The sequence below is a fragment of the Castellaniella sp. genome (assembly GCF_047971665.1).
Classification (GTDB): Bacteria; Pseudomonadota; Gammaproteobacteria; order Burkholderiales; family Burkholderiaceae_B; genus Castellaniella.
In genome coordinates, this window is record NZ_JBKEAA010000012.1 from 1 (window position 1) to 57,671 (window position 57,671).

Here is a 57,671-nt window from a genome sequence, read left to right on the forward strand (position 1 = left end):
CGACCTTCTCATTACAAGTGAGCTGCTCTACCAACTGAGCTAAGCCGGCCAAGGACCGTCATTCTACAGGATGGCGCATCCTCTATTTGACGACCTTCAGGTGTGACGGCCTGGGGGTATCGGGATCATCGTCCGGAAGCGTCGCAGGCGTCGGCGGCTCGGGCGGGTCGCCGCCCCCCGGGTAGGGTTGCGAGGCGACCACCTCGAAGCCCATCCCGGCGCCGGTTTCGCGGGCATAGACGGCCGAAACCGCCCCCACGGGGATGAACAGATGCTCTACCGCACCATTGAAGCGGGATTCGAATTCGATGTATTCGTTGCCCAGCGTCAGGCGATTGGTGGCGAGATGGCTGATGTTCAGCGTGATCTGGCCATCATGAACGTGCGCGAGAGGCACCACGGTGTTTTCGTCAACGGTGACCACCAGGTAGGGGGTATAGCCATTGTCGGTGCACCATTCGTGCAGCGCACGGATCAGGTACGGTTTGGTCGAGGATTCCTGCATGTGTTCAGCGGCGCATGACCTTTTCGGACGGCGTCAGCGCCTCGATGTAGGCGGGACGCGAGAACAGCCGCTCGGCATATTTCTGGATCGGCGCGGCGCTCTTGGGCAGCTCGATGCCGTAATGGCCCAGACGCCACAGCAGCGGCGCGATGGCGACGTCCAGCATGGAGAATTCCTCGCCGAGCATGAATTTGTTCTTCATCAGCAGCGGGGCCAGCTGGGCCAGACGGTCGCGGATGTTGACGCGCGCGGCATCGCGGGCCTTTTCGTCCGTGATGCCGCGATTTTCGAGCGTGGAGACGTGGACGAACAGTTCCTTTTCGAAGTTGCACAGGAACAGGCGGGTGCGCGCCCGCATGATCGGGTCAGCCGGCATCAGCTGCGGATGCGGGAAGCGCTCGTCGATGTATTCGTTGATGATGTTCGATTCGTACAGGACCAGGTCGCGCTCGACCAGGATAGGCACCTGGCCATACGGGTTCATCACCAGAATGTCTTCGGGTTTGTTGTACAGGTCGATGTCGCGGATTTCGAAATCCATACCCTTTTCGAACAGCACAAAGCGGCAGCGTTGCGAAAAAGGGCAGGTCGTTCCGGAATAGAGCACCATCATGTCGTGGGTTCCAATGCAAAAGAAGGCGGAGAATGCGCGTGATCCTGAAAACACCAGCCAGGCGTGACAACGCCTGGCTGGCACCCGATCCGCAAGATCGGAGGGTCACGCGCCCCGAAGAGCGTGGCTGACCTTAGCGGACATGCTTCCAGTATGCCGCATTCATGCGCACGGCGACAAACAGGAACAGGAACAGGAACAGCATGACCCAGACGCCGATCTGCTTGCGCGCCAGTTGACCGGGTTCCGCCATCCAGCCCAGGAAATTGCTGAGATCGGCGACATCGCTTTCGAATTTGGCGAAAGTCTTGGCGTCGGCGGAGTCAAAACGCGTGACGCGCGTGGCCTCGCCGGTATAGTCCTTCAGGACCTCGGACTTGGCCGTCGGAATGCCATCGGCATCATAGACCGTCGTGGTGCGCTCCCAGCGCTCGTTGCCCTTGTCGTCGGCAACCTGATGGACTTCGATGTCGGTAAAGCTGCGCGGGCCTTCGCGTTCCCAGAGCACGTTGGGCATGCCGACACTGGGGAAGACGACGTTGTTCCAGCCGGTTTTCTTGCTGGCATCGCGATAGAAGGTACGCAGGTAGGTATAGATGTAGTCCACGCCGGACGGGCCGAAGTTGGTGCTCTTGGCGCGGGCGATCACGGACAGGTCCGGCGGCGTGGTGCCGAACCATTTTTTCGCGTCTTCGGGGGTCATGGAGATCTTCATCAGATCGCCGACCTTTTCGCGGGAGAACAGCAGGTTTTTCTTGATTTCGTTTTCGGACAGGCCAAGGTCCATGAGCTTGTTGTAGCGCATGGCGTTGGCGCTGTGACAGTTCAGGCAATAGTTGACGAACAGTTTGGCGCCATTTTGCAGGGCTGCCAGATCGGTGATGCGATCGGGAGCGCGATCCAGATGCGCGCCGCCCTCGGCGGCGAACGTCAGCGTGCAGGTCAGAGACAGGGCCAGGGCACCGAGCAGTTTTTTCAGCATGATCTTTCCATGACAGTCAGTGGTTCGGCCTTCAATGGGCCCGGAAGGTAACGCGGTCGGGAACCGGCTTGAAGGTGCCCAGGCGGCTCCAGACGGGCATCGCCAGGAAGAACGCCAGATAGATGACCGTCCCGATCTGACCGAGGAGGGTGTAGGTCGGCGACACCGGCTGCGTGCCCAGCCAGCCCAGGATCAGGAAGTCGATGATGAAGATCGCGTACAGCACCTTGTGCCAGCCTGGACGGTAGCGGATGGACTTGACCGGGGAATGATCCAGCCACGGCAGGAAGAACAGGATGACGACGGCACCGCCCATGGACACCACGCCCCAGAACTTGGCGTCTAGCACCCTCATCAGGACGGCGACCAGGATCAGGATGGCAGGCACGGCCAGCCGCCAGATGCCGGAGAGCCGTCCCTTGACGAACAGCACGGCGGCGGCGAGCACGGCGCCGGCCGCCAGCACCCAGGTGAAGTCGCTGGTGGTGGCGCGCAGCATGGTGTAGAACGGCGTGAAATACCAGACCGGCGCGATGTGCGGCGGTGTTTTCAGCGGGTCGGCCGGCAGGAAGTTGTTGTATTCCAGGAAATAGCCGCCCATTTCGGGGCCGAAGAAGATGATCGCGGCAAACACGATCAGGAAGCCCGCCACACCCACCACATCGTGCACCGAGTAGTAGGGATGGAACGGGATCCCGTCCACGGGGTGGCCGTTCTTGTCCTTGGGGCCCTTCTTGATCTCGACGCCATCGGGGTTGTTCGAGCCGACCTCGTGCAGGGCGATGATGTGCGCCACGACCAGGCCGATCAGCACCAGAGGTATGGCGATCACGTGGAAGGCGAAGAACCGGTTCAGCGTCGCGTCGGACACGACGTAGTCGCCGCGGATCCACAGGGAAAGCTCGGGGCCGATGAAGGGGATGGCCGAGAACAGGTTCACGATCACCTGGGCGCCCCAGTAGGACATCTGGCCCCAGGGCAGCAGGTAACCGAAGAAGGCCTCGCCCATCAGGCACAGGAAAATGCCCACGCCGAAGATCCAGACCAGCTCGCGCGGCTTGCGGTAGGAGCCATAGAACAGGCCGCGCAGCATGTGCAGGTAGACCACGACAAAGAACATCGAGGCGCCGGTCGAGTGCATGTAGCGGATGAACCAGCCGCCCGGCACCTCGCGCATGATGTATTCGACGGACTCGAAGGCAAAGCGCGCATCGGGCTTGTAGTTCATCACCAGGAAGATCCCGGTGACGACCTGGATCACCAGCACCAGCAGGGCCAGCGATCCGAAGAAATACCAAAAATTGAAATTTTTAGGAGCATAGTATTCGGACATATGCTCTTTGAACATTTTGGTGAGCGGGAAGCGGTTGTCCACCCAGCCAAGCAACCCGGTCGTCTCGATGTTTTTATCGGCCATGAAAGGCTCCTAGATTCAATATCGCAATAGGATGAACGGAGGCGTTCATCAAGCCTTGTCGTTTTCTTCGACGCCGATGGTGATGCGGGTGCCATCGGCGGAGAAAACGTAGGGCGGGATTTCGAGATTGTCAGGGGCCGGCTTGTTGGCGAACACCCGGCCAGCCAGGTCGAAGGTCGAACCATGGCAGGGACACAGCCAGCCGCCGGGCCAGTCGCCGGGCAACCCGGGCTGGGCGCCGGTCTGGAAGTGGGCGGTCGGCGAGCAGCCCAGATGGGTGCAGATGCCGATGCAGACAAAGTATTCGGGCTTGCGCGAACGGTAGTCATTCTTGGCCCATGCCGGTGTAAAACCGGGACGCTCGGAATCGGGATCGGCGAGTTCGGCGTTGTGCTTGGGCAGGTCGGCGAGTTCGGCCTTGGTGCGGCGCACGATCCAGACCGGCTTGCCGCGCCATTCGACCGTCATCATCTGGCCCTCGGCCAGTCCCGAGATGTCCGCCTCGACCGGCGCGCCGGCCGCCTTGGCCTTTTCGGAGGGCGCGAACGAACCGACGAAGGGAACAACCGTGGCCACACCCGCGGCTCCGCCAAGAGTACAGGCCGATGCGACCCAGAAACGGCGCGAAGGATCGGGGGGCAGGTTCGGGTCGACTGCGCCCTGCTCGTCGGACTGTGTCGGATGCTGACTCATGCTGTTATCCCAGGTTGCCGCCCGATGGGCGGAGCGATTTGAACGTGATCAGCCCTTGCGGGAGACAGAGAACCTGCTGCTCCACAAGGGTCTTCAACGGCGTATTATAGCGTTACGCCCAGTGGGGTAAATCAATTGAGGGGTATAGCAATGAGCACATCCGGGGGGTTCATCAAAGAATTCCGGGAATTCGCCATCAAGGGCAATATGATGGACCTGGCGATTGGGGTCATCATCGGAGGCGCCTTTGGCAAGATCATCGATTCGGTCGTCAATGATCTGGTCATGCCGCTGATCAATTTCGTCCTTGGCGGCAGTGTCAATTTCGACAACCTGTTCTGGGTGCTGCGCATGCCCGAAGGCTACGCCGGAGCCATGGCCATGGCCGATCTGTCCAAGGCCGGTGCCGTCGTGTTCGCCTGGGGTCACTTCCTGACCATCCTCGTCAATTTCCTGCTGCTGGCCCTGGTGGTCTTCATGATGGTGAAGATGATCAACAACGCCCGCAAACGCGCCGAGGCCGAGGCGCCCGCCCCCGCGCCCGCCGCCCCGCCCGAGGATGTCGTCCTGTTGCGTGAAATCCGCGATGCGCTGAAAAAATAAACGCTGCCGGCAAGCGCGATCGCGGCATCGGGGACTAGACGGGGTTGTCGATGTCCACGAATTCGCAGGGCACCCCGAACTGCGCTTCGATGACCGCCCCCAGGGCCCGGACCCCGTAGCGTTCCGTCGCATGGTGGCCGGCGCTCAGGTACGCAGCGCCGGTTTCACGCGCCAGATGCACGGTCGGTTCGGAGATCTCTCCACTGACATAGCAGTCCGCGCCCGCCGCCAGGGCGGCCTCCATCATGCCCTGAGCGGCTCCGGTGCACCAGGCCAGCCGTCGCACGGGACGTTCGGGTACGCCGATCACCTGAGGCGCGCGTCCCAGCCGGCGGGCCATGTCCTCGGCCAGCGCGCCGACCGTCATGTCCCGCGCCGGGGCACCCAGCCAGACCAGATCATCAGGCCCGCAACGTCGGGGCACCCCGTCCGGACGGATGTCCGGCGCCCAATCCATGACCCGGGCCAGTTGCGCGTTGTTGCCCCATTCCAGATGCGCGTCCAGCGGCAGATGGTAGGCGAACAGGTTGATTTCGCGCGCCATGAGCGCCGACAGACGGCGGTGCTTGATGCCGCGGATGCAGGGATCCTCGTTCTTCCAGAACCAGCCGTGATGCACCAGGATCGCATCCGCATCGAGCGCGACGGCCGCCTCGATCAGCGCCTGCGAGGCCGTCACGCCGGTGACGATGCGACGGATCTCGTCACGGCCCTGAACCTGCAGACCATTGGGGCAATAATCACGAAAGCGTTCAGGCTGCAGCGCCTCGTCGAGCCAGTCCGCCAGCGCCTGGCGTGATATGTTGGTGGCCATATGCCGATGTCCTTTAGTATGTCTGTTTGCTGCCGAACCACCCCAAGCTCAAGACGCATTCAGTGATTCCATGTTCATAAGACGATTGTGGCTGATTTTCGCCCAGACGGTGACGGTCTGTCTGGGCATCCTGTTCCTGGTGACCACCCTGAGGCCCCAGTGGCTGCCGGGCGGGACGGCGACGTCCGTGGCCGTGAGCGGTGCGCCCGTGACGCCGGGTGGCACGGCGTCCGGACAAGCCGCCACGCCGGCCAGCTACGCCACCGCCGTCGCCCGGGCCGCGCCATCCGTGGTCAACATCTACACCACCAAGCACGTGGACGTGCCGCTGATCCCCCTGCCCTCCGATCCACAGCTGGAACGGTTCCTGCGCGGCCTGCCGGGATTCACGCGGCGCGAGGCCTCCACCAGCCTGGGCTCGGGCGTGATCGCGCGGGCCGATGGCGCGATCCTGACCAACTACCATGTGATCGAGGCCGCCGACGCAATCGAGGTGCGCCTGCGCGACGGACGTCAGGCAGCCGCGAAACTGATCGGCGCCGATCCCGAAAGCGACCTGGCCGTGCTGAAGATCGACCTGCCGGATCTGCCGGCGATCGTCTTCGACCCCGCGCCGTCGGTGCGCGTGGGCGACGTGGTGCTGGCCATCGGCAATCCGTTCGGGGTCGGCCAGACCACGACCCAGGGGATCGTGTCCGCCGTGGGCCGCAATCGCCTCGGCCTGAACACCTACGAAGACTTCATCCAGACCGACGCGGCCATCAACCCGGGCAACTCGGGCGGCGCGCTGATCGACACCCGGGGCGAGCTGGTCGGCATCAATACGGCGATCTATTCCGAGACCGGCGGATCGCTGGGCATCGGTTTCGCCATCCCCGCCGCCTCGGCCCACCAGATCCTCAACGAGATCCTGGCGCATGGCCGCGTGCGGCGGGGATGGCTGGGGCTGGAGCCCCAGGACATCACGCCCGATCTGGCCCAGGCCTTCGGCCTGAAGGACACGCGCGGCGCCATCGTCGCCCGCATCCTGCGAGGCGGGCCGGCGGCGCGCGCCGGGATGCGGGTGGGCGACATCATCCGCTCGCTGAACGACCAGCCCGTGGAGGATGCCTACGACCTGGTCAGCCGGCTGGCGCCCCTGCAGACAGACTCGACGGCCCGGCTGACGCTGCTGCGCCAGGGCCGCTCCCTGACGCTGGACGTGCGGGTCGGCACCCGCCCGCCGGCAAACAAGCCAAAACACTGACGCGCCAGGCACACCCACGCGCTGAAAACCGACATATTCCTGTCATCTCGCTGCCCTAGACTGCCGGCTCCTCCCCTCGTTTTCCAGGAAGAGTCCATGTCGTTTCTCCGTCCCTCCATTCTGGCCGTCCTGATCGGTTGCGCGCCCTGGACCGTCATGGCCCAGGCGGCATCACCAGCCACCCTGAAGGGCCATGCCATCCTTCCGTCCGCCAGTCTCGTGACCCCGCCGGCCAACGCCCCCGCCGATCTGAAAGTCTCGGGAAAATACACGCGCGGGGTCCGCACCAGCACGCCGGGTTCAGTCATGGGCCGGTCGGCCGACCGCGCGACCGGCGCCACTCTGCCCACCCGGGGGCAGATCCGCCAGGGCCACTCGGGCGTGAAGGTCATGCCCGACGGCACCCTCTGGGTCCTGACCGACAACGGTTTCGGGCGCAAGGCGAACTCCATGGACGCCATGCTGTACCTGAACCAGTACCGCGTCGACTGGCAAGCGGGCAAGCTCGAGCCATTGCGCACGACATTTCTGCGCGATCCCGACCGCAAGATCCCTTTTCGCATCGTCCATGAGGACACCCCCGAACGCTATCTGACCGGTTCCGATCTGGATACCGAGAGCTTCCAGCCGATCGGCGCGCACTTCTGGATCGGGGACGAGTTCGGTCCCTACCTGATCAAGGCCGACCGCTCGGGCAAGGTGCAGGCCCTGTTCGAGACGCAGGTCGATGGACGGATCATCCGCTCCCCCGACCATCATGCCGTCGCGTCTCCCGGCGCCCCAGAACAGACCTACCGGGGGGTCACGCTCAAGCGCTCGAAAGGCTTCGAGGGCATGGCGGCATCCAGGGACGGCAAATTCCTCTATCCCCTGCTGGAAGGCGCGATCTGGAACGAATCGGCCAAGGCCTGGGAACAAGTGGGCGGCGCGACGGTGCTGCGCATCCTGGAATTCAGCGTGGCCGACGAGCGCTGGACCGGCCGGTCATGGTTCTACCCACTGGAAGACGCGGGTCATGCGATCGGCGATTTCAACATGATCGACGCCACGACCGGTCTGGTGATCGAACGCGACAATGGCGAGGGCACACCCGACAAGGCCTGCGCGCCGGGCGCCGACACGCAAACCTGCTTCTCGAATCTGCCCCGCTTCAAGCGGGTCTACAAGATCGAGTTCTCGGATGCGAATGCCGGAAAACTGGTGCGCAAGCTGGCCTACGTGGACCTGCTCGCCATTCAGGACCCGGACCACAAGGCCCGCAAACCGCTGACCAACGGCACCCTGCAATTCCCGTTTTTCACCATCGAGAATGTCGACGTCGTGGACGCCGAGCACATCATTGTCGGCAACGACAACAACTTTCCCTTCTCATCCAGCCGGGAACCGAACCATCAGGACGACAACGAATTCGTGCTGCTGCGCGCCCCCGACCTGCTGCAAGCCCGATAAGCCCATGAAATCCCTCGATCTCGACGACATCCCCGCCAACCCCGCGATGGCGGACTCCCTGGACCAGTTGCTGGCGCGCCTGGAGAGCCGCCGCCGCTTCCTGAAGGGCGGCCTGGGCCTGAGCGCCGTGAGCTTCCTCGGCGGGCTGCTCCCCGCCTCGCGGACGCTGGCAGGCGAGACATCCGCCCCGATCGCTGCGCCCCTGGGCTTCAAGGCCGTCCCCATGAGCACCGCCGATCGCGTGACCGTCCCCGAGGGCTACGCGCACGCGGTCATCAATCGCTGGGGCGATCCGCTGACAGCGAACGCGCCGGCCTTCAAGGGCGACGCCAGCGACGACAGCGCGGCTCAGGCGACACAGACCGGCTACAACCACGACGGCCTGCATTTCTTTCCCATCGACGGCAAGGACGGCGTCACCGGCAGCAGCACCGAGGGCCTGCTGGTCACCAACCACGAGTACGTCACGCCCCACTATTTCTTTCCCAAAGGCGTCCAGCCCGGTGCAGAAGGGTGGGGACCGGACTGGATTCGCAAGGCACAACACGCCCAGGGGGCTTCCATCGTCCACATCCGGCTCGATGCGCAAGGCCAGTGGCAGCGGGTCACCGATTCGCCCTACAACCGCAGCATCCACGCCAACACGCCGATTCGCATGACGGGCCCCGCCGCCGGCCACCCCCTGCTGCGCACGCAGGCCGACCCCGAGGGCACGCGGGTGCTGGGCACATTCGGCAACTGCGGCAACGGCTGGACACCCTGGAACACCTACCTGACCTGTGAAGAGAACTTCACCGACTATTTCGGCATCGGAGCGCGCGCCGAGGCGTCGGTGGACGACCTGGACGAGGCCGCCCGGCAGCACAGGCTGCGCTACAAGGGTGGCCGCAAGACATCCAGTCCCGACTATGCCTGGGACACCCATGACGACCGGTTCGACTGGACACGCGAGCCGCACGAATACAACCGTCACGGCTGGATCGTGGAGATCGACCCCTTCGATCCCTCGGCCGCGCCCCGCAAGCTGACCGCCCTGGGCCGCTTCAAGCACGAAAACGCCGCCCTGACGGTTGCCGCCGACGGACGCGTCGTGGTCTACATGGGTGACGACCAGCGCAGCGAATACATCTACAAGTTCGTCTCGAAAAACGCGTACCAGCCCGGCGCGCCCGGCAACCGGACGCTGCTGGAACACGGCACGCTGTACGCCGCCCGGTTCGAGGACGACGGCAAAGGCGCCTGGATCGCGCTGACCCTGGACACGCGCGGCACGGATGGACGGCGCCTGGGGGACCGTTTCAACGAGGACCTGGGCGAACTGCTGATCAGGACGCGGCAGGCCGCCGATGCTGTCGGCGCCACCCCCATGGACCGGCCCGAATGGATCGCCGTGCATCCACGCACCGGCGAGGCCTATGCCACCCTGACCAACAACAAGGATCGCGGCAGCGGCAAGGCGCGCTGGCCGGGCGGACCGGATCATCCCGGCGCCGATGCCGCCAATCCTCGCGACAAGAACATCTACGGCCATATCGTGCGCTGGCGCGAAGCGGACCGCGACCCGTGCGGCACGACATTCCAATGGGACATCTTCGCGCTGGCCGGCAACCCCGTCCAATATCCGGAAGGCGATCCACGCCGGGGATCGGCCTCGATCTCCGCCGCCAATACCTTCAACAGTCCCGATGGTCTGGGATTCGACGCACAGGGCCGCCTGTGGATCCTGACCGACGGCAACAACGGCAACCGCGGCGACTACGCGGGCCAGGGCAACAACCAGATGCTGGTCGCCGATCCGGTCACGGGCGAACTGCGCCGGTTCCTGACCGGCCCCAAAGGCTGTGAGGTCACCGGCATCACCTGGACCCCCGACCAGCGCTTCGTGTTCGTCAACATCCAGCATCCTGGCGAAGGGCCTGGGCTGGACGACGCCCAGGCCGCGCCCCTCTCGGTGTCGACCTGGCCCGACGGCGCCGCCGGGACACGGCCGCGACCGGCAACGGTCGTGATCTGGAAAAAGGACGGCGGCACGGTCGGGAGCTGACGGGGGAAGGGGTGCCATGAAAAGGCACGCCCTGGCCTATGAGCCTCTCCGGTCGCCCTTTTCCGGCGTCAGCGGACATTCGGCCAGAATCTCGTAGAACGAGCCCTCCGGACACGGCGCCGAGGCGGCCAGCACGCAACGACGCGGCGTCCAGTCCAGCGGGGCGGGAGCGGGCAGCGCATCCAGGTCGCCTGGCCGCACCCGGCGCAGCAGCGACACATGCGGCCGGAAGGGCTCGTCTGGCCGGGCAAAGCCCCGGCGCGACAGCGCCCGCCACAGCCAACCATGCAACGCATCCAGCCAGGGCGCCGACACCGATGGTCCCACCCAGAGGATCTGGGGGCCGCGAAAGCGGCCATACCGATCCAGACGCAGCGCGCCGCCGATCAACGACGCCTCATCGAGCAAGGCGCTCAGCTCTGCGACCCGCACACCCGACACCGAGCCCAGAAAGGCCAGGGTCAGGTGCAGCGTATCGGGCCGCATGATGCGCCCGCCGAACACCGCATGAGCCTGGTCCGCCCAGCCGGACAGGGTCCTGGCCACTTCAGCATCCGGCCACAGGGCGAAGAACACGCGCCGGCCAGCGGCGTCATCCCGGGCGTCGGGCGCCGCCTCCCGACGCGGCGTCCCCGAGGCGCCCGCCGTCATAGGCCACCCGGCGACGGCAGCGCCTGGCTGCCATTCCCGTTGCCATTGCCATTGCCATTGCCATTGCCATTGCCATTGCCATGGCCATTGCCATTGCCATTGCCATTGCCATTGCCATTGCCATTGCCATTGCCATTGCCATTGCCATTGCCGTTCACATCGTCTTCGTGCAGGCCGATGATCGTCCAGCCGGCCTCGGGCTGCAGTTCCTGGTCCAGGGTGAACGGCAACGCATACCCCTTGGGCGTCAACGCGAACAGCGGCGTCACGGGACGATCCGGACGCGCCGCCAGATATTTCTCGAAATCGAAACTGTCCGTCAGGCGCGTGGCCTTGACCCGCGCGCCGGACGCCAGCAGGGCGGACAACTTCCAGTATCCGAGCTCGGGAGTGAACAGGGTCCGGCCGCGGTAGGCCGCATCCAGCAGGTGTTTCTCGGACTGGCCATTGTCCCGCGACCGGGACAGGGTGAAGACCTTGCGCTTGCCGAATTCGTCGCGGGCGCGCGTCGTGATCAACTGATTGGCATCGTCGCGCGCGCCCAGGGCCAGCAGGCGCCCCAGGCCCGTCGTGTCCAGATTGCGCTGCGCATGCTCGGAAACCGGACTGCCGTGATAAGTGGGCAAGCCCATCATCCGGGCCAGCGACAGACTGTACCAATCGCTGTCGCACAGGCGCACCGGCACATCCTGCTCGTGCAGCGCCTTGCCAATGGCCCGGGCCACGGGATTGGCGCCCGCGATCACGAACCCCACCCGGTCCGGCTCGGCCGCCTTCAGCAGGCGGGCCATGGGCCGGGCGGTCAGGCTCTGCCAGATCACCGTCCCGATGATCAGCAGAAAGGTCATCGGCAACAGCCGGTCAGCCTGGGGCACATCCATCGCCTCCAGGCGCAGCGCAAACAGGGCGGAAACAGCCGCGGCCACAATCCCTCGCGGCGCAATCCAGGCCAGCAGGCCACGTTCACGCCAGTTCAACCCCGATCCCCAGGTGGAAAACATCACCTTCAGGGGCCGCCCGACCCACAGCATCGCGGCCAGCACGGCCAGGGCCGGCCAGCCCAGACCGAACAGCTGGCTGGGCGCCACGCGCGCCGCCAACAGGATGAACAGGACCGAGAGCAGGATCTGGCTGAGGGTTTCCTTGAATTCGAGAATGTCGCGCACCGGCACGCCAGGCCGGTTCGCCAGCCAGATGCCCATGATGGTCACGGTCAGCAGGCCGGATTCGTGCTGCACCGTATTGGACAACGCGAAGGCGGCGAACACCATGGCCAGCACGGACAGGTTGGCCAGAGAGTCCGGCACCCAGCCGCGCCGCAGCAGCAATGCCAGCAGCCACGCCGCGATCACCCCGATGCACAGGCCCGTCGCCAACGTGGCGCCGAAGGCCCACAGCGCGTGGATCCATTCGTGGGTCATGCGGAACGCCACCATCAGGTCATACGCCAGAACGGCCAGCAACGCGCCGATCGGATCGATCAGGATGCCTTCCCAGCGCAACGCATGCGCCACAGGCGCCACGGGGCGCACTGTCTTGAGCAGCGGCGCGATGACGGTCGGTCCGGTGACGACAGTGATGGCCCCGAACAGAATCGCCAGGTCCCAGGGGAAATCGAGGAAATAGTGCACCGCCACGGCCGCCACCGCCCAGGAGATCAGCGTGCCTCCCGTCACCAGCCGCCGCACCACCCGTTCCAGCCCGCGCGTCTGGTGGAATTCCAGCGTCAGGCTGCCTTCGAACAGGATCACGGCCACCGACAGCGACACGAACGGGAACAACAGATCACCGAACAGCGCGTCGGGGTTCAGCACGCCCGCGAGCGGGCCCACGGCAATCCCCACCAGCAGCAGGAACAGAATCGCCGGCACCCCCAGGCGCCAGGCCAGCCATTGGGCCCCCATGGCCACCAGACCGATCCCGGCCAGCATCAGTTCAGGATTGAGCGTCACCCTGGTCTCCTACGTTGATGGCGCAATCATCGCCTGTCGGTCTGCCTCTGTCGCGGGCTCTGCCCGTGCGTCGGCCGATCCCCAGCCAGGCCCGCCAGCCGCGCGTCCGCATCTGCCGCCAGCTCTTGAGCAGGCCATAGGACAGATGGATTTTTTCCTGGCCGACGGGAATGTCCGGCCGCACTCGCATCCAGGATGATTTGGCATACCCCAGGCGCTGGTCCGGATAGACGCTGCGATGGCCGATGATCAGGTAGGCGGCAATGGCCGAGCCGGCCGCGTACAGCGTCCCGACCGCGCCGCCGAACAGCTCCACGCCCATCAGGATCGCTGCCAGCGGGGTATTCGACGCCGCCGCCACCACCGAGACCAGCCCGACGGCCGCGCCCAGGGTCGGGCTGATGCCGAACAGATGCGCGAACGCGTTGCCCGCCACTGCACCAATGACGAACTGCGGCGTGACGATGCCACCGTAGAACCCCGAACCCAGCGTCACCGCCACCAGAATCGTTTTCCACAGGAACCCGGCATAGGGCATGGCCTCACCCGCCAGGGCCTGCTCCATGAGCGGCAGACTCAGGCCCAGATAATCGGACGGAATGGCAAACGAGACCAGCAGCGCCAGCACCAGACCGCCAGCCAGCGGCATCAGCGGCGGCCACACGGACCACCGGGTCTGCAGGCGATGGCAGAAGTTGCGTATGGTGTAGATCACATCCACGAAGACGCGCGCCACCAGGCCGCACAACATGCCGACCAGCAGCGTGCGCAGGAACAGCGACTCGGAAAACAGGGGCAGCACATCGACGGTGTAATGGTCGTACGGAATCCCCAGCGCCTTGCTGACCTGGAACGAGGTCACCCCCGCGATCAGGGCGGGAAACAGAAAATCATGGCGGATGCGGCCGATGGTCAGCATCTCCACGCCATACAGGGCGCCGGCAATGGGCGTGCCGAACACGCTGGCAAAACCGGCGCTGACGCCACAGGCCACGACCCGCTGGCGGACATCGGCGTTCAGCCGGAACAGCTGGCCGATCAACGCGCCCAGCGAAGCGCCGAGATGCGAACAGGGCCCTTCTTTGCCGGCCGAGCCGCCGCTGGCCAGCGTGATGATGGCTGCCACCGGCTTGATCCAGAAAGTGCGCCACGGCATGCGGCCGCCCTGCTCATGCACGGCGGCAAAAATGGAATCCTTCAGGCCCGAAGCATCCAGGCGGCGGCGCGCGTAGCCCATCAACAGTCCGTTGGCCAGCCCCGCCAGCGGCAGCAGTGCCCAATAGGCCCAGAGGGGCATGGACTGCGTGTGGCCGGTCGCAAAGAACAGCGCATGCAGGAACAGGCTGGTACCGCCGCCGACCACCAGCCCGGTCAGGGAAGCCAGGATCAGCCATTGCAGCACCGTCGCCAGCATCACGACGGGTTCCAGCAGATCGATACGGGGCAGGAGGGGCAGTTTCATGGGGCGGCCAGAGGGCGCGCCGCCGGATCGGGGCGGCGCTCGGGGGCCGCGAGGCCCTCGATCAGGAGGAGGTCAGCAAATCAGCACATGGAAGAACACCCACCCCATGCGACGCGTCTCGTCTGGCGTGTCCGATGCTGGCCTGGTCTCGCGCAGTATAGCTGAGGCGACCCGCACGCCGACATCGGCCGGTGAGGATGGGGGTGCGGGCCACAAAAGTTTGATCTACCCCCGTAACACCCCGTTTTTTAGGGTGATTACTGAGTGGTGGACCCAAAGACCCTTGTTACTATGCAACTACGCATCCCTCTCGCAACTGAAAAGGAATCACCATGCCCATCTCGAAATGGCTGGCTGCCTGCGCCGTGGCGGTTACCGCCGCCATCGCAGCCGCCCCCGCGCAGGCGGAAACCAAATTCATCAACATCCTGACCGGCGGTCAGAGCGGGGTCTACTACCCGCTGGGCGTGGCGCTGTCCCAGATCTACAACAAGTACATCCCCGACGCCAAATCCACCGCCCAGGTGTCCAAGGCCTCGGCCGAGAACATGAACCTGCTGCAGGCCGGTCGCGGCGAGCTGGCGTTCGCCCTGGCCGACACCGTGTCCGACGCCTACACCGGCAACACCGATGCCGGCTTCAAGGCGCCGCTCAAGAACCTGCGCGGCATGACGGCCACCTACAACAACTACATCCAGATCGTGGCCAACGCGGATGCCGGCATCAAGACGCTGGCCGACCTCAAGGGCAAGCGCATCTCCGTGGGCGCCGCCCGCTCCGGCACGGAGCTGAACGCCCGCGCCGTCCTCAAGGCCGCCGGCCTGACCTACGACGACTTCGACAAGGTCGAATACCTGCCCTTCGGCGAATCCGTCGAACTGATGAAAAACCGCCAGCTGGACGTGACGCTGCAATCCGCCGGTCTGGGGGTATCCTCCATCCGTGATCTGGCGACCTCGGTCAAGATCGTCATCGTACCCATCCCCGCTGATGTGATCAAGAAAATCGGCAACGCAGCCTACCAGGAGGCCACCATCCCGGCCGGCACCTACGAGGGCCAGGCGCAGGACACGCCCACGGCGGCGGTGCCCAATTTCCTGGTGACCGCCTCGACAGTGCCCGACGATCTGGTCTACCAGATGACCAAGGTCTTCTACGAGCAGCTCGACACCCTCAAGTCCGCGCACAATGCCGCCAAGACGATCAAGCGCGAAAACGCCCTCAAGGGCATGCCGGTTCCCCTGCACCCGGGCGCCGAGCGCTACTACAAGGAAGTCGGTCTGATCAAATGATTTCCGTCGGGCACCGCGCTTCCGGCCACGGCCGGGACCGTGGCGCCCCCCGCTTCCCCATCCGGGCGGTTCCGACCTGTGTCTGAACCGCCTTTTCAGTGTCCAGGTTCCCGCTCATGAGTTCACCCCACGATACGGCCGCCCAACCCCTGCCGCGCAGCATCTTCTGGATCGCTGTGGTCTTTTCCTGCTTCCAGATATGGACGGCGGCCTACAGCCCCCTGTCCAGCCAGGTGATCCGCGCCATCCACGTCGGCTTCGTGCTGCTGATGGTCTTTTCCCTGTATTCCAGCGGCAGCCGCGCGAACCGGACGTTGGGCTGGGTGCTGGGCCTGCTCGGATTCGCGCTCGGTTTTTATCACTGGATCTTCGAGTCCGACCTGACGGCGCGCGCCGGCCAGATGACCGATGCCGACATGGTGGTAGGCATCATCACCGTCGTGCTGGTCTTCGAGGCGACCCGCCGGATGATGGGCTGGGCGCTGCCCATCATCTGCGGCCTGTTCCTGGCCTACGGCCTGTTCGGCCAATATATCCCCGGCCCCTTCATGCACCGGGGCTACGGCCTGGACCAGATCGTCAGCACCCTGGGCTTCGGGGTCGAGGGCATCTATGGCACGCCGACCTACGTGTCGTCCACCTACATCTACCTGTTCATCCTGTTCGGCGCGTTCCTGGAACAGGCCGGCATGATCCAGCTGTTCAGCGACTTTTCCATGGGCATGGTCGGCCATACGCGCGGCGGGCCGGCCAAGGTCTCCGTGGTCAGCTCAGGCCTGATGGGCACCATCAACGGCTCGGGCGTGGCCAACGTCGTCACCACCGGCCAATTCACCATCCCGCTGATGAAACGCTTCGGCTATTCCTCCGCCTTTGCCGGCGGGGTCGAAGCCACCTCCAGCATGGGCGGACAGATCATGCCGCCGGTGATGGGGGCCGTTGCCTTCATCATGGCCGAAACGCTCAACATCGCCTACGTGGAAGTCGTCAAGGCCGCCATCATCCCGGCCATCCTGTATTTCACCACGGCCTTCGTCTCGGTCCACCTCGAAGCCGGCCGCCGTGGCCTGCACGGCCTGGCCAAGGAAGACTGCCCCGATCCCTGGAAAGCCGTGCGCGCGCGCTGGTACCTGCTGCTGCCGCTGATCGGCCTGGTGGCGCTGCTGTTCTCCGGCTATACGCCCCTGTTCTCGGGCACCATCGGCCTGGGGCTGACGGTCATCCTGATTTTCGGCGCCGCCGTCATCCAGGGCGCGTCGCAGCCCATCCTGCGCTACGTGTTCTGGCTGCTGCTGGGCATCGCCTGCGCGGGCTTCCTCAAGTTCGGCGTCACGGATTTCTTTGTCATCATCGCCGTGCTGGGAGGCGTGCTGCTGGTGCGCAAGCACGGACGCGACGCCTTGCGACTGGCCCTCAATTCGCTGGCCGAAGGCGCCCGCAACGCGCTGTCGGTCGCGGCGGCCTGCGCGCTGGTAGGCGTGATCATCGGCATCATCAACCTGACCGGTGTGGCTGCCGAGTTCGGCGGCCAGGTCATCGCCATCGGTGAGAACAGCCTGTTCCTGGCACTGTTCCTGACCATGATCACCTGCCTGGTGCTGGGCATGGGCATCCCGACGATCCCGAACTACATCATCACCAGTTCGCTGGCCGCGCCCATCCTGCTCAAACTGGGCGTGCCGCTGATCATCTCGCACATGTTCGTGTTCTATTTCGGCATCATGGCCGACCTGACCCCGCCGGTAGCGCTGGCGGCCTTCGCCGCCGCCCCCATCGCCCGGGAGAACGGCCTGAAGATCAGCCTGCAAGCGCTGCGTGTGGCCGTTGCGGGTTTTGTGATCCCCTACATGGCCGTCTACGCCCCCGCCCTGATGCTGCAAAGCGACAGCGCCTGGGCCGTGATCTACATCGTGTTCAAGGCGCTGATCGCCATCGTGATGTGGGCCGCCGGGGTCACCGGCTACCTGATGGGCCCCATAAACCGGCTCGAACGGGTCTACGTCATCGCAGCGGCCGCCCTGCTGGTCGCGGCGATCCCGGTGACCGACGAGCTGGGCTTTGCGGCCACGACCCTGTTCCTGATCTGGCACGTAGGGCGCAGCCGCCGCGCCACACAGACCGCCGCCTGATGCTGGGCGCCCTGGGCATCTGCCTGACCCTGGCGGCGGCGCCCGGCGTGCCGCCGCGATTCGTGCCGGTCCGGGCCTTCACGCTGGCCTGGACGCACTCGATCGAAAAAATCCGCTGGGAGGAGGACTACACGGTCCAGGCCGGGCCGGACAGCCGACCGGTACTGGTGCCCGGACAGGCACGTATCCTGGGGTCCGGCGCGGGGATGGAACCCCCGCCGGATGCCACGCTGCGCCCCGATGGCTGGTATGTCTACCAGCCGCATACAGGTCCGCTGAGCGAACTGCGCCTGTCGCGCTCGCCCTATACGGCCGATTACGACTGGTGCGTCGACGGGCGCTGCGAACCAATGCGCGCCCTCATGCCGACCGATGGCGACGTGACGCTGCTGCGCCCCTGCCGGGCGCCTCAGTCGCCGGACTCGGGCACGTAGACGACGCTGCCGTCCTTCATCCGGTAGGCCACGCCGGCCTTGGTGCCTTCGCCCTGGCCGGTCTGGCCGGACGACTTGAACCGCTCGACACGCTCGCCTTGCTTGACGAGCATTTCCATGGTCGGTTTGCCGGCGTCCGTGATCACCGTCACGTCCTGGCGCGTCATGGCCTGCATGATCGGGTTGCTGGCCATGCCGATCAGCAGCGCCGCGATCACCACCAGGAAAATATCGATCAGGTTGACGACGGACAGGATGGGATCGTCGGCCTCGGTTTCCGCCAGGAACTTCATACGGCCGCCTGCCCGACAGCGGGAGTTTCATCCCATTCCTGTTCTTCCTGGGGCGTCGGCCCGGTCAGCCCGGCAGCGGATGCCGCAAGCGACGTCGAGGACTCCGTCAACGGTGCGCGAGACTGCAGCCAGGCCAGTTCCTCGGCCAGCCAGCGGCGACGCACCGAGACGATCCAGAACGTGATCGAGGCCGTGATCAGCGCGACGATCACCGCAGAAAACGCCACGGACAGGCTGCCGGACATGGCCGAGAGATCTCCGTCCGCCAGACCGCGCAGGGCGGGGCCCATCGGAATCATGGTCGCCACCAGCCCCATCATGGGCGCCACGCGGGACACGATGCGCGGCATTTCCAGCAACCGGTGCGCGGCCACGTCCCACTCGTCGCCCCCGGCTGCGGGATGCGCAGCCGCCCAGCGCAGCAGGTCGAAGCAGCGCATATCGTGCGTCTCGTGCCCCGGCGCGCGACCGCGCCGCTGATACCAGCAGACCAGGAAGCCGCCCAGCGCCTGCAGCGCGTAGAGGAACAGCAGGGCGATGATCACCAGCGTCGGGATCAGGAAGATCTGGCCGACCTGGTACATCAGCGTTTCAAGCAATTGGCTCATGAATGAATTTCCTTCTTTAAAGAGACGTAAGCGTTCGAAGGTTCCGGCGGGCTGGCCCGCCGGAACGGCATCAGGCGGAGTGCGGCATGCGGCCCGGGGATCGCCGCGCCTGGCGGATCGCACCGACCCCAAGAGCGGCCAGCAACAGCACGATCAGCGCCAGGCGTGCCAGATCGAGGGTCTGGTCGGCAACCGGCTCGGACGTCTCGGGCGTGCGCTCCAGTTTCATGCCCTCGACCTGTTCGGTCGGCGCCTCGGACGCGGGCTGTTCGGCGGGCAAGGCCTCAGGTTGCGCCGGCGTGGCGGGCGTAGCGGCAAAGGCGGTATCCGTGACCTGCCCATCGGCCACATACTCCAGGAACCGGGCGTTGTCGCTGCGCACATCAAAGCGCGCGGCCAGATCCCGATAGCGCTCCTTGAGCAGCTCGACCGTCTCCGGCTCGGCCTGCCAGTAACCCTGGCGGGCGGCTTCGATCATGCGCTCGATGGTCTGTGCCAGCGCATGCGGGTTTTCCTTTTCGAACCATTCCTTCAGGCCCAGGTCATACTTGTCGCGGACATAGACGTCGGCCATCTGCTCCCACTGATCGTCGCGCACCACCTCGCGCGCCACCGCCGTCCATCCCCACAGATTGTTGGTGGCATTCAGCACCTGCAAGGTACCCGAATAGCCCTCGGCCATCAGCCCCTTGATGTAGCCGGGATGGAACTGACGCGTGGCCAGCTCCTTGGACAGGAACTCGGCGGCGTTCTCCACCCGGCCGGCTCCGCCGCCGCGCAGATTGGAGATATACAGCTGCGGCGGTGCGCCATCCAGGCGCCGCACCGCCAGGCCGATCCCGCCCAGGTACTGGAAGGGATCATCCGTGGTCAGCATGCCATAGGTGTTCGAAGACCGCGACAGCACGGCTCCCTCGGTGCCGCGCAACTGCTCGGCGTAGAGATTCACACCGGCCGCGCCCGTGACACCGGCCTGCCCCCACGTGGAAGAATCCGGGCCATAGGCATACTGCATTTTCGACAGATACAGGTCAGCCATCTTGCGGTCGCCCTCCTCCTTGCCTTCCCAGGTGTCGGTCGCCATCGCCGCGCCATCCAGACCTGTCGAATACGCGCCGGAGGCCGAAGAAAACATCCGCGTCTCGGCCGCCGCGCGGGCCGTGGCCTCGGGCACCCCGTCGGCTTGCAGCTGCGCCTGGATGCGGTTGGTGTTGGCCGCTACGGCATTGTCGGATTCGCCCTCGGCCTGCGCCGCCAGCTGCACGGCACGCGCCAGCTGCTTCATCGCATTGGGGAAATGATCCCGGTACAGACCGGTACCCGACAACACCACGTCCACGCGGGGGCGACCCAGCGTCTCGCGGGGCACCAGCCGCACATCGACGACACGACCGCCTTTGTCCCAGACCGGCTCCACCCCCATCAGCCACAGGGCCTGAGCCTCCAGCAGCCCCTTGTGGCGCATCGTTTCGACCGACCACAGGGAGAAGGTGATTTTCTTGGGCGCCGCGCCGGTTTTCTTCCGGTGCGCCGCGATCAGGTTTTCGGCGGCCTCTTTGCCAGCCTCCCAGGCCTGCGGCGTGGGGACCCGAGAGGGATCGAAGCCGTACAGATTACGCCCCGTGGGGTAGGCATCCGGATTCTTGATCGGATCCCCGCCATAGGATGTCGGCACATACCGCCCGGCCAGCGCATCCAGCAGCCCAGGCAATTCACCCTGAGCGCCGATGGCCTCGTACCAGGCGCGACCCTTTTCCAGCTGCGCCAGCAATTCAGGCGAAGCCCCCTCCGGCATCCGCCCCTCGATCAGCGCGGACCGCAACATCACATAGGGGGCCGATTCGGTCATTTTTTCGTAGTCGACCGCGAACACCTCGTCCTGCTCGGCATCCGCCCCGCCCGCCTGGGCCGCAGAAGCCTCCCAGAACGACTGGCCCAGCATCATCAGGACCGTATACAGGCGATGTTCTTCCTGGGGCGCGCGGCCGAGCGCATGCAGGCCCAGCGGCTGCGCGGTCTGCGCCAGCTCATCCAGATGCTCGTGCAAGGCCTCCAGGAAAGCCAGGAAATCCTGCTCGACACGCGCCTGCGTCCAGCCCATGTCCTGTTCGATGTGCGCCTGCGTCACCCGCTCGACCAGTTCGGCGCGGATCTTTTCGCGCACGGCGCCCTGGTCCTGATTCTTCCACTGCAGCAGCAGCTCGTGGATCGCCATCAGTTCGTCATGCATGCCGGCGGGCCGGAAGGGCGGCGTCTGATGGCTGATGACGACCGCGCGGCCACGACGGCGCGTATTCAGGGCCTCACCGATATTGTCGGCAATATAGGGATAGACAACGGGCACATCACCCAGCATCAGCATCGGATAGTCTTCCGTCACCGACAGGCCGCGCTCCTTGCCGGGCAGCCATTCCTGCGAACCGTGCGTGCCGAAATGCACAAAGGCATCGCTGGCCTGTCGGGTCCGGGCCCACAGGTAGGAGGCCAGATAGAAATGCGAAGGCAACGCGTTCGGAGAGTGATAAATCGCCTTTTCCTTGTCCTCGGCCTGCTCGCCGCGCGGCGGCTGAGGCAGGATCGCGACCTTGCCCAGCAACAAGCGGGGCACGACGAAGAAGGCCTCGCCGTTTTCGCGCAAGACCATGCCGGAAGATTCCGGCGCGCCCCATTGCGCGTCGAGGGCGTTGCGCACGGATTCGGGCAGCGTATTGAACCAGGCGAGATAGTCCGTCAGCGGCATCCGGTCAGCCAGACCGTCGGCCAGCAGAGCCTCCAGCCGGCCTTCGCGATAATAGGGCTCCAGCAGGCGCTGCAATTCGGACAGCAGCGCATCCTCGGCGGGAACCGTGGTGTCGTAACCCGCGTCTTTCAATGCGCCAAGCGTGTTGACCAGGCTTTCCGGCACGTTCAGGAACGAGGCCGACAGATTCTTTTCGCCGGCCGGATAGTTCCAGAAAAATATCGACAGGCGCTTGTCGGCATTCGGCATGCGCTGCAATGCCGCCAGCCGCAGGGATTTGCCCACCACGGTCTTGAGCTGCGCGTCGATGGGCACGAGTTGCTGCTCCGTCTCGCTCATGGCCGAGGCCACCTGGATGTCGGTGATCCCCGCGTATTCCGCCTGTGACATGTAGAAAGGCACGTCGATCAGCGACACGCCCTGCGGATCGGCGCGCCACTGGGCTTCATCGCCCTGGCGATACGGCATCGCCTGGATCACGGGGATCCCCAGCGCCTCGAAAGCGCGGCGCGGCCCGTTGGGTTCCAGCATGATGCGCGTGCTGATGACCACATCGGCCAGCGGTTTTCCCTGAGGCCCCAGCAATCCCTTGATGGCGCCGTCGTTGGTGACCGGATAGTAGTAGGCCATGGGAATCGCGCCGCGCGCCTCGACCTGCCGGATCAGCGTATCGATCAACCGGGTCTGCAATGACGCGACGTATTGCTCATGAAACGCGATGGCCACGACGGGCGGCCGACGCTCGGGATTCTGGATCTGCTCGTCCGTCAATCCCTTCCAGCGCAGGTAGGCGAGCGGGTCGGTGAAAAACGGGGTCGGCGCGTCCGGATGGTACAGCCCGGCCGAAGGGAAAACGACGGGATCTGCGATACCGTCGGTCGGCTGGCCGGACAGCCACGCAGCCACCGTGGCAAAGAAATTGTCGTAGTTCGCCTGTCCGCCATTCGAGTAATACACCGCCAGACGCTGTGCCAGCGATCTGGACATGTTGAGCGAATCGGGCCGCAGATCCCAGAGCCAGGCAATCGGCTGTTTCGCGACCGGCAAGGCGCCCGCCAACCGCCCGCGCATGGCATCCATCAAGTAGGTGTCGATGAAAACCGCGTCATAGCCTTCGAACAGGCCGGCATCCACGTCCTCGGGAATGTCCTTCAGGTAGCGCGACTCGATGGTCACACCATGCGGCTGCGCGATCTCCGACAATGTCCGGAATTTGCCCGGCGGTACATTACCCGTCGCCAGAAACAGGACGGATGCCGCCTGGGCCGAGCCGGCTGCCAGCATCAGCGCCAGGCACAACCCCTTCCATATACCCCACAGCTTGGATCTCACGGACTTCACTCCTCAGGTTCAAGTGAGCCAAGAATTCTAGTATTAATGATAACGATTATCAATTAATATTCTGGGCACGATGGATCAATCACGCACAAACATGATCCAGCGCAAAAGATCACACGATCGCAACATGCCCCCGCCCGCATTCCTGCCGCATGCGTGCGTTCTGCCGCTCGCATGAAAAAGGCTTGCCATTCCTGATCCAAAGTATGATAATCATTCTCATGTATATTTGTGTATGCAACGCGATCAGCGAACGCCAACTCCAGGACGCCATTGCGCAAGGCGCGGCGAATCTGGCCGATCTCCAGGCCCAGCTGGGCGTGGCGACCTGCTGCGGAAGCTGTGCCGACACCGCGACGGAATACCTGCCGGGCGGCCGCTATGCAGCGGATGTCGGCGCCCATGCGGGCGGGCTGGTTGGCGAATTCGAGGTCACCGTCCTGTCGCGAGAGGCCATCCGGCGAGTCGCCTGACCCGCATCGCGCTCCTTTTCCCCGGGTGTCCTCGGACCCCCGGGTCGTGCTAGCCTTGTCTTTTCAGCCCGTCCGTTTCCGGCCGGGCCGCGCACCAAGGAGGCACAGGCCATGAAAGGCGACAAAACCGTCATCCGCTATCTGAACCAGCAGCTGAAAAACGAACTTTCGGCCATCAACCAGTATTTTCTGCACGCGCGCATGCTGCGTCACTGGGGTTTCGACGAGCTGGGGGAACACGAATACAAAGAATCCATCGGCGAGATGAAACACGCCGATCTGCTGATCAACCGCATCTTCATGCTCGACGGTCTGCCGAATCTGCAGGATCTGCACAAACTGCTGGTGGGCGAAACCGTCCCCGAGATCCTGGCCTGTGACCTCAAGCTCGAACTCGGCGGACAAGCGACAGTCAAGGAGGCCATCGCCTACTGTGAGTCCGTCCAGGATTTCACCTCCCGGGACCTGTTCCAGACCATTCTGAACGATACCGAGAACCACATGGACTGGCTGGAAACTCAGATCGGCCTGATCGAGCAGCTCGGCCTGCAGAATTATCTGCAATCGCAGATGTGATCCCTGCGGCCGTGACCGGGCCGGCTCAGGCGCCGGTCACGCCGCGCCACCGCCCCGCGCAGGAGCGCAAACCGCACGGGATGCGGTCAAAAACCGGATCTTTTTGCCGGGCAGTCCGCCACGCGTCCCCAGGCATTGTGGGGCTCGCAGTATTTGTTGCGCGCCGCCCAGGCGCATGAGGGCCGCGAAAAGAACCCCTGCGCCTCGCATGCCTTGAGCTCGGCCTGAAAAGCGGCCTGCCAACGGCCGTCGGAGGCGGCGGCCTGAGGCAAGGGCGGAGGGGGCGCGGTCGTGACGTCGATGGGCTGGACCTCCTGGCTGCCCCCGGCCGATCCGAACTGGGCAATACCCTGCAACCCGTCATCCGACTCATTGCGCGATGCCAGCCTGATGGCCTCGTCCATGGAAATCGTAGTGGTCGCCAGGGCGATCGGCCGGTTGGCTTCCATCAGGGATTCGGGCTGGATTTCCCAGTCGACGGGGGGCGCCATTTCGGGCACGCCCTGGCGCCCGTCGGGCAGCACCTGCGGGGCGGAGGCCACATACGGCTTGCCATTGGCATCCAGCATGGTCGTCTGATCCAGCTCGGGATGCGGTGCGGGCACCTGCTGTGATTGCGCCGGCCCATGGGCGATCAGCCAGTCGCCCAACCGCAGTCCACCCCAGGCGGACGCACCGGCAGCCAGCAGCAGAAAGACGAAAATCAGACGCCAGGACATGAACGGAACGCCTCGTCGGTCAATACGAATGCTGCATTGTATAGGAAGCTCCGGCCACAACTCGATACGGCTTGTGTCTGAACCTCCGGTGCCATTCCGGGTCCTGTTTCATGCGAAAACCCGGCCGGCATGCTCCCGCATGGTATGGAACTCGATGTCGGGGTAGCGCTCCTGGGCCACCCGCAGTTGCGCGGGCGAACTGGCCAGGAAGGCAGCCGCATCCACGACATCGTGCGCGATATGGGCGGCGTTGGCATCCATGAATTTCTTCAGCGCCTTGGGATCGGGGCAGGTGATCCAGCGCGCCATACTGTAGCGCGAGGGCATCAGACGGGCATCGACGCCATACTCGGTCTTCAGGCGATGCGCGACCACTTCGAACTGCAACTGTCCCACGGCCCCCAGGAGCAGCGCCCCGCCGGCGGCTTCGGGCCGGAACACCTGGATGGCCCCCTCCTCGCCCAGCTGGGTCAGACCGGTGCGCAACTGCTTGGTGCGCAGCGGATCCTTGACCTCGACCGCCTGGAACAACTCCGGCGCGAAGAACGGCAGCCCCGTGAAGGTCAGCGATTCTCCCTCGGTCAGCACATCGCCCAGTTGCAAGATGCCGTGGTTGGGAATGCCGATGATGTCGCCGGCATAGGCTTCCTCGACGATCTCGCGCCGTTGCGACAGAAAGGACACGACATTGTTGAGACGGATTTCCTTGCCGTTGCGGGCCACCTTCAGGCGCATGCCGCGCTCGAACCTGCCCGAGCTGACGCGCACGAAAGCCACGCGGTCGCGATGCGCCGGGTCCATGTTGGCCTGCACCTTGAACACAACGCCCGTGAACTTGGGCTCGGCCGGTTGCACGCTGCGTTCGAGCGCGGCGCGCGGTCCCGGTGCGGGCGCCAGTTCCACCAGGGCATCGAGCACTTCGCGTACGCCAAAATTGTTGATGGCCGAACCGAAGAACACCGGTGTCTGCTGACCTTCCAGAAAGGCCGCATGGTCGAACGCCGGCATCGCGCCGGTGATCAGCTCGATCTCTTCGCGGGCTTTGGCATGCGCATCGCCATAGCGCGCCGCCAGTTCCGGATTATCCAGTCCGTCCACAGTCTCGTCATCGTCCCGGTGGCGCTCCGAGCCTGACCGGAAGACCCGCATCCGGTCGTGACGCAGATCGAAGACGCCACCAAAATGGCGTCCCATGCCGACAGGCCAGGAAAACGGGATCGCATCCATGCCCAGATGGGCCTCGATCTCGGAGAGCAGATCGAGGGGCTCGCGCACCTCGCGGTCAAGCTTGTTGATGAAGGTGATGATGGGCGTATCGCGGGCGCGGCAGACCTGCAACAGACGGATGGTCTGAGGCTCGACGCCATTGGCGGCATCGATCACCATCAGCGCGGCATCCACGGCCGTCAGCACCCGGTAGGTGTCTTCAGAGAAATCCTGGTGGCCCGGCGTATCGAGCAGATTGATGACGCAGTCGCGGTATTCCATCTGCATCACCGAGGACGCCACCGAAATGCCGCGCTGCTTTTCGATCTCCATCCAGTCGGATGCCGCATGGCGGCTTGCCTTGCGCGCCTTGACGCTGCCGGCGATCTGGATCGCGCCTGCGAACAGCAACAGCTTTTCGGTCAGGGTCGTCTTCCCCGCGTCGGGGTGAGAAATAATGGCAAAAGTGCGTCGGCGGGCGACTTCGTCGGTCAGGCTCATGGAAAGGTCGGATAGTGCTTCAGTGCTTGTGACTGAAGGAGGCCAGGACGGTGCCGGCCAGAATGAACATCGAGCCGAAGCTGCGGTTCAGCCAGCGGATATGGCCCGGTTCGCGCAACATCCGCAGAATGCGGGAAGCCAGCGAAGTATAGCAACTCATGGCCACCAGGTCGGTAAAGCACAGCGTGGCGCCGATCAGAAAATATTGCAGCGGCAGCGGCCGGGTCAGGTCCAGGAACTGCGGCACCACAGCCAGCAGGAACATGGTGCCCTTGGGGTTGGTGACGTTGACCAGATAGCCGCGCACCAGTTGATCGCGGATCGGATGCGCGCTTTGCGGCGGCCGCATCTCGACGGCCACCGGGGCCGCGTCGGTACGAAACTGCCGCACCCCCAGATACACCAGATAGACGGCGCCGATCCACTTGACGATCGTGAAGGCCAGTTCCGAGGTGGCCAGCAGGGCCCCCACGCCCAGGGCGACGATGACCAGCTGGCAGACGATGCCGGCCTGCAGGCCGAAGATGGTCCAGGCGCCATGACGGAAGCCATATTTCAGCCCCGAGGCCATCGAGCAGATGGCACCGGGGCCGGGTGAGAAAGAAATCGCCCAGGCCGCCGCGAAGAAAGCCAGCCAGGTGGACAGAGCCATGCGAACTCTCCTGTGCGCCGCCGGTCCGGGTCAGTCGGCCTTATGCAGCAGCGCGGAGCGCCCGGAGCTCACCGGCCGCGCATCCCGCCGCTGGGACTGAGCGGTATTGCCTTCCCGGGCCGGCCGTCCGCCCGGCGCGCGGCCACCGCCATTTCGACGGGTCTCCGCACCCGGACGACGCTCGGTCGAAGCCGCGCCAGGCCGCCGGCCATCGCGCCCGGACGGGCCGCGCCGACCACCCTCGTTGCGACCGCCGAACCCCTCTCCCTGCAGACGCGCGATCGCACGTTTTTCGCGGGCATCGGGGGCGGAATCCGCCGTCACCATGGCGGCCGGATTCCAGCCTTCCACGGCAATCGGCTCGATGGTCTGCTTGATGAGGCGCTCGATGGCGCGCAGCAGCTTGACCTCGGAAGCATCCACCAGGGACAGGGCCGAACCGGTGCTGCCGGCGCGGCCCGTGCGGCCGATGCGGTGCACATAGTCCTCGGGCACATTGGGCAGTTCGAAATTCACGACCTGCGGCAGCTGGTCGATATCCAGCCCGCGCGCGGCGATGTCGGTGGCCACCAGCACCGCCACCTTGCCGTCCTTGAATCCCGCCAGGGCCTTGGTGCGCGCCGCCTGACTCTTGTTGCCATGAATGGCCGCGGCGGTCAGGCCGTCTTTGACCAGTTTTTCGGCCAGCCGGTTGGCGCCATGCTTGGTCCGCGTGAACACCAGCACCTGATGCCAGCCGCTTTCGCGGATGATGTGACTGAGCAGGTCGCGCTTGTGCGCCTGGCTGGTCATCACCACGCGCTGGCTGACCAGTTCGGACGCCGTGTTGCGCCGGGCAACCGAAACCTCGCCGGGATGGTGCAGAATGCCTTGGGCCAGACTGCGGATTTCATCGGAGAAGGTCGCGGAGAACAGCAGATTCTGGCGCTTTGCGGGCAGCAGTTTCAGCACCCGGCGGATATCGTGAATGAACCCCATGTCCAGCATGCGGTCGGCTTCGTCCAGGACCAGGATCTCGACGCCGGACAGGTCCAGCGTTTTCTGCTGCGCGTGATCCAGCAGGCGGCCCGGCGTGGCCACCAGAATATCGATCGGCTTTTTCAGGGCCGAGATCTGGGGATTGATGTTGACCCCGCCAAACATCACCATCGAGCGCACGGCCGTATGCTTGCCATAGAGACGCACGGATTCTTCCACCTGGGCGGTGAGCTCGCGTGTCGGCGTCAGCACCAGCACGCGCGGGCGGCCCGGACGCCGGGCGTCGGCCGGATGCATCAGCAGATAATGCAGGATCGGCAGTGTGAAGCCGGCGGTCTTGCCCGTACCGGTCTGAGCGGCAGCCAGCAGGTCGCCGCCGCCCAGGACGCGCGGAATGGCCTGGGCCTGAATCGGGGTGGGGTGTGTGTAGCCCGCCTCGTTGACGGCACGCAGCAGCGGTTCCGCCAGGCCGAGCGAGGCAAAAGTAATCGAAGTATCCAAAAATGACTCCAGCGACCGCCTATCGCTCGAGCCGAGAGATACCAATCGAGGCCGACGTATGAAGAATGTCAGGAAGAGATGCCCCAGGCGATGCGAATGCCCGCCAGGGCCAAAAGGAGCCGCGAGGCGACTGGTAAGCCGCGCGAAGCACCGCATTATAGCGTGACTCCCACCCCTCGCGGCGAACCGCGCCGGACGCCGTTCTGGTCAGCAGGGCCAAAGCACCTTTAAAATCAGGCCGTTTTCTTCCCTGGACATGACACGAGAGGCCCGGATGCTCCGACGTTACCTGAAACTGGCTGCGCTGGCAGCCTTGACGCTGCTGCTCTCAGGCTGCGGCTATAACGAGATTCAACGCCAGGACGAGCAGGTCAAGGCCGCCTGGTCCCAGGCGCTGAACCAGTACGAACGCCGCGCCGATCTGGTTCCCAAGCTGGTGTCCTCGGTCAACGCCTACATGGTCAACGAGCGGACCGTGCTGCAACAGGTCACCGAGGCGCGCTCCCGGGTCGGCCAGATCCGCGTCAGCGCCGACGACCTGAACGATCCGGCCCTGATGGCCCGCTTCGAGCAGGCGCAAGGCGCTTTGTCGTCCAGCCTGTCACGCCTGCTGGCCGTCTCGGAAAACTACCCCCAACTGAAAAGCGATGGTCTGTTCCGCGACCTGATGACGCAACTCGAAGGCACCGAGAACCGCATCACGGTGGCGCGTGAGCGTTATGTCAGCGCGGTGCAGTCCTACAACCTGACGATCCGGCAGTTCCCCACCCTGATCACGGCGCGGGTGTTCGGCTACCAGCCCAAGGCCCAGTACGGCCTGGACAAGGCCGACACCATCACGCAGAACCCCGAGGTGAAATTCGACCTGCCCCAGGGACAAGGCAAATGATCTCACGCCGCCTGCTGACCGGCGGTCTGCTGGCATTGGGGCTGCTGCTCAGTTCGGCCGGCGGGCCGGCCCTGGCCTCGGGGGCCGCTCCGGCCATCATCGTGCCGACCCCGACCGCGCCCGCGACGGAGACGACCGCCCCCCTTTCCCCGACGGCCAGACCGGCTCAGGCGGTTGTGCCCGCCAGACCCTCCGCGTCCTCCCGATCCACGGCCTCCGGCTCGGGGGGCGTCATGGCCGTCCCGACCTGGACCGGCATGGTGATGGACCAGGCCGGTGTGCTGACACCAGCGCAGATCCGGATGCTCACCGGACAGGTTCAGACGCTGGAACGCGAGCGCGGCGCGCAATTGTTCGTGCTGCTGGTGCCCAGCACGGGCAGCGACACCATCGAACAATACGCGCGCCGGGTCTTCGATCAGTGGGCCGTGGGACGCAAGACCATCGATGACGGCGTGCTGCTGCTGGTCGCCATTCAGGACCGTCGGCTGCGCATCGAGGTCGGCTACGGGCTCGAAGGCGCCGTCACGGACGTGGACTCCGGGCGGATCATCCGCGAACGGATCACACCCCGCTTTGCCGAGGGCGACATCTTCGGCGGCGTGCAGGCGGGCGTCTCGGCCCTGGCGGGCCTGATCGCCGGGGAATCCCTGCCGCCACCGGAATCCTCCCGCGCGATCGGCGAGGACGACATCACACCGCCCCTCGTGATGCTTCCGTTCCTGGTGCTTTTCGCGATGGTGATGAAATCTCCGATCGGCGCTGTGCTGATGGGAGGATTCATCTTCCTGGTGACCGGCAGCCTGCTGTGGGCGGGCGCCGGCGCGCTGGTCGGGCTGGGCCTGGGCGTCCTGGGCAAGGCGCTGCATGTCGCGGACCGCCTCAGAAGCGGACGAGGCGGTCGTGGAGGCGGCGGCGGTTTTGGCGGCGGCTTTGGCGGTGGGGGTGGTTTCGGGGGCGGAGGCTTTGGTGGGGGCAGAGGCGGTGGCGGAGGCGGTCGCGGGGGCGGCGGCGGGGCCTCCGGAGGCTGGTAGCCGGCCCGCAGCCTCACCGCTACCCGGTCTCGCAGCGGTCTCACCGCCGCCTGACCTCCCTGGGCGGCCCGCCCGCCTCAAGCACTACAAGACAGCAAACAACGCCCGGGCGATGGCGCCGACCTGCGACTCACGCCGGACATCGGGCACAGGCGCCTCGCCGATCGAGGACCAGTCCGGATGGCACCGGACCTCATCCAGCAAGCGCTGCACGTCCGGCGGCAGACGCCGCAGGCGCTCGGTCGACGCTTCGGCTGTCGCGCCTGCCTCATCCGGCGAAGCAATCCGCGCCAGCACCTCGCTGTCGATGGGTTCCATGGCGGCATGTCCCCGGCATTCCAGCGCCCGCACCAGGGCCAGCTGGCGCAGCCCCAGCAGATCCAGGACCGGATCATCCACCGTCATCTCGGTATGACCCGAAAGCCGGTTTGCCAGGCGCCTGCCCCATTGTCCGGCGCCTTGCCAGACACCGCCGATGGCGGCCCCCAGCAGCGTGGCAGCCCCCAGGCTCAGGCCCCCGGTCAGGACATCGAGCGACGCCCCGGCCATGGCGCCGGTCGCCATGCCCTTGCCGACCTGAATGCCGAATGTGCGCAACGCCTCGGGGTGGAACAAATCCATTCCCCAGCGCTCGCCTTCCAGGGGCAGGGGATGGTGGGCAAATGCGGCCTTGCTGAAACGATAGCGCTTCAGCAAGGTCTGCACGCAGGCCTGCTCCCGGTCCCGGATGCGCGTGCGCAGCCCCTGGGTGATGGCAGCCATGTCGGCTGGCTCCTGGGGGCAGGGCAGCCGCAAGGCGGCGGCATCCACCAGCAAATCGGCGATCAGGCGCGTCGCATCCTGCAGTCTGCGCAAACGCTGCTGGTCCAGGTCCGCGCGCAGGGTCTGCAGCGCGGCGGCATGCGAATCCAGCATCAGCGCCAGACGATCCAGGAGCTGGCCTGCGCCATCCAGCGCGGGCGCCACCGTGTCGAAATCCACCGTAGCGTGCAACCCGAGGCGGGCCAGGGCCTCTCGCCAGGCCACCATGCCCGACTGCGCCGTCCGGGTGAAGTTCAGCACGGGAAGAATGGGGCGGCCGCAGGCGGCCAGCAGCATCAGTTCATCGCGATGCTTGGGCAGCACCGGGTCCCGGATGTCGATGACATACAGGGCCGCATCGGTCTTCAGCAGCGTGGACAGCACCCGGCACTCCTGCTCGAAACGGCCGGCGGCCTCGGGGCTGTCGAGCAGCCTGCGGATGCGCTCCGGTCCGTCATGCCTTGCCTGGGGCGGGGTCAACTGATCCAGATAGTCCAGGACGCCCATGGCATCCTCCAGACCTGGCGTGTCGCGCAGCACCAGAATGGCCTGGCCGGTCTCGGTCAGCAACTGGGCGCTTTCCACATGGCGCGTGGTGCCGGGGCGATCCTCGACCTCACCGAAAGACTCATCACGCAGCAGCGTACGCAACAGCGAAGTCTTGCCGGTATTGGTGTGGCCGACGACGGCCAGGTCGATGGGTCCGGGCGCTTCAGTCATGGCGGGCACCGCGAACAGGGTCGAGCCAGCCCGCCACGTCGGGGACGCTGGCCACCCCCTGCCGCGCCAGGACATCCTGCCAGGCCTGCAGGCGTTCCGGCGTGCCGCCCAGACACAAGGCGCGCAGATCGGGGCAGGATCGGCGCAGTTCGTCCAGCCAGGCGGCTGCGCCCCGGTCCGGGGTCAGACGCGCATCGCAGACGAACAGCAGATGCGCGGGCGGCGAGACCAGCTGCACGCGGATGCGCGCGCGATCCTCGCGGCTGTCACAGCGGCCCAGGTCCACCACATCGTCCGGCAACCCGGCGAGCGGCCAGTCCAGGTCGGGGCCCAGTTCGTAAGCCAGCACCGCCGTCCAGTCCCCCGCCGCCGCCACGACACCAGCACCGGCCGCGCCGCCCGGCGCTGGCGCGGGGCGGTCGATGCCCAGATTGGCATGCGTAGGCATCAGCCGTTCGCGCAGGTCCAGCCAGCCCGGCAGGCCCGGGTCCACGGTCAATCCGGACAGGCGGCAGCGCAGGTGCCCCGCGCAGGCGGACAGCGCCAGCACTCTGGGCAACAGCCCCCAGACGACGACACACCCGATCAGCCACAGGGACCAGTCCGCCTGGACGCCCGCCGCCAGCGGCTGCAAGCCCAGGCTGGCGGCAATCTGGGCATCATCCGGGGCCGGGAACCCCAGCAGTCCGGGTACCGCACCCAGCATTCGGGTCACGCCGACGAAAGCATCCGGCGAGAGCAGCGTGGTTTCCCAATGAAAAGTATAGCGACGCGCGCTCAACAGCAGCAGCAGCGTCGGCACCGCGCCCAGGAATGCCGCTGTCCACGCCCCGTGGCTGATCAACCCGAGCGCGGATTTCCAGGCACGGGCCCGGCCCAGCAGGGACAGGAAAGCCTGAGCGGCCAGCGCCGCGTCCGGCCCCCGGACCAGACGCCGGGTGAGCCAGAGCCACAGGCGCGACAGGAATGTCGAGCCGGACAGCCCCGGCAGCCAGCTGGCCAGCCAGATGAGGAAGGTCAGGACATGCAGGCCCAGCAAGCCCATCAGCGCCAGCGCCAGATTCACCTCGCCCTGGCCCAATACCGCCGCCGCCGTGCCGATCCCCGCCAGAAAAGCGCACAAACACAGGGCGGCCAGCGCCCAGCGGGCGCCGATGGACCACTGGATCAGACGGTCATGCAGCTCACTGTGTTCAGCCAGCCACGCGGCCCGCGTCAGGATGCGGCCCGGCAGATCAGCAGGCTGGCGCAGGGCCGTCTGGCAGGCGGCACGATCCTCCAGCGGTCCCCAGTGCGATTCCCGCAGGCGCACGGCCTCGGCCTGCCAATACTGGAGCAGCGGGCCGGCGGCGGGACGAGCAAAAGACGGCGAGCGATTCCACATGCGGAAACAGGGGGGTGAAAACAGGATGATACCGAGTTTTACCGGAACCGCGCAGACCGTGCCTCACCCCTGTGTCGCGGCACGCGCCTTGCGCACACTGGCCGGCGGCACCCCCATGGCCTCGCGGTACTTGGCCACGGTCCGCCGGGCGATCACCACCCCTTGCTCGGCCAGCCCCTGCGCCAGCCGCATGTCGGACAGAGGCTTGCCGGCCGGCTCGCAGGCCAGCATCGCGCGCATCAGGGACTGGACGGCCAGCGTCGAGGTCTCCTCGCCCGAGCGGGTCTGCACCACGCTGCCAAAGAAAAATTTCAACTCATGCACACCCCAGGGCGTCTGCGCATACTTCAATCGCGTGGCGCGTGAAATCGTCGATTCGTGCAGTTCCAGCGCCTGGGCAACCTCACGCAGGGTCAACGGGCGCAACGCCGCAACGCCCGTCTCCAGGAATGCCTGCTGGTGTTGCGCAATGTATTCCGCCACTCGCAGGATCGTCTGCCGGCGCTGGCCCAGATTGTGGATCAGGCTGCGCGCCTGGCGCATGCTGTCCCGCAGATCGGGGGACAGCGTCTGGTCCGCCAGCCCCTCCACCAGTTCAGGGTTCAGGCGCACCCTGGGCTCGATGGCGGGATTGAGGCTGACCTGCCAGCCTTTTGCCTCGCGATGGAACAGCACATCCGGCGTCACATAGTGAACGGGATCGGACTGCCAGGGGCTCACGGGCCGAGGGTTCAACTGCCGCAGGACCCGGTGGGCGGCATCCAGCTGCGCGCGGTCACAGCCCAGCGCCTCGCACAGCCGCCCCCAGCGCCCCGCGCCCAGATCCTCGAGATGATCCGTCAGACGATCCGCACACGCCAGCACATCGGGCGGCCACTCGTCGGCACGCGCCCGCAATTGCAGCCGCAGGCATTCGGACAGATCCCGCGCTGCCACCCCGGCGGGATCAAAGGACTGCAACAGGCGCAGCGCCGTGTGCCATTCCTGATTCTCGATATCCAGTTCCGGCTGCAGCCCGGCGGACAGCGCGGAAGGATCGAATTCGAGATAGCCGCGCTCATCCAGTTCGCCCATCAGCCGGACCACCAGCAGACAGTCGCGTTCGGTCGCGCGAGTGGCATGCAGCTGCTGCAACAGATGATCGATCAGACTGGTCGGCTGGCCGGGTTCGGGCCGCTCGTCGGGCGGCGCGGCGCGCGCGCCGGGCACGGACGACGTCCACACGCGATCCAGCCGCTCGGCCTGAGCCGCCGATTCCGGCTCCGGATCGACGCTTTCGAGCAGCGGATTATCGGCCAGCGCCCGTGCGATCTCCTGGTCCAGTTCCTGGGACGAGCATTGCAGCAGGGCCAGCGCCTGACGCAACTGCGGCGTCAGCGCCAGCTGTTGATGCTGGCCCAGTTCCAGGGAAGGTTGCGCACGCATGTTCAATCTGAGATACAGGCCCTAAAATACGTTCATGAAACCGGAACGCAACGAATCTCCCCGCCATCAGGATCTCGCGCTGCTGCGCAGGATCCTGCTCAAGCTCACGGCCACCGCCAAGATTCTCTCGGCCATTCTGGTCGTGGTGATTGCCTTGCTCTGGTATGACGCGCTGAACCGGCTGTTGGCATTTGGCAACGGTATTGATTATGCCGGAAACCGCATCGTCGGGGCAGAAGCCACCGCGCTGCTGCAACGCTACAACCCCTACTTCTGGGGCGCGCTGGTCACATTGTGCTCCCTGCTGCTGGCCTACCTGACCTGGCTGGCCGTGCGCGCGATCCTGACGCGGGCGCGTCTGCGGCCCGTCGACGCCGTCTCCTTTCAGCAACTGTCCGGACAGTTGTCCGGCGCCGGGCTCGATGTCCTGATGTGGGCCTGGCAATCTCGCGACGAACCGCTGCGGGCAGGCGACCTGATGCTGGCCCGCAACGAGCTGGCCGCCGGCCGCGCGGCCCGGCTGCATCGCGCAGCCGAACAGCTCGCCCTCCTGGAAAACGCCCGCCAGCGTCTGCAATAACCCCCCCCGAGACCCACTCAGTCCTTTGAGCCAGATCAATTATTTATGAGAATAATTATCATAATCATTGATTGAAGCAATTGAATTTTTTATAGTGTGCCCCGCATCCGGACGGCCCAAGCCGTCCGATTCCTTCATTTCATCTTCGTAAAACATGACCCGATCCCACCCGTCCTGTCACTGACCTACTCAGGGGAACCTACAAAATGAACCATGCGATCATGGGCCGGGGAGAAGCATCCGCCGCACTGCGTGCCGGCGTGCGTGCGTTGACACTGGCATTCAGTCTGCCACTGGCCAGCGCGGCGCTTGCCCAAGGAACCGACGCGCAACAGGCCACCTGGCTCGATACCATCACCGTTACGGGCACGCGCACAGAAACCTCCGTCATGAACAACCCCGCGTCCGTGTCGGTCATCGACCAGGAGCAGCTCGAACGTCAGGCGCCGCAAAGCATCGCTGACCTGGTGCGGGACGTGCCCGGCATCGAGGTCATCGACGCCTCCGCACCAGGCATGCAGCGTCTGCGCATCCGGGGCGAATCCTCTAACCGCGTGACCATCCTGGTCGACGGCCAGGAGATCACCGACCACAGCGACTACGGCACACCCATTCTCGTGGACCCGGCCAACGTCGAACGCATCGACGTGATCCGCGGCCCGGCCTCGGTACTGTACGGCGCCAAGGCCATCGGCGGCGTGGTCAACATCATCACCAAGCGCGGTGCGGCCAAGCCCATCCAGCTCGAAGTGGGCAGCACATACTATTCCGGCACACGCGGCTGGCAGGGCTGGGCCGCCTTGTCCGGCACCGTGGGCGATTTCGACTATCGCCTGTCGGGCAGCGCCGACCGCCACCATGATCGTCGGGTCCCGGATGGCCGCTACACCCAGAACGGCCACCTGGACGGCTCCAGCTATCGCAACAGCGACATGGCGCTGCACCTGGGCTACACATTCGGCAAGAACCGCAACCATTACCTGGCGCTGAAGGCCGAGCAGCACAACCTGAGCACGGACAGCTGGACGGACCCGGATTACCTGCAATTCCCGATCCGCGACTTCGGCATCGATCTGCCCAAGCGCGACCTGCGCAAGGTCGGCCTGTACTACGACGCCAAAGACCTGAGCCCCGTGGTCCGGAAAATCCACCTGGATGCCTACCGCCAGACCGTGGACCGGTTGTTCGAGAACCGGGTCGAAATGCAGCCGAACTATTCGACGAACGTCAAGGTCACCTCCTCCTCGGACGACCGCAACCTGAACTACGGCGGCACCGCACAGATCGATCTGGCGCTGAGCCCGAGCCACTACACGATCGCCGGTGTGCAATACCTGATGGATGATCTGGACACCAGCAAGAACAGCATCACGGACGCGACGATCAAACTGCCCTTCCCGCCGCCCACGGGTACCACGATCAATTCCCATCAGGCCTCGCCCTCACGCACCCGCGCCTCGATCCAGACCACCTCCTTCTTCGCTCAGGATGAATGGACCCTTGGCCAGGACTTCAAGCTGACCGGCGGGCTGCGCTACTACAATGTGCGCACTGCGGTCGACGAAACCAGCGATCCTGCCCGCAGGGGCCAGAGCGACACCGACGGTCGCCTCGTCAAATCCCTGGGGCTGACCTGGTCCGGCCTGACGCACACCACACTGCGGGCGCTGTACTCCGAGGGCTACACCACCCCTACCCTGCTGCAGATGTACACCGACACATCGGCCGGCCGGGGCGTCACCACCCACGGAAAACCCGATCTGGATCCCGAGACCTCTCAGAACTATGAGCTGGGCGCCCGCTACCAGAACGCCGGCGTCGTCCTGGACGCCACCGTGTTCTATACCCGGGCCAAGGACTACATCACCACCACACCTTGCGGTTCGTCGGGAACGTGCCCCGCCGGCGACTACACGTATGTCAACGCCAACCGCGCCGACACCCACGGCATCGAACTGGCCGCCGAATACGCGCTGCCAGGCACGGATTTCACGCCGTACGTCACCGCCTCGTGGATTCAGCGCAAACTGAAATACGCCGCCTATTCGACCCGGGACAGCGGCGTGCCGGCGCTCTCGGGCCGCGCGGGGGTGCGCTACGACACGACGCTGTACGGGGCCGATCTCTGGGCCGACCTGTTCGTGCGCGCCGCCACCCCGGTCAAGGTCACCTCGCTGGACGGCACCACGCTCACGACCGACCGTCTGCCGGGTTGGGGGACCCTGAACCTGGCCTTCGGCGGCACACACGGCAAGGAACGCAAGGTCCAGGTCGGGGTTCAACTGAACAACATCCTGAACAAAGAGTATCGTTCCTCATTCGACTCGCTGCCGGGCATCGGCCGCAGCGTCGAGGTCACGTTGCGCGCGACATTCTGAGCCCGGTCGATTCCGGAAAATCGGAACCGGCCAGCGCCCGGCGATCCCTCTGGATATCCGGGCGCGCAGTTGCATCAGGGCTGCATTCGGGGCCGTTCTGCCGACGCAGGGCGGCCGCCAGCCCGTCAAATGCCTATGGAATTCAGCGAAATCCTTGCCAAGCGGCAGGAAATGTGTTTGACTTCCATACATGAACTCCACGCGCGCCTTCTTTCGTGATTCCCCGCAGCACCCCGCTGCCGGGCGCGTGCGTCCGTCGTTCTCCCTCTCTCTGTCGGGCCTACTGCTGCTAGAGATCGGTTGCCGGGCCTAGCGCCGCGTGGCAGTTCGGCAGCCTGTTTCGCCACACCCCCGCATTCTTGCGCCCGTGATCCGGGTGCGCCCGCCCAGACAGGAACCGACATGATCAACGATCCCGCCAAAAAATACATCCCGTTCGTCCCGTTCACGAGCGACTTCGCCGCACGCACCTGGCCCGGCCGCCGCATCACCCATCCCCCGATCTGGATGAGCACCGATCTGCGTGATGGCAATCAGGCCCTGATCGAGCCCATGAGCGTCGAACGCAAGCTGCGTTTCTTCGAACAGCTGCTGAAGATCGGCTTCAAGGAAATCGAAGTCGGCTTTCCCTCCGCATCCCAGACCGATTTCGACTTCGTGCGCAAGCTGGTCGATGAAAACCGCATCCCCGACGATGTCACCATCATCGCCTTGACCCAGTCCCGCGAGGACCTGATCCAGCGCACGGTTGCAGCCTGCGCGGGCACGAAACACGCGATCATCCATCTGTACAACGCCTGCGCGCCGGCCTTTCGCAAGATCGTCTTCCGCATGAGCCGCGACGAGATCCGCGCCATCGCCGTCGAGGGCACCCGGATCGTCAAGGCCGAGGTCGCCAAGCACCCGGAGACCCACTGGCGCTACGAATACTCGCCCGAGGTCTTCAGCACCACCGAGCCCGATTTCGCGCTGGAGGTCTGTAACGCCGTCGTCGAAGCCTGGCAGCCGACCGTCCAGGACAAGATCATTCTGAATCTGCCGGCCACGATCGAGGCCACCACGCCGAACCTGTACGCAGACCAGATCGAATGGATGCACACTCACCTGGCGCAGCGCGACAAGATCGTCCTCAGCGTCCATCCCCACAACGACCGGGGCACAGCCGTGGCCGCCGCTGAATTCGCCGTCATGGCCGGCGCCGACCGCATCGAGGGGTGCCTGTTCGGCAACGGCGAGCGCACCGGCAACGTGGACCTGGTCACCCTGGCGCTGAACCTGTATACCCAGGGCGTCCACCCGGGTCTGGATTTCTCCGACATCGACGAAGTCCGCCGCTGCGTCGAATACTGCAATCAATTGCCTGTGCATCCACGCCACCCCTACGCCGGTGATCTGGTCTTCACGGCCTTTTCCGGCTCCCATCAGGACGCCATCAAAAAAGGCTTTGCCGTGCGCAAGGAAGGCACCGTCTGGGAAGTCCCCTATCTGCCCATCGACCCGGCCGACCTGGGCCGCAGCTACGACGCAGTCATCCGCGTCAACAGCCAGTCGGGCAAGGGCGGCGTGTCCTTCCTGCTGGAACAGGAACACGGCCTGGCCCTGCCGCGCCGCCTGCAGATCGAGTTCAGCCGCGCCATCCAGCGCGTCACCGACGAGACGGGCCGCGAGGTCACGCCCAAGGATGTGTTCGAGATCTTTTCCAGCGAATACCTGGGCCACGAGACGCCCATGAAACAGATCCGGCACCGCATCACCGGCAGCCCCAAGACCACCGGCCAGAAACAGTTCATGATCGAAGTCGAGCTCGAAGTCGACGGTCAGACCCGCCACCTGTCGGGCCAGGGCGACGGGTCGATTTCCGCCTTCATCGACGCGCTCGATATCGACGCGCGCGTGATGGACTACAAGGAACACGCCATCGGCACGGGCACCGACACCCGCGCCGCGTCCTATATCGAGATGCGCATCCAGGATGCGGCCAGCGGCTACGGGGTCGGCGTCCACGAGGACATCGTCACCTCGTCCTTCCTGGCAATCCTGAGCGCGGTCAACCGCCACGCGGCGGCGGGCGGCGACGTCCGGCCCCGGACCTCGGCGGCGGCCTGACGGCCAGCACGGCGGGCGCCCCTCGAGGCGCCCGCCATGTTTTCAATACACGACGGCCAGACCGGGCAGATCCACCGTCACGCGGGGCTTTTCCAGCGCCTGAACGGCATAGCCGGCGAATTCCCGCGCCTGATCGGATTTCGAGGCCAGACGGTTATAGCCCAAGCTGTCCGCCACGCCCAGGATCTTGTCCAGCAGCAGGACCTTGCCGCTGACCCGCAGAGGTTCGCACCCGAGGGACTCCCAGGTCTGTTCGAACCATTCCCGGGCGGCGTGCGCCTGATCGGCGCCCGTCGGTACATCGACAGACAATTCAAGCGAGCGTTGAGCATCGAAAATCACGATCACATGACCCTGCATGCGGGTTTCTCCATGGATTAAATACAGGTGGCGAATTGACCAGGTGAGGTTTACCAGGCGGGGGCGGGTCCCCAGGTGACATCCTCGTTTTTTTCGTGAGCCAGCCGCAGCATCGCCAGCAGCGGCCAGGCCCGTCGGCGCATGCCGACCGGTTGGGAAATAGGATGTTCGCTCGTGTCGTCGTGATCGCCCGTCGTGCTGTCGTGGCCGGTGTCGGCCGCGATCAGCGCCTCGATGCCGGCGATGGCCGGTCCCAGTTGTTCCCGGGTAATGACGCCGCGTTCAGGCAGGCCGGACTCGTCGAAAGTCTTGCCCGCCGCCAGCAAAATGGGCAACGCATGCTGGGCGAACATGAGGACTTCCGCCGCGGATTTCGACTGGAACAAAATGAGCATGGTGGGCTTCCCGCAATGGATACAGCCATACACTAACCGATCTTCACACCCCTGCCAAGCCGCACAATGAGCGCTTCGACAGGAGGTCTTTGATGCCCGAAACCCTGGTCCGACGCCACTTGCCTCTTTGGCTGGCAGGCCTGCCGCTGGCCCTCGTTCCCTGGCCCGTCAACGGACAGGCGCCGGCCACCGCCGCGTTGACCTGCCCCGTCCCACAGGCCCAGCCCCCCTGCGGCGTGGGATCGACCCGGGGACCAGCGGGTGAGCCTGCGCTCGACTCGGGCATCGCCAATCCCGTACACCTGGCCACCGGCGAAAAATTCCTGCGGGAAACCGATGTGCCCGAACCCTTGTCGGGGGCCCATCCGTCCTTTATCCGCCTGTACCGCTCAGGCGCCACCGAGGACGGGCCGCTGGGCCGGGGCTGGACCAGTGAATACGACATCCGGCTGCAGGCAACGCCGGACGGCTGGCGGATGGACCTGCCCGACGGACGCTCCACGCGCTTCAACGCCCGGGGCCTGGGCGAGCGCCCTGCCGACGGCCACATCCTGCCGACGCGCCCCACGACCACCGCCGATCAAGCTGGCACAGCCCCGCTCACCGTCTGGCGGGGCGCCGATGGCAGCGGGCTGGTCTTCGACGCGCAAGGCCGGCTCCGGACGATCACCACGCCCGGCAAAAAACCCGATATCGCCATAGACCGCCACACAGGCGGCCCGCTGGACGGGCTGGCGAGGACGATCCGGCGCGGTGCCGCCGCGCTGCGGCTCGATTACGACACGTCGGGCCCGCACCCCCGGCTGCGGAGGCTGAACACCCCGCTGGGGACTTTTCACTACGAAAGCGGAATCCATCCGGACCCGGCCTTTCTGCGTTTGACCGCCGTGCGACGACCCGACCACATGCGCCGGCGCTATCACTACGAAGCGCAACGGCAAGCCGGCCACCCTGCGGCCATCACCGGCATCACGCTGGAATCGGCCAAGGGCCGGCGCTGGCGCGCCCGCACCTGGACCTACGACGCGCAGGGCCGCGTCGTTCAGGCCATTCCGGGAGCCCCCGACGCCCTTGCGGGCCGCCTGGACCTGAGCTATCCGGACGGCAAGCCGGGCACGGGTCCGACCCGGGTGAGATCCGCACACGGCCTGGCCCAGGTGGATCACACCGTGCGCGGCGGCCGGATCGTGCAGCACGCATTCCGCTCATCGGCCTGCCCCGGCTGCCCTGCAACCACCCGCAGCATCGGCTACGACACCCGGGGCCGGCTGAGCGCGATCGGCGCCCTGCGCATCCATCGCGCGCCGGATGGCCGGATCCGGACACTGACGCAGAGGCGGGGCGGCTGGCCCGGCCTGCGCCTGGACTACAGCGCCGATGGCCGGCTGACGCGCTGGTCCAGCCGAATCACGGGAGAAACCCGGTTGGCGCACGATGCCCGAAGCCGGCTGGCCGGCTGGCGCCAGGCCAATGGCGGACGCCTGGACATCACCCGCGACACCATCGGCCGCCCGGTGCGCCTGCTGCACACGGCGCCGGACCGTCCACCACTGGAAATCGGCCTGCACTGGCGGGGAGGCCTGCCCACCCGGCTGACGCATCCCGCCGAAACCGAATACCTCACACACGACGCACAAGGACGCGTGACCGTCCGCGCTGTCCGCCGACCGCATCCGCGTGGCACACTCAGCTACCAGGAACAGTTCACGTACGACCCGCAGGGACGGCTGATACGCCACGCGCTGCCCGAAGGCGGCTCGCTGCACTACACCTGGTCCGGCACACGGCTGAGCCGGCTGGACTGGGAGGCGGCCGACGGAACCCGGCGCACGGTCATCGACTCGATCCCCGGACAGGCCGGCTACCGCTACGGCAACGGGCTGTGGCTGCGCACCGCCGCAGGCGCAGATGGCCGGGCCGATACCCTGGTCCTGTCCGACGGGCCGCGTATCCTGTGGGGCGAACGGCGGCGGCACGATGCGCGCGGGCGGCTGGTGGGCCGGACCCGCTTTCTGGCCCCCGATCCGAACCTCCCGGACGAAGGGATGCCACCCCCGGACAAGAGAATGCCGCCCCTGAATGGCACGGCATCCCCGGACGATGCGCCGCTCCATCAACCGCCGCCCATCCGCTGGCGGCATCAGGCCCTGGCGCATGACGACCAGAACCGGCTGATCGGCGTCCGGGACAACTCGACCCGGACCTGGCTGGCCTGGAACGAGGCCGGCCGCCTGATCGCCCGCCAGGATCTGTACGCGCCGACGACAGCAACGCAGGCCGCGAAGGGCACGGCCACCGCCGCACCGCCGGCCATCCTGCGCGATACCGCCGGCTGGCCTCTTGCCGTCGGCAACCGCGCACTGCGCTACCAGGCCCAGGGTCGGCTGGCCGAAGTCCTGCAAGACGGCCAGCCTCCGGTCCGCTATGTCCACAACGCCCGCGGCCAGCAGATCCGCCGCATCCGGCAAGGACAGGAAACCGAACGCTACTATCTGAACAACCGCCTGGCGGCCCTCTGGCGGCGGCCCGCACAAGGCTCGCCAGCCTTCGGTGTCACCCAGCGCTATCTGTACGCTCAGGAGGCCCCCGTCGGTCTGTTGCAGACCGACCCCGACGGCCGCGTCCGCCTGTATTTCCTGCACGCCGATCTGCTGGGCGCCCCCGTGCTGGCGACCGATGCGGCGCGCACGGTGCGCTGGGCCGCCGACTACGACGCGCTGGGCCGCGCGACCCGCCTGCGCGGGGATCTGACCGTGCCGCTGCGCCGCCCGGGACGGGACGAGGACCCCGCGACAGGCTGGCACGACAACGTCTTTCGCACCTTTCTGCCCAATCGCGGCCAGTATCTGGAACCCGACCCATTGGGCCCCCTGCCCGGCCAGCAGGCCCTGGGCTATGCCGCCCAGCAGCCTTTGCGTCACACCGATCCCCTGGGCCTGATCCTGCTGGCCTTCGACGGCACCCGCTACGGCCAGCGCAATCAGGGCAATGTCTGGAAGCTCGCCCAGGCTTACGAGGACGGCCCGGCCTACTACCACCGGGGGCCCGGCAACAGCTATTACCTCGACTGGGATGCGATCGTGGCCTCCAGCAGCCGCCAGATCCTGAGCAACCAGTGGCAATCCCTGCTGAACGCCCTGGACAGGGCACAAGGCGCGGCGAACCCCGTGCCCATCGACATCCTGGGGTTCTCGCGCGGCGCAGCCCTGGCCCGCGATTTTGCCAACCGCATCGCGCGGCACACCCGGGATGGCTGGTTTTCCTACGATGACCCGCTGCGCGGGTCCATTGGCCTGTGCGTCGACCTGCGCTTCCTGGGCCTGTTCGACACCGTGGCCCAGTTCGGGTTGCTGGGCGCGGCCAACGCCGGCTTCGACCTGAGCATCTCCGGCGCCTGGAACTGGGTCGCGCACGCCGTCGCGCTGCATGAACTGCGCACCCTGTTTCCTCTGGTGTCGGCAGCGGGCGACACAGGCAACACCGTCGAAGCGCCCTTCATCGGCGCCCACGCCGACATCGGCGGCGGCCTGTTGCTCGACGACCAGCTGCGCCCCATCCTCAACGGCGATCTCTCGGACGTAGCGCTGAACTGGATGCGCTGGCAGGCACGGGCGGCGCTGGTTCCCCTGGCCGAACTCGAACCGGGAGACCGGATCATCACGAACCCGCTGATCCACGACGAACGCCCCGCCGCCCTGCGGGATCTGCTGCCGGACGACCGGGCGCTGCAAAACGCCGCCGCGCAGACGATCGGTCCCCAGGGCGAAGATCCGCGCCTGGGCGACGCGCCACGGCGCATCGTCGAAGCTTTCATCCGTCGCGCCGACAGCGCGCGAGACGATTCGGGGACGGTCGTCGGCACCGTGGACATGGCAGCCTACGGCGCCTGGCTGGAAATCACGCGGGGACTGCCCGGGATGGATGCCTCGGCACGGCAGCCTTGAAATCGGGCTATCATTTCAAGATATCCACAGATACGGACACCATGCTACCCGAGCAACACTCCCGGATCATCGCTATCCTGCGCTCTGTCCTGGGCACCCTGATTCCCGACTCGTCCCTGGACGTCACCCTTGAACGCCCCAAGATCGCCGCCCATGGCGACGTGGCCAGCAATATTGCCATGCAGGCCGCCCGCGCGGCCCGGCGCAACCCCCGCGAACTTGCCCAGGCCCTCGCGGCCGGCGTGATGGCCCATCCGGATGCCGCCGGCCTGATCGCCTCGGCCGAGGTCGCCGGACCGGGCTTCATCAATTTCCGCCTGTCGGCTGCCGCCCACCAGGCCGTCCTGGACACCATCCAGACCCAGGGCGAGCGCTACGGCCACCAGCCCGCGCATGACGAGCGCGTGCTGGTGGAATTCGTCTCCGCCAACCCGACCGGCCCGTTGCATGTCGGCCACGCCCGCCAGGCGGCGCTGGGCGATTCGATCTGCCGCCTGTTCGCCACTCAGGGCGCCCAGGTTTCCCGCGAGTTCTACTACAACGACGCAGGCAACCAGATCCACAATCTGGCGATCAGCGTCCAGGCGCGGGCGCGCGGCATCGAGCCCGACGACCCGGCCTTTCCCGCCGACGGCTACCGCGGCGAATACATCCAGGACATCGCGCGCGACTACCTCGCCCGCGCCACGGTCCAGGCCAGTGACGGCGCCCCCATCCAGGCCGCCGGCGACCTGGACGACCTGGAGGCCATCCGGCGCTTTGCCGTGGCCTATCTGCGCCGTGAGCAGGACCTGGACCTGCAGACGTTCGACCTGCACTTCGACAACTACTATCTCGAAAGCTCGCTCTATACCAGCGGCCGCGTCGATCGCACCGTCCAGGCCCTGATCGATGCGGGCCACACCTACGAGCAGGGCGGCGCCCTGTGGCTGCGCACGACCGAACTGGGCACTGGCGACGACAAAGACCGCGTCATGCGCAAGTCCGAGGGCGGCTACACCTATTTCGTTCCGGACGTGGCCTACCACGTCGCCAAATGGGAACGCGGCTTTCATCATGCCATCAACATCCAGGGCACCGATCACCATGGCACCATCGCCCGGGTGCGCGCCGGCCTGCAGGGCCTGGATCTGGGCATCCCCGTCGACTACCCGGCCTACGTGCTGCACAAGATGGTGCGCGTCATGCGCGACGGCGACGAGGTCAAGATCTCCAAACGCGCCGGCAGCTACGTCACGCTGCGCGACCTGATCGACTGGGTCGGCCGCGATGCAGTGCGTTTTTTCCTGGCCCAGCGCCGCGCCGACTCCGAATTCGTCTTCGACATCGACCTGGCCCTGTCGCGCAGCGAGGAAAACCCGGTCTACTACATCCAGTATGCGCACGCCCGCATCCACTCGCTGCTGCGCCAGCACGATGCCAGCAACCAGGGCGCGACGGCAGATCCCTCCCTGCTGACCGCCCCGACCGAAATCGCCCTGTTGCAGCGCCTGGCTGAATACCCCGGCGTTCTGACGCAGGCCGCGCGCGAACTCGCGCCGCACCAACTGGCCTTCTGGCTGCGCGACTGCGCGGCCGATTTCCATGCCTGGTACAACGCCGAACGCATCCTGGTGGACGATCCCGCCCTGGGTGCCGCACGCCTGCGCCTGGCCCGAGCCACCGCCCAGGTGATCGCCAACGGTCTGGGCCTTCTGGGAGTCAGCGCCCCCGAGCGCATGTAACGCCATGGCCACACGAAAAAAATCCTCCTCACGGTCCGGCGGCGCCTGGTTCGGCCTGGTCCTGGGCATGGTGCTGGGGGTCGCGGCCGCCGTCGCGGTGGCCCTGTTCGTCACCAAGGCCCCCATGCCCTTCAAGGACAAGGCCAGCCGCAATGCCCCGACCACCCTGCTGCCCGACGTACAGAACGCGCCGGACCCGAACATCGCCCTGTACGGCCAGGACGGGCCGGCCGGCACACGCTCGACCGCGCAAGGCGGCAGCAGCATCAATCCGCCCGCGCCCGCGCCGGAACCCGGCGCCGCGCCTCACCCCCCCCTGTCCGACACCATCGGCCAGCTCATCGCCGGGCTGGACAAACCCCGGGACAACAAACCGGCGCCGGCACCAGTCAAGCCTCCGTCCGCGCCGCAGACCAGCCAGCCGGTTCAGCCGCCGCCGGCACCACCGCCCGCCGCCCGCCCGGCGCCCGGCACACAGACCACCTATTATCTGCAGACCGGCGCCTTCCGCTCCGGGAAAGAGGCCCAGGCCATGCTGGCCCGGGTCGTACTGCTGGGGCTGCCGGTCCATATCGAGACCGGCGAATCCAATGGCGCCCCCATCAACCGCGTGCGGGTCGGCCCCTTCAAGGGCATCGACGAAATGAACCGCGCCCGATCCCGCCTGGGCGACGACAAGATCGAATCGGCCGTCGTGCGCCCATGAACCGACTCTCAAAGGAGATCCCATGAAGATCGCTCTGTTTTCACGCCTGCTGTCGGGCCTGGTCCTGGGGCTGGCCGCGCTGGCCACGACGCCCGCCCAGGCGGCGCCCTTCGACACGCTGGACCCGGTCCAGCCCTCGGATTCCCCCGGCAAGATCGAAGTCCTGGAATTCTTTTTCTACACCTGCCCGCATTGCGACGCGATCGAGCCTCTCGTCGAGAAATGGCGCAAGACCCTGCCTGACGGGGTCGTCTTCAAGAGCGTGCCGGTTGCCTTCAACGCCAGCATGCGCGACATGCAAAAGCTGTACTACGCGCTGGAAGCCATGGGCCGCCTGGATCTGCAGCCCCAGGTCTTCAAGGCCATCCATGAACAAGGCAAGGACCTGACCAAGGCCAAGGAAATCATCGACTGGGCCGCTTCGCAGGGTCTGGACCGCCAGGCCTTCACCGACGCATTCAATTCTTTCGGTGTGCAGACCAAGGCCACCCGCGCCGATGAGCTGGTCAAGTCCTACAAGATTCAGGGAACCCCGACGTTCGCCATCGGCGGCCGCTACCTGACCTCGCCCTCGAACACCGGGTCCTACCAGGGCGCCGTCGATGAGACGGACCGGCTGGTCAAGGAACTGCTGGCGGGAAAGCAATAACCGCGAGACGCGCTCCGCAGGCTGCCCTGCCAGCGGCCTGTGCACATGCCGGGCCGACGCCCCCCGAATCCATCGGACACATACGAGCGGGGCCGCCCGGCGCCTCACAAAACGGGATCAGCCCGCCGCCACGGCGAACGCCTGCGCCAGATCCGCGATCAGGTCGGCTGGGTCTTCCAGGCCGATGTGCAGGCGCAGCACCGTGCCCGTGCGCATGCGTTCGTCGGCCACCGACGCCCAGTAGCCGTGCGAGGCCAGGGCACCGGGCTCGACCTGCGTGACCAGGCTTTCGTAGCCGCCCCAGGAATACCCGATCCCGAACAGCCGCAGGCCGTCGATCAGGCGGCGCACCTGGGCGCCGTCGAAGTCCACGGCCACGGACAGCAGGCCGTTGGACCCCGTCGCGTCGCGCCGCCACAGCGCGTGACCCGCATCGTCCGGCCAGGCGGGGAAGAAGATCCGCGACACCTGGGGCTGGGCATCCAGCCAGCGACAGACTTCCAGGGCGTGTTCCGCGCAGGCGCGCAGGCGCACGCCCAGGGTGCGCGCCCCGCGCAGCGCCAGCCAGGCGTCGTCGGCGCTGACGGTGTTGCCCAGGGCGTAATGCGTTTCGTGCAGCCGACCGATCAGCGCCGGATCGCTGGCCACGGCCGCGCCCAGCATCAGGTCGGAATGCCCGCCCAGATACTTGGTGGCCGCGGTCACCGCCACGTCGCCCCCCAGCACCAGGGGTCGATAGATGTAGCCCGCGCCCCAGGTGTTATCCGCCACCACGGTCAGGCCATGATCGTGCGCCCAGCGCGACAGCGCGGGCAGATCGAGCATTTCCATCAGCAGCGACCCCGGGGACTCGAGGTACAGCACACGGGTTTCAGGCCGCAAGGCGGCCTGCAGACTGGCCAGATCGCCATGCACGAAATCCATGGCCACCCCCATGCGCGACAGAATGGCCTTGTACAGATAGCGGACCGGACCATACACGCTGTCCACGACCAGCGCATGATCCCCCTGGCCGAGCAGGGCCATCAGCGTCATGCTGATGGCCGCCATGCCCGACGGCGCGAGGAACGCCCGCTCACCGCCTTCGAGGCGGCACAGCAGAGTTTCCAGGGCCTCGTGGGTCTGCAAACCGACCCGTCCGTAGGTCGGCACCCGCTCGCCCCGCTGTTTGGCCGCCTGAGCACGATCCAGCACATCCATGGACGCGAAACGCACCGTGCTGGTCCGGTAGGAGGGCAGCGCCACCGGCCCCGCCCCGGTGGCAGGATCCAGCGGGGCTTGGCCAATGTGCTGCAGCAGCGTGTCGGGACGGTCGGAATCGTGTGTGGTCATGGAGAAAGGGCGGGGCTAGATTTTCTGGAAACGGTACACCTCGTCTTCACCGAAGATGCGCCGCAGGGAACCCTGGAAGTATAGGGCGTGCAGGTGCGCGATGGATTCGCCCATGGCGAAGGACAGCTGGTGCAGGTCGAGCTTGCGGTGGAACAGAACGGGCAGCAGGTCATGGGCGCTGCGCGGCTGCTCACAGGCCGCCAGGACCTCGCCCAGCCGCTCGGCATGATGCATGCGCTGCTGGGCGACGCGCCGGTGCAGGCCCCGGAAAGGCCGGCCATGGGAAGGCAGCACCAGGGAGGCCTCGGGCAGATCGTCGTAGGTCGCCAGCGAATTCAGGTACAGGCGCAGGGGATCGGCCTCGGGCTCCTGATCGAACACGCTGACGTTGGTGGAAATCCGCGGCAACACCATGTCGCCCGAGATCAGTACCTCCAGGTCCTCGCACCACAGCGAGACATGCTCGGGGGCATGCCCGTAGCCGACGATGACCCGCCAGCTGCGGCCTCCGATCTCCATCGCCTGACCATGCATCAGGCGATGGAACCGGGGCGGCACGGCCGGCACCAGGCCGGTGTAATAATCGTGACGGGCGCGGATCATGTCCTGCGCCTGCGGATCGATCAGGCCGTGGCGGGCGAAATGCCGCACCGCCGCGTCGCCGCCCGGGCCGCTGCCCTCGATCGAGGAATCCGCCACGGCGGAGCCGGACCACAACCGGGCCAGGGCATAGTCCGTCATGGACATCCACAAGGGGGCTTGCCAGCGCGCGCACAGCCAGTGCGCCAGACCGACATGATCCGGGTGCATGTGCGTCACCAGGACGCGCAGCACCGGCAGGCCGTCGAGCGCCTGCGCGAATACGGTCTCCCAGCAATCGCGGACCTCGGCCCGGTCGATGCCGCAATCGACCACCGTCCAGCCCTCGCGCCCATCGACGCGATCACGCAGCAGCCACAGGTTGATGTGATCCAGGGCAAAGGGCAAGGGCATGCGGATCCAGCGCACATCAGTCGCCACATCCCGCGCATGGCCGGTTTCGGGCAGGACATCGCCCCAGGGATACTCCAGTTCGTTTTCCAGCGGGTTCATGCCATGGCTCCATGAAGATCGGGGTTTTCTCTCATCATTATGTCAGAATTTCCACTTTACGTTGACGTAAACGTAATGCATAATATCCCTGATTCCACACACACGGTATCGAGTCCTTTCAGCCCATGAGCCAAGCCACCTGGACCATCTCCGAGCTTGCCCGCGAATTCGGGGTCACCCCGCGCACGATCCGGTTCTACGAGGATCAGGGCATTGTCAGCCCGGCGCGCGAAGGCCGCAATCGCGTCTATGCCCCGCGGGACCGCACGCGGCTCAAGCTCGCCTTGCGCGGGCGGCGTCTGGGATTGCAGCTGTCCGAAATCGTCACCCTGATCAACATGTACGACCGCGGCGGCGCCAACAGCAATGTGCAGTTGCGCCAGTATGTCGACGTTCTGGCCAGCCATCGCGAAAAGCTCGAACAGCAACGCCGCGACCTGGACGAAACCCTCAAAGAAATCCGCCAGCAACAATCCAATTGCGAAGCGCTGCTGCTGGCCCGCCAATCCTAGGAGACCTCCCCATGAATCTGCCCGGCCTGAATTTCGACCTCGGATCCGACCTCGACATGCTGCGCGAGGCCGTCCGCGACTTTGCTCAAGCCGAGATCGCTCCCCGCGCTGCGGCGGCCGACCGCGACGACCAGTTCCCCATGGATCTGTGGCGCAAATTCGGCGACCTGGGGCTGCTGGGCGTCACGGTCGACGAGACCTACGGCGGCGCCAACCTGGGCTACCTGGCGCACATGATCGCCATGGAGGAAATCTCCCGCGCCAGCGCATCGATCGCACTGTCCTACGGGGCGCACTCCAACCTGTGCGTCAATCAGATCCATCGCAACGGCACCGAGGCGCAAAAAGCCAAATACCTGCCCGGCCTGGTCTCCGGCGAACAGGTCGGTGCCCTGGCCATGAGCGAGCCCGGCGCAGGTTCCGACGTCGTCAGCATGCGACTGCGAGCCGAAAAGCGTGGCGACCGCTACGTGCTTAATGGCACCAAGATGTGGATCACCAACGGACCGGACGCCGACACTCTGGTGGTCTATGCCAAGACCAATCCGGAGGCCCATCAGCGCGGCATCACCGCCTTCATCGTCGAAAAGACCTTCCCCGGCTTTTCTGTGGCGCAAAAACTCGACAAACTGGGCATGCGCGGCTCGCACACCGGCGAGCTGGTGTTCCAGGACTGCGAGGTCCCGGCCGAGAACGTGCTGGGCGAAGTCGATGGCGGCGTCAAGGTCCTCATGAGCGGCCTGGACTACGAACGCGCCGTGCTGGCCGCCGGGCCCCTGGGCATCATGCAGGCCGTCATGGACGTGGTGGTGCCCTATGTGCATGACCGCAAGCAGTTCGGCCAGGCCATCGGTGAATTTCAACTGATCCAGGGCAAGCTGGCCGATCTCTACACCACCTTGCAAGCCTGCCGCGCCTACTGCTACACGGTCGGCAAGAACCTGGACAGCCTGGGCGCGGGCCATGCGCGTCAGGTGCGCAAGGATTGCGCCGGCGTCATCCTGTACTGCGCCGAAAAGGCCACCTGGATGGCCGGCGAAGGCATTCAGATCCTGGGCGGCAATGGCTACATCAACGAATACCCCACCGGCCGCCTGTGGCGCGATGCCAAACTCTACGAGATCGGCGCCGGCACCAGCGAGATCCGCCGCATGCTGATCGGCCGCGAGTTGTTCAGCGAGACGATCTGACCTGTCCGAACCGACCGAGGAACCGCGCAGCCATGGACGACACCGGCGATCATCGCCACATCCAGCCCGTCGCGCCCCGGGGCCAGTCCCCGGAGGCCGTGGCGCACATGATCCTGACCGGATTCAACCGCCACTATTCGCTGTTCCGCTACAGCGCGCAGCGGGCCAAGGCGCTGTTCGAATCAAGCGACTGGCACGGCATCCAGCAGCTCTCGCGCGAGCGCATCGAATACTACGACACCCGAGTCCGCGAATGCGCGGCCTCCCTGGGTCAGGCGCTGCGCGGCACCACCCCTGCGCGCACGGCACCGGACACGGCGCTGACCGACGAGCAGATCGAATTCTGGCAAGCCGCCAAGACCAGCTATATCTCGCTGCTGGCCGGCCACCGTCAGCCCGAATGCGCCGAGACCTTCTTCAACTCGGTGTCCTGCCGCATCCTGCACCGCAACTACTTCAACAATGATTTCCTGTTCGTGCGCCCGGCCGTGGCGACCGACTACATTGACGTCGAGCAGCCGTCCTACCGGGCCTATTACCCGCTGACCGACGGCCTGCTGCCCTGCCTGACCCGCATGGCGGCCGACTTCGGCCTGGCGTCTCCCTATCTGGACCTGCCGGCCGATGTGCGGCGCATGGCCCGCATGGGCCTGCGCCACCTGCGGCGCACCCTGCCGCGCGGCCAGGGCAAGCGGCTGGCCCCCGATTGCCAGATCCAGGTGCTCAACACCCTGTTCTACCGCAACAAGGGCGCCTATGTCGTCGGCCGCCTGATCAACCAGACCGCCATCCATCCATTCGCCGTCGCGCTGCTGCACACGCCATCGGGCCACATCCAGTTCGATGCCCTGCTGCATACCAGCGACGACCTGAGCACGCTGTTCAGCTTCACGCGCGCCTATTTCCTGGTCGACATGGAGGCCTCGGCGGCCTATGTCGATTTTCTGTCGTCGCTGTTTCCGCGCAAGCCCAAGGCCGAGATCTACACCACCATCGGCCTGCAAAAACAGGGCAAGACCCTGTTCTACCGCGACTTCCTGCACCATCTGTCGCACTCGCGGGACGCGTTCGACTACGCGCCGGGCATCCAGGGCATGGTGATGACGGTGTTCACCCTGCCGTCCTATCCATATGTGTTCAAGCTCATCCGCGACCGCATCGCCAAGGACGGCATGGACGAGGACACGGTGCGGCGCAAATACCAGATGGTCAAAAAGCACGACCGGGTCGGCCGCATGGCCGACACCTGGGAATACTCCCAGGTCGCCCTGCCGCGCAATCGTTTCTCGCCGCGCCTGCTCGAAGGCCTGCGCCGCGAGGTGCCCAGCCTGCTCGAGGAAACCGACGACCTGGTGGTGCTGCGCCACGTCTACATCGAACGCCGCATGACGCCGCTGAACATTTTCCTGGCCGGCGCCTCCGACGCAGCCCTGGAAACCGCCGTGCAGCAATACGGCCAGGCCATCCGCGAGCTGGCCGCCGCCAACATCTTCCCCGGCGACATGCTCTACAAGAACTTCGGCGTCACCCGTCTGGGCCGGGTGGTTTTCTATGATTACGACGAAATCCAGCGCATGACAGAGATGCAGTTTCGCCGCATCCCTCCCGCGCCCAACGAGGAGGCCGAGATGTCGGGAGAACCCTGGTATCCGGTGGGCGCCAACGATGTCTTCCCGGAGGAATTCGAACGATTCCTATTGGGGGATTCCCGAGTGCGCGCCGCCTTCCTCAAACACCATGCGGCGCTTTTGGATGCACAATGGTGGCAGGACTGCCGTGCGCGCGCCGCCCAGGGTCGCATCGAGGATATTTTCCCCTACGACCAAGCGCGCAGACTGCAGCCGCCGGACGGCCACTGACGGTCCGCCCGGACCGAACCAAGGGACCCCCTGAAAAAGGAGCAACACCATGTCTGAGTCCATCGTCATCGTATCCGCCGCCCGCACCCCCATGGGGGGCATGATGGGCAGTCTTTCCGGCCTGGCCGCGCACGAGCTGGGCGCCATCGTGATCCGGGCTGCTGTCGAGCGCGCGGGCATCGCCGGCGACGCCGTCCAGGAAGTCATCATGGGCAACGTACTGCAGGCCGGCCAAGGCCAGGCACCCGCCCGCCAGGCGGCGCTGGGCGCCGGCCTGCCCAAAGGCGTCGCCTGCAGCACCCTGCACAAGGTCTGCGGCTCCGGCCTGAAGGCTGTGATGCTGGCCCACGACATCGTCAAGGCCGGCTCCGCCGACGTGGTGGTGGCCGGCGGTCAGGAAAGCATGAGCAATGCTCCCTACCTGCTGCTCAAGGGCCGCCAGGGCTATCGCTACGGTCATTCCACGGTCTATGACCATATGGCTATGGACGGTCTCGAAGACGCCTACCAGCGGGGCACCGCCATGGGCGTGTTCGCCGAGGACTGCGCCTCGAAATACAGCTTCACGCGCGAACAGCAGGACGCCTTCTCCCTGGAATCGCTGCGCCGCGCCCGCCAGGCCTCCGAGGACGGCAGCTTCAAGTGGGAAATCGCGCCGGTCACGGTCAAGGGCCGCAAGGGTGACACCGTGATCGACACCGACGAGGCGCCCCTCAAGGCGATGCCGGACAAAATCCCGACCCTCAAGCCCGCCTTCAAGAAAGACGGCACGGTCACGGCGGCCAACGCCTCCTCGATTTCCGATGGCGCCTCGGCCCTGGTGGTGATGAACGAGTCCAAGGCCAAGGCGCTCGGCGCCAAGCCCCTGGCGCGCATCGTGGCCCACAGCCAGTTCTCGCACGAACCGCAGTGGTTCACCACCGCACCGGTCGGCGCGATCCAGAAACTGCTGGACAAGGCCGGCTGGAAGGCGGACGACGTCGATCTGTACGAAATCAACGAGGCCTTCGCCGTGGTGACCATGGCCGCCATGGCCGACCTCAAGCTGCCGCACGACCGCGTCAACATCCACGGCGGCGCCACGGCCCTGGGCCATCCCATCGGGGCCTCCGGCGCCCGCCTGCTGACCACGCTGATCGGCGCCCTGCGCAAGACCGGCGGCAAGCGCGGCATCGCCTCGCTGTGCATCGGCGGCGGCGAGGCCGTGGCCCTGGCCATCGAAATGATGTAACTCCTTTGCAGCCCCACGGGCCGACCGTTGCACGGCCGGCCCGTTCTTTCAGGAACCAACATGCCGGTCATCGAGTCCCGCATCAACCCACGATCCCAGGAATTCCAGGACAACGCCCGTGTCATGCGGACGCTGGTCGACGATCTGCGCGAGCGCATCGCCAACACGGCGCAAGGCGGCGGCGAAACCGCCCGCGCCCGTCATCTGGCACGCGGCAAGCTGTTGCCGCGCGAACGGGTCGAACGGCTGCTCGACCCCGGCACACCGTTCCTGGAACTGTCACCGCTAGCGGCCCACGATGTCTACGACAATGACTCGCCCGGCGCCGGCCTGATCACCGGCATCGGCCGGGTGGGCGGCACCGAATGCGTGATCGTCTGCAACGACGCCACGGTCAAGGGCGGCACCTACTATCCGCTGACAGTCAAGAAACACCTGCGCGCCCAGGAAATCGCCCAGCAGAATCACCTGCCCTGCATCTATCTGGTCGATTCAGGCGGCGCCAACTTGCCCAACCAGGACGAGGTCTTCCCCGACCGCGACCACTTCGGGCGCATCTTCTACAACCAGGCCGTGATGTCATCCATGGGCATCGCCCAACTGGCCGTGGTGATGGGCTCCTGCACCGCTGGGGGCGCCTACGTGCCCGCCATGAGCGACGAATCCATCATCGTGCGCAACCAGGGCACGATCTTCCTGGGCGGCCCGCCCCTGGTCAAGGCGGCTACCGGCGAGGAAGTCTCGGCGGAAGACCTGGGTGGTGGCGATGTGCATACCCGCCTGTCGGGCGTGGCCGACCATCTGGCCGAGAACGACACCCACGCGCTGCGCCTGGTGCGCGACGCGGTGGCCCGGCTCAACCGCCCTGCACGCCCCGAGCCAGGCGCCTGGACCGAGCCGCTGTACAACCCCGCCGAACTGGACGGCATCATCCCCCAGGACACCCGCAAGCCCTACGATGTGCGCGAGGTCATTGCCCGGATTGTGGACGGCTCCGATTTCGAGGAATTCAAGGCGCGCTTCGGCACGACCCTGGTCACGGGTTTTGCCCGGATCTACGGCATGCCGGTCGGCATCATCGCCAACAACGGCATCCTGTTCTCCGAAGCCGCCCAGAAGGGCACGCACTTCATCGAGCTGTGCTGCCAGCGCAACATCCCCCTGGTGTTCCTGCAGAACATCAGCGGCTTCATGGTGGGCCGCAAATACGAAAACGAAGGTATCGCCCGTCATGGCGCCAAGATGGTCACCGCCGTATCAACGGCCTCGGTCCCGAAATTCACTGTGCTGATCGGCGGCTCCTTCGGCGCCGGCAACTACGGCATGTGCGGTCGCGCCTTCAGCCCGCGCCTGCTGTTCCTGTGGCCCAACGCGCGCATCTCGGTCATGGGCGGCGAGCAGGCCGCCAGCGTCCTGGCCACCGTGCGGCGCGACAACATCGAGCGCAAGGGCGGCACCTGGTCCGCCGACGAAGAGGACGCCTTCAAGGCGCCCATCCGCGCCCAGTACGAGCGCGAAGGCCACCCCTACTATTCCACCGCGCGCCTGTGGGACGACGGTATCATTGCCCCCTCCGACACTCGCCGCGTGCTGGGCCTGGGCCTGGCCGCCGCCCGCCACGCACCCACCGAGCCGACCCGCTTCGGCATCTTCAGAATGTAAGGAGTTCCCCCGTGTTCGATACCCTTCTGATCGCCAACCGGGGCGAGATCGCCTGCCGCATCGCCGCCACGGCCCGCCGCATGGGCATCCGCACCGTGGCCGTCTATTCCGACGCCGACGCCGACGCCCGCCATGTCCAGGCCTGCGACCGGGCCGTGCGCATCGGCGGCCCCGAGCCCGCTGCCAGCTACCTGCGGGGCGACGTCATCCTGGAGGCCGCCCTGCGCACAGGTGCCCGGGCCATCCATCCGGGCTACGGCTTCCTGTCGGAAAACGCCGATTTCGCCCGCGCCTGCGCTGACGCGGGCCTGGTCTTCGTCGGCCCGCCGGTCGACGCCATCGCGGCCATGGGCAGCAAATCGGCGGCCAAGACCCTGATGTCCGGCGCCGCCGTGCCGCTGGTGCCGGGCTATCACGGCGAGCGCCAGGAGGCCGATTTTCTCCAGGAGCAGGCCCGCGCCATCGGCTACCCAGTGCTCATCAAGGCCAGCGCGGGCGGCGGCGGCAAAGGCATGCGCATCGTCCACGCCGATAGCGAGTTCCCGGCGGCGCTGGCTTCCTGCCAGCGCGAGGCGGCCAGCAGCTTCGGCAACGCTCAGGTCCTGGTCGAGCGCTACCTGACCAAACCGCGCCACATCGAAATCCAGGTCTTCGCCGACACGCACGGCCAGTGTGTGCATCTGTTCGAGCGCGACTGCTCGGTGCAGCGGCGTCACCAGAAAGTCATCGAAGAAGCCCCCGCGCCCGGCATGACGCCCGACCGCCGCGAGGCCATGGGTCAGGCGGCCGTGGCGGCCGCCCAGGCTGTCGGCTATGTCGGCGCCGGC

47 protein-coding genes (1 of these 47 running past the window's edge) are annotated in these 57,671 nt (G+C 66.0%); 24 read left to right on the forward strand and 23 right to left on the reverse strand.

All coding sequences use genetic code 11. The features are described 5' to 3' along the window. Positions 1 to 82: 82 nt before the first annotated feature. The 5 genes from ACK5JE_RS03235 to petA all read right to left on the reverse strand — a co-directional run bounded on the left by ACK5JE_RS03235 (position 83) and on the right by petA (position 4,210). Entirely contained in the window at positions 83 to 505 is a 423-nt protein-coding gene (locus ACK5JE_RS03235) for a ClpXP protease specificity-enhancing factor (protein ID WP_416800282.1), read from the reverse strand. 4 nt (positions 506 to 509) lie between these two features. After that, entirely contained in the window at positions 510 to 1,118 is a 609-nt protein-coding gene (locus ACK5JE_RS03240; RefSeq protein ID WP_416800283.1) for a glutathione S-transferase N-terminal domain-containing protein, read from the reverse strand. Positions 1,119 to 1,251: 133 nt separating this feature from the next. After that, positions 1,252 to 2,100 carry a cytochrome c1 gene (locus ACK5JE_RS03245; RefSeq protein ID WP_416800284.1) on the reverse strand — a complete coding sequence of 283 codons (849 nt, stop codon included), beginning with the start codon at positions 2,098 to 2,100 and terminating at the stop codon, positions 1,252 to 1,254. 31 nt (positions 2,101 to 2,131) lie between these two features. Continuing rightward, positions 2,132 to 3,517, reverse strand: a complete 1,386-nt coding sequence (locus ACK5JE_RS03250) for a cytochrome b (RefSeq protein ID WP_416800285.1) — start codon at positions 3,515 to 3,517, stop codon at positions 2,132 to 2,134. Between the two features lie 48 nt (positions 3,518 to 3,565). Continuing rightward, positions 3,566 to 4,210 (reverse strand): ubiquinol-cytochrome c reductase iron-sulfur subunit, encoded by a 645-nt coding sequence (petA, locus tag ACK5JE_RS03255; RefSeq protein WP_416800286.1) that lies wholly within the window; start codon positions 4,208 to 4,210, stop codon positions 3,566 to 3,568. Between the two features lie 150 nt (positions 4,211 to 4,360). Between petA and mscL the strand changes: the two genes are divergently transcribed. Beyond that, the gene (gene mscL, locus ACK5JE_RS03260) at positions 4,361 to 4,813 is read left to right on the forward strand and encodes a large conductance mechanosensitive channel protein MscL (RefSeq protein ID WP_416800287.1); all 453 of its coding nucleotides are present in this window, start codon (positions 4,361 to 4,363) and stop codon (positions 4,811 to 4,813) included. A gap of 34 nt (positions 4,814 to 4,847) precedes the next feature. Here the strand turns inward: mscL and ACK5JE_RS03265 are convergent, their stop codons facing one another. Further along, positions 4,848 to 5,627 (reverse strand): Nif3-like dinuclear metal center hexameric protein, encoded by a 780-nt coding sequence (locus ACK5JE_RS03265; RefSeq protein ID WP_416800288.1) that lies wholly within the window; start codon positions 5,625 to 5,627, stop codon positions 4,848 to 4,850. 76 nt (positions 5,628 to 5,703) lie between these two features. Here ACK5JE_RS03265 and ACK5JE_RS03270 point away from each other — a divergent pair, with 76 nt between their 5' ends. The 3 genes from ACK5JE_RS03270 to ACK5JE_RS03280 all read left to right on the forward strand — a co-directional run bounded on the left by ACK5JE_RS03270 (position 5,704) and on the right by ACK5JE_RS03280 (position 10,366). After that, complete coding sequence (locus ACK5JE_RS03270; RefSeq protein ID WP_416800433.1) at positions 5,704 to 6,873, forward strand: trypsin-like peptidase domain-containing protein; 1,170 nt, start codon at positions 5,704 to 5,706, stop codon at positions 6,871 to 6,873. Between the two features lie 96 nt (positions 6,874 to 6,969). Next, a complete protein-coding gene (locus ACK5JE_RS03275; protein ID WP_416800289.1) occupies positions 6,970 to 8,322 on the forward strand; it encodes an esterase-like activity of phytase family protein in 1,353 nt (450 codons plus the stop codon). Between the two features lie 4 nt (positions 8,323 to 8,326). Then, the gene (locus ACK5JE_RS03280) at positions 8,327 to 10,366 is read left to right on the forward strand and encodes a PhoX family protein (protein WP_416800290.1); all 2,040 of its coding nucleotides are present in this window, start codon (positions 8,327 to 8,329) and stop codon (positions 10,364 to 10,366) included. A gap of 36 nt (positions 10,367 to 10,402) precedes the next feature. Here ACK5JE_RS03280 and thpR read toward each other — a convergent pair whose 3' ends face one another. The 3 genes from thpR to ACK5JE_RS03295 are packed head-to-tail and all read right to left on the reverse strand — an operon-like array spanning position 10,403 to position 14,431. Continuing rightward, on the reverse strand, positions 10,403 to 11,017 hold the full coding sequence (gene thpR, locus ACK5JE_RS03285) for an RNA 2',3'-cyclic phosphodiesterase (RefSeq protein WP_416800291.1): 615 nt from the start codon (positions 11,015 to 11,017) through the stop codon (positions 10,403 to 10,405). Continuing rightward, a complete protein-coding gene (locus tag ACK5JE_RS03290) occupies positions 11,014 to 12,969 on the reverse strand; it encodes a cation:proton antiporter (RefSeq protein WP_416800292.1) in 1,956 nt (651 codons plus the stop codon). The genes thpR and ACK5JE_RS03290 overlap by 4 nt, the downstream gene beginning before the upstream one ends. Next, entirely contained in the window at positions 12,953 to 14,431 is a 1,479-nt protein-coding gene (locus ACK5JE_RS03295) for a chloride channel protein (RefSeq protein ID WP_416800293.1), read from the reverse strand. The genes ACK5JE_RS03290 and ACK5JE_RS03295 overlap by 17 nt, the downstream gene beginning before the upstream one ends. 332 nt (positions 14,432 to 14,763) lie before the next feature. On the opposite strand from ACK5JE_RS03295, the gene ACK5JE_RS03300 reads away from it, so the two are divergent. From ACK5JE_RS03300 to ACK5JE_RS03310, 3 genes are all read left to right on the forward strand, one after another. Further along, positions 14,764 to 15,723, forward strand: coding sequence for a TAXI family TRAP transporter solute-binding subunit (locus ACK5JE_RS03300; RefSeq protein ID WP_416800294.1), 960 nt, complete (start codon positions 14,764 to 14,766; stop codon positions 15,721 to 15,723). Between the two features lie 116 nt (positions 15,724 to 15,839). Beyond that, positions 15,840 to 17,852, forward strand: coding sequence for a TRAP transporter permease (locus ACK5JE_RS03305; RefSeq protein WP_416800295.1), 2,013 nt, complete (start codon positions 15,840 to 15,842; stop codon positions 17,850 to 17,852). Next, positions 17,852 to 18,286, forward strand: coding sequence for a DUF1850 domain-containing protein (locus ACK5JE_RS03310; protein ID WP_416800296.1), 435 nt, complete (start codon positions 17,852 to 17,854; stop codon positions 18,284 to 18,286). The genes ACK5JE_RS03305 and ACK5JE_RS03310 overlap by 1 nt, the downstream gene beginning before the upstream one ends. On the opposite strand, the gene ACK5JE_RS03315 is transcribed toward ACK5JE_RS03310, so the two are convergent. The 3 genes from ACK5JE_RS03315 to cobN form a co-directional block, all read right to left on the reverse strand. After that, positions 18,262 to 18,579: a DUF2149 domain-containing protein gene (locus ACK5JE_RS03315; RefSeq protein WP_416800297.1), complete on the reverse strand. Its 318-nt coding sequence runs from the start codon at positions 18,577 to 18,579 to the stop codon at positions 18,262 to 18,264. The two genes, ACK5JE_RS03310 and ACK5JE_RS03315, sit on opposite strands and share 25 nt — an antisense overlap. After that, positions 18,576 to 19,187, reverse strand: coding sequence for a MotA/TolQ/ExbB proton channel family protein (locus ACK5JE_RS03320; protein ID WP_416800298.1), 612 nt, complete (start codon positions 19,185 to 19,187; stop codon positions 18,576 to 18,578). The genes ACK5JE_RS03315 and ACK5JE_RS03320 overlap by 4 nt, the downstream gene beginning before the upstream one ends. Positions 19,188 to 19,257: 70 nt before the next feature. After that, positions 19,258 to 23,259 (reverse strand): cobaltochelatase subunit CobN, encoded by a 4,002-nt coding sequence (gene cobN, locus ACK5JE_RS03325; RefSeq protein WP_416800299.1) that lies wholly within the window; start codon positions 23,257 to 23,259, stop codon positions 19,258 to 19,260. A 227-nt stretch (positions 23,260 to 23,486) separates the two neighbouring features. Between cobN and ACK5JE_RS03330 the strand changes: the two genes are divergently transcribed. Next, positions 23,487 to 23,738, forward strand: a complete 252-nt coding sequence (locus ACK5JE_RS03330) for a (2Fe-2S)-binding protein (protein ID WP_416800300.1) — start codon at positions 23,487 to 23,489, stop codon at positions 23,736 to 23,738. A gap of 111 nt (positions 23,739 to 23,849) precedes the next feature. Further along, on the forward strand, positions 23,850 to 24,314 hold the full coding sequence (bfr, locus tag ACK5JE_RS03335) for a bacterioferritin (protein ID WP_416800301.1): 465 nt from the start codon (positions 23,850 to 23,852) through the stop codon (positions 24,312 to 24,314). Positions 24,315 to 24,400: 86 nt separating this feature from the next. Here bfr and ACK5JE_RS03340 read toward each other — a convergent pair whose 3' ends face one another. From ACK5JE_RS03340 to ACK5JE_RS03355, 4 genes are all read right to left on the reverse strand, one after another. Next, positions 24,401 to 25,033 carry a hypothetical protein gene (locus ACK5JE_RS03340; RefSeq protein WP_416800302.1) on the reverse strand — a complete coding sequence of 211 codons (633 nt, stop codon included), beginning with the start codon at positions 25,031 to 25,033 and terminating at the stop codon, positions 24,401 to 24,403. Between the two features lie 108 nt (positions 25,034 to 25,141). Beyond that, a complete protein-coding gene (locus tag ACK5JE_RS03345; RefSeq protein ID WP_416800303.1) occupies positions 25,142 to 26,740 on the reverse strand; it encodes a peptide chain release factor 3 in 1,599 nt (532 codons plus the stop codon). A 19-nt stretch (positions 26,741 to 26,759) separates the two neighbouring features. Further along, positions 26,760 to 27,392, reverse strand: a complete 633-nt coding sequence (locus tag ACK5JE_RS03350) for a LysE family transporter (protein WP_416800304.1) — start codon at positions 27,390 to 27,392, stop codon at positions 26,760 to 26,762. Between the two features lie 30 nt (positions 27,393 to 27,422). Then, positions 27,423 to 28,871, reverse strand: coding sequence for a DEAD/DEAH box helicase (locus tag ACK5JE_RS03355; protein ID WP_416800305.1), 1,449 nt, complete (start codon positions 28,869 to 28,871; stop codon positions 27,423 to 27,425). A 274-nt stretch (positions 28,872 to 29,145) separates the two neighbouring features. On the opposite strand from ACK5JE_RS03355, the gene ACK5JE_RS03360 reads away from it, so the two are divergent. Next, entirely contained in the window at positions 29,146 to 29,760 is a 615-nt protein-coding gene (locus tag ACK5JE_RS03360; protein WP_416800306.1) for a LemA family protein, read from the forward strand. Beyond that, positions 29,757 to 30,794 (forward strand): TPM domain-containing protein, encoded by a 1,038-nt coding sequence (locus tag ACK5JE_RS03365; RefSeq protein WP_416800307.1) that lies wholly within the window; start codon positions 29,757 to 29,759, stop codon positions 30,792 to 30,794. The genes ACK5JE_RS03360 and ACK5JE_RS03365 overlap by 4 nt, the downstream gene beginning before the upstream one ends. Before the next feature lie 84 nt (positions 30,795 to 30,878). Here the strand turns inward: ACK5JE_RS03365 and ACK5JE_RS03370 are convergent, their stop codons facing one another. The 3 genes from ACK5JE_RS03370 to rpoN form a co-directional block, all read right to left on the reverse strand. Further along, positions 30,879 to 32,315: a GTPase/DUF3482 domain-containing protein gene (locus ACK5JE_RS03370; RefSeq protein WP_416800308.1), complete on the reverse strand. Its 1,437-nt coding sequence runs from the start codon at positions 32,313 to 32,315 to the stop codon at positions 30,879 to 30,881. Then, entirely contained in the window at positions 32,308 to 33,699 is a 1,392-nt protein-coding gene (locus ACK5JE_RS03375; RefSeq protein WP_416800309.1) for a DUF2868 domain-containing protein, read from the reverse strand. Before ACK5JE_RS03375 ends, ACK5JE_RS03370 begins: the two co-directional genes overlap by 8 nt. Before the next feature lie 63 nt (positions 33,700 to 33,762). Beyond that, positions 33,763 to 35,124: an RNA polymerase factor sigma-54 gene (gene rpoN, locus ACK5JE_RS03380; RefSeq protein ID WP_416800310.1), complete on the reverse strand. Its 1,362-nt coding sequence runs from the start codon at positions 35,122 to 35,124 to the stop codon at positions 33,763 to 33,765. A gap of 34 nt (positions 35,125 to 35,158) precedes the next feature. On the opposite strand from rpoN, the gene ACK5JE_RS03385 reads away from it, so the two are divergent. The 3 genes from ACK5JE_RS03385 to leuA all read left to right on the forward strand — a co-directional run bounded on the left by ACK5JE_RS03385 (position 35,159) and on the right by leuA (position 40,188). Then, positions 35,159 to 35,704: a hypothetical protein gene (locus ACK5JE_RS03385; RefSeq protein ID WP_416800311.1), complete on the forward strand. Its 546-nt coding sequence runs from the start codon at positions 35,159 to 35,161 to the stop codon at positions 35,702 to 35,704. A gap of 206 nt (positions 35,705 to 35,910) precedes the next feature. Continuing rightward, positions 35,911 to 38,082 (forward strand): TonB-dependent receptor plug domain-containing protein, encoded by a 2,172-nt coding sequence (locus ACK5JE_RS03390; RefSeq protein ID WP_416800312.1) that lies wholly within the window; start codon positions 35,911 to 35,913, stop codon positions 38,080 to 38,082. 402 nt (positions 38,083 to 38,484) lie between these two features. Beyond that, positions 38,485 to 40,188, forward strand: coding sequence for a 2-isopropylmalate synthase (gene leuA, locus ACK5JE_RS03395; RefSeq protein WP_416800313.1), 1,704 nt, complete (start codon positions 38,485 to 38,487; stop codon positions 40,186 to 40,188). 42 nt (positions 40,189 to 40,230) lie between these two features. On the opposite strand, the gene ACK5JE_RS03400 is transcribed toward leuA, so the two are convergent. Both ACK5JE_RS03400 and ACK5JE_RS03405 read right to left on the reverse strand, forming a co-directional pair. Beyond that, positions 40,231 to 40,548: a hypothetical protein gene (locus ACK5JE_RS03400; protein WP_416800314.1), complete on the reverse strand. Its 318-nt coding sequence runs from the start codon at positions 40,546 to 40,548 to the stop codon at positions 40,231 to 40,233. 50 nt (positions 40,549 to 40,598) lie between these two features. Then, a complete protein-coding gene (locus ACK5JE_RS03405) occupies positions 40,599 to 40,943 on the reverse strand; it encodes a DUF1840 domain-containing protein (protein ID WP_416800315.1) in 345 nt (114 codons plus the stop codon). Positions 40,944 to 41,035: 92 nt separating this feature from the next. Between ACK5JE_RS03405 and ACK5JE_RS03410 the strand changes: the two genes are divergently transcribed. The 4 genes from ACK5JE_RS03410 to ACK5JE_RS03425 are packed head-to-tail and all read left to right on the forward strand — an operon-like array spanning position 41,036 to position 47,966. Beyond that, positions 41,036 to 44,887 (forward strand): DUF6531 domain-containing protein, encoded by a 3,852-nt coding sequence (locus ACK5JE_RS03410; protein WP_416800316.1) that lies wholly within the window; start codon positions 41,036 to 41,038, stop codon positions 44,885 to 44,887. Between the two features lie 41 nt (positions 44,888 to 44,928). Next, complete coding sequence (argS, locus tag ACK5JE_RS03415; RefSeq protein ID WP_416800317.1) at positions 44,929 to 46,611, forward strand: arginine--tRNA ligase; 1,683 nt, start codon at positions 44,929 to 44,931, stop codon at positions 46,609 to 46,611. Positions 46,612 to 46,615: 4 nt separating this feature from the next. Continuing rightward, positions 46,616 to 47,317, forward strand: coding sequence for an SPOR domain-containing protein (locus ACK5JE_RS03420; protein ID WP_416800318.1), 702 nt, complete (start codon positions 46,616 to 46,618; stop codon positions 47,315 to 47,317). Between the two features lie 22 nt (positions 47,318 to 47,339). Further along, the gene (locus ACK5JE_RS03425) at positions 47,340 to 47,966 is read left to right on the forward strand and encodes a thiol:disulfide interchange protein DsbA/DsbL (RefSeq protein WP_416800319.1); all 627 of its coding nucleotides are present in this window, start codon (positions 47,340 to 47,342) and stop codon (positions 47,964 to 47,966) included. Positions 47,967 to 48,083: 117 nt separating this feature from the next. Here the strand turns inward: ACK5JE_RS03425 and ACK5JE_RS03430 are convergent, their stop codons facing one another. After that, positions 48,084 to 49,298, reverse strand: coding sequence for a trans-sulfuration enzyme family protein (locus ACK5JE_RS03430; protein ID WP_416800320.1), 1,215 nt, complete (start codon positions 49,296 to 49,298; stop codon positions 48,084 to 48,086). Positions 49,299 to 49,313: 15 nt separating this feature from the next. Further along, positions 49,314 to 50,390: an MBL fold metallo-hydrolase gene (locus tag ACK5JE_RS03435; RefSeq protein WP_416800321.1), complete on the reverse strand. Its 1,077-nt coding sequence runs from the start codon at positions 50,388 to 50,390 to the stop codon at positions 49,314 to 49,316. 125 nt (positions 50,391 to 50,515) lie between these two features. Here ACK5JE_RS03435 and ACK5JE_RS03440 point away from each other — a divergent pair, with 125 nt between their 5' ends. The 6 genes in view from ACK5JE_RS03440 to ACK5JE_RS03465 are tightly spaced (at most 60 nt apart) and all read left to right on the forward strand, a layout consistent with a single transcriptional unit that may run on beyond the window. Next, complete coding sequence (locus tag ACK5JE_RS03440) at positions 50,516 to 50,902, forward strand: MerR family transcriptional regulator (protein ID WP_416800322.1); 387 nt, start codon at positions 50,516 to 50,518, stop codon at positions 50,900 to 50,902. 11 nt (positions 50,903 to 50,913) lie between these two features. Beyond that, the gene (locus ACK5JE_RS03445) at positions 50,914 to 52,092 is read left to right on the forward strand and encodes an isovaleryl-CoA dehydrogenase (RefSeq protein WP_416800323.1); all 1,179 of its coding nucleotides are present in this window, start codon (positions 50,914 to 50,916) and stop codon (positions 52,090 to 52,092) included. 32 nt (positions 52,093 to 52,124) lie between these two features. Continuing rightward, the gene (gene aceK, locus ACK5JE_RS03450) at positions 52,125 to 53,951 is read left to right on the forward strand and encodes a bifunctional isocitrate dehydrogenase kinase/phosphatase (protein WP_416800324.1); all 1,827 of its coding nucleotides are present in this window, start codon (positions 52,125 to 52,127) and stop codon (positions 53,949 to 53,951) included. A gap of 49 nt (positions 53,952 to 54,000) precedes the next feature. Beyond that, entirely contained in the window at positions 54,001 to 55,182 is a 1,182-nt protein-coding gene (locus ACK5JE_RS03455; protein ID WP_416800325.1) for an acetyl-CoA C-acyltransferase, read from the forward strand. Between the two features lie 60 nt (positions 55,183 to 55,242). Then, entirely contained in the window at positions 55,243 to 56,844 is a 1,602-nt protein-coding gene (locus ACK5JE_RS03460) for a carboxyl transferase domain-containing protein (protein WP_416800326.1), read from the forward strand. 11 nt (positions 56,845 to 56,855) lie between these two features. Beyond that, positions 56,856 to 57,671 carry the 5' end (the start) of an acetyl/propionyl/methylcrotonyl-CoA carboxylase subunit alpha gene (locus ACK5JE_RS03465; protein WP_416800327.1) on the forward strand. 1,203 nt of this gene lie beyond the right edge of the window, so only the first 816 of its 2,019 coding nucleotides appear in the window; it begins with the start codon at positions 56,856 to 56,858; its stop codon lies off the right edge, out of view.

Bases quoted from the DNA above. Each gene is read 5' to 3' on its own strand.
- ACK5JE_RS03235 (WP_416800282.1), bottom strand. From the start codon at position 505: ATGCAGGAATCCTCGACCAAACCGTACCTGATCCGTGCGCTGCACGAA.
- ACK5JE_RS03240 (WP_416800283.1), bottom strand. From the start codon at position 1,118: ATGATGGTGCTCTATTCCGGAACGACCTGCCCTTTTTCGCAACGCTGC.
- ACK5JE_RS03245 (WP_416800284.1), bottom strand. From the start codon at position 2,100: ATGCTGAAAAAACTGCTCGGTGCCCTGGCCCTGTCTCTGACCTGCACG.
- ACK5JE_RS03250 (WP_416800285.1), bottom strand. From the start codon at position 3,517: ATGGCCGATAAAAACATCGAGACGACCGGGTTGCTTGGCTGGGTGGAC.
- petA (WP_416800286.1), bottom strand. From the start codon at position 4,210: ATGAGTCAGCATCCGACACAGTCCGACGAGCAGGGCGCAGTCGACCCG.
- mscL (WP_416800287.1), top strand. From the start codon at position 4,361: ATGAGCACATCCGGGGGGTTCATCAAAGAATTCCGGGAATTCGCCATC.
- ACK5JE_RS03265 (WP_416800288.1), bottom strand. From the start codon at position 5,627: ATGGCCACCAACATATCACGCCAGGCGCTGGCGGACTGGCTCGACGAG.
- ACK5JE_RS03275 (WP_416800289.1), top strand. From the start codon at position 6,970: ATGTCGTTTCTCCGTCCCTCCATTCTGGCCGTCCTGATCGGTTGCGCG.
- ACK5JE_RS03280 (WP_416800290.1), top strand. From the start codon at position 8,327: ATGAAATCCCTCGATCTCGACGACATCCCCGCCAACCCCGCGATGGCG.
- thpR (WP_416800291.1), bottom strand. From the start codon at position 11,017: ATGACGGCGGGCGCCTCGGGGACGCCGCGTCGGGAGGCGGCGCCCGAC.
- ACK5JE_RS03295 (WP_416800293.1), bottom strand. From the start codon at position 14,431: ATGAAACTGCCCCTCCTGCCCCGTATCGATCTGCTGGAACCCGTCGTG.
- ACK5JE_RS03300 (WP_416800294.1), top strand. From the start codon at position 14,764: ATGCCCATCTCGAAATGGCTGGCTGCCTGCGCCGTGGCGGTTACCGCC.
- ACK5JE_RS03305 (WP_416800295.1), top strand. From the start codon at position 15,840: ATGAGTTCACCCCACGATACGGCCGCCCAACCCCTGCCGCGCAGCATC.
- ACK5JE_RS03310 (WP_416800296.1), top strand. From the start codon at position 17,852: ATGCTGGGCGCCCTGGGCATCTGCCTGACCCTGGCGGCGGCGCCCGGC.
- ACK5JE_RS03315 (WP_416800297.1), bottom strand. From the start codon at position 18,579: ATGAAGTTCCTGGCGGAAACCGAGGCCGACGATCCCATCCTGTCCGTC.
- ACK5JE_RS03320 (WP_416800298.1), bottom strand. From the start codon at position 19,187: ATGAGCCAATTGCTTGAAACGCTGATGTACCAGGTCGGCCAGATCTTC.
- ACK5JE_RS03330 (WP_416800300.1), top strand. From the start codon at position 23,487: ATGTATATTTGTGTATGCAACGCGATCAGCGAACGCCAACTCCAGGAC.
- bfr (WP_416800301.1), top strand. From the start codon at position 23,850: ATGAAAGGCGACAAAACCGTCATCCGCTATCTGAACCAGCAGCTGAAA.
- ACK5JE_RS03340 (WP_416800302.1), bottom strand. From the start codon at position 25,033: ATGTCCTGGCGTCTGATTTTCGTCTTTCTGCTGCTGGCTGCCGGTGCG.
- ACK5JE_RS03345 (WP_416800303.1), bottom strand. From the start codon at position 26,740: ATGAGCCTGACCGACGAAGTCGCCCGCCGACGCACTTTTGCCATTATT.
- ACK5JE_RS03350 (WP_416800304.1), bottom strand. From the start codon at position 27,392: ATGGCTCTGTCCACCTGGCTGGCTTTCTTCGCGGCGGCCTGGGCGATT.
- ACK5JE_RS03360 (WP_416800306.1), top strand. From the start codon at position 29,146: ATGCTCCGACGTTACCTGAAACTGGCTGCGCTGGCAGCCTTGACGCTG.
- ACK5JE_RS03365 (WP_416800307.1), top strand. From the start codon at position 29,757: ATGATCTCACGCCGCCTGCTGACCGGCGGTCTGCTGGCATTGGGGCTG.
- ACK5JE_RS03370 (WP_416800308.1), bottom strand. From the start codon at position 32,315: ATGACTGAAGCGCCCGGACCCATCGACCTGGCCGTCGTCGGCCACACC.
- ACK5JE_RS03375 (WP_416800309.1), bottom strand. From the start codon at position 33,699: ATGTGGAATCGCTCGCCGTCTTTTGCTCGTCCCGCCGCCGGCCCGCTG.
- rpoN (WP_416800310.1), bottom strand. From the start codon at position 35,124: ATGCGTGCGCAACCTTCCCTGGAACTGGGCCAGCATCAACAGCTGGCG.
- ACK5JE_RS03385 (WP_416800311.1), top strand. From the start codon at position 35,159: ATGAAACCGGAACGCAACGAATCTCCCCGCCATCAGGATCTCGCGCTG.
- ACK5JE_RS03390 (WP_416800312.1), top strand. From the start codon at position 35,911: ATGAACCATGCGATCATGGGCCGGGGAGAAGCATCCGCCGCACTGCGT.
- leuA (WP_416800313.1), top strand. From the start codon at position 38,485: ATGATCAACGATCCCGCCAAAAAATACATCCCGTTCGTCCCGTTCACG.
- ACK5JE_RS03400 (WP_416800314.1), bottom strand. From the start codon at position 40,548: ATGCAGGGTCATGTGATCGTGATTTTCGATGCTCAACGCTCGCTTGAA.
- ACK5JE_RS03405 (WP_416800315.1), bottom strand. From the start codon at position 40,943: ATGCTCATTTTGTTCCAGTCGAAATCCGCGGCGGAAGTCCTCATGTTC.
- ACK5JE_RS03410 (WP_416800316.1), top strand. From the start codon at position 41,036: ATGCCCGAAACCCTGGTCCGACGCCACTTGCCTCTTTGGCTGGCAGGC.
- argS (WP_416800317.1), top strand. From the start codon at position 44,929: ATGCTACCCGAGCAACACTCCCGGATCATCGCTATCCTGCGCTCTGTC.
- ACK5JE_RS03420 (WP_416800318.1), top strand. From the start codon at position 46,616: ATGGCCACACGAAAAAAATCCTCCTCACGGTCCGGCGGCGCCTGGTTC.
- ACK5JE_RS03425 (WP_416800319.1), top strand. From the start codon at position 47,340: ATGAAGATCGCTCTGTTTTCACGCCTGCTGTCGGGCCTGGTCCTGGGG.
- ACK5JE_RS03430 (WP_416800320.1), bottom strand. From the start codon at position 49,298: ATGACCACACACGATTCCGACCGTCCCGACACGCTGCTGCAGCACATT.
- ACK5JE_RS03435 (WP_416800321.1), bottom strand. From the start codon at position 50,390: ATGAACCCGCTGGAAAACGAACTGGAGTATCCCTGGGGCGATGTCCTG.
- ACK5JE_RS03440 (WP_416800322.1), top strand. From the start codon at position 50,516: ATGAGCCAAGCCACCTGGACCATCTCCGAGCTTGCCCGCGAATTCGGG.
- ACK5JE_RS03445 (WP_416800323.1), top strand. From the start codon at position 50,914: ATGAATCTGCCCGGCCTGAATTTCGACCTCGGATCCGACCTCGACATG.
- aceK (WP_416800324.1), top strand. From the start codon at position 52,125: ATGGACGACACCGGCGATCATCGCCACATCCAGCCCGTCGCGCCCCGG.
- ACK5JE_RS03455 (WP_416800325.1), top strand. From the start codon at position 54,001: ATGTCTGAGTCCATCGTCATCGTATCCGCCGCCCGCACCCCCATGGGG.
- ACK5JE_RS03460 (WP_416800326.1), top strand. From the start codon at position 55,243: ATGCCGGTCATCGAGTCCCGCATCAACCCACGATCCCAGGAATTCCAG.